Origin of the sequence: Chryseobacterium sp. ERMR1:04 (assembly GCF_001297705.1) — a bacterium.
GTDB lineage: Bacteria > Bacteroidota > Bacteroidia > Flavobacteriales > Weeksellaceae > Chryseobacterium.
In genome coordinates, this window is record NZ_LIRF01000010.1 from 178,015 (window position 1) to 234,190 (window position 56,176).

The following is a 56,176-nucleotide window of genomic DNA, read 5'->3' on the forward strand; positions in this document are numbered from 1 at the left end:
AAGATTTTATTATTGTTTAGCTATTCAATAGTTGACAAAATATAGGTAAACATTTTAATCGTATTGTTCAAAATATTTATTTATAAAAGTTTCTTGACCAAAGTGATATAGATTTTTGACATTGAAGTTTACGAGAATTCCTTTCGGAACCTTTAATAAGTTCATGTAATTTAGAATTTGAGATTTATGAATATCTAAAATCGAGGCGACAGATTTTATTTCTAAAACTATTAAATTCTCGATTAAAAAATCACATTTAAAATCACAATTCAAATTTTCGTCTTTATAAATTACTGGTATTTGAAATTCAGACTTGTATTCAATGTTTCTTAATTTAAATTCTTTTTCTAAGGCTTTATGGTATACGATTTCTGCTAAACCTGCACCCAAAATTTTATGAACCTCAATGCAAGCTCCATTAATTCTATAGGTTAAGTCTGTAATATATTTTTGAGTAATCATTAAAATAAAGCCTTTTTCAAACTTTTGAATTCCTAAATATTCTCAACTTTTCTTTTGTCTCTTTTGCGGTAAATGAAATAAATACCAAATCCACTCAATGCGATGAATAATCCGAAGCAAAGTAAAGAGATCCATTTTCCTGTTTCAATAACTTCTGGTTCAAAGACCATTCTGATATTGTGTTTTCCTGCAGGAACGTGTACGGCACGAAGTAAATAGTCAGCTTTAATGTAAGGAACTTCTTTCTCGTCTATGAAAATTTTCCACCCGTGAGGATAATAAATTTCAGAGAATACGGCCAATTGAGGAGTCTTAGATTCTGATTTGAATTCTAACTCATTCGGCTGATAATTCGTTAAATTAATAAATGCTGTTGGATCTGCCTGAACCGGTTTATTATTGAAATATTCTTTATCTGAAGAAGCAATAACTGCTGTTTTCTTACTGTCGATTACTCCAATAGATTTAATTTCTTGATTAGGACTGTTTACAAATTTAAGATCACTTACAAACCATGCATTTCCGTTAGCTTTAGGATTTGGCATTGTTTGAGGTTGTTCCGGACCGCCTACAACCCAATATTTAGCATTCAATAAATTAAGAACGTTGGGAAGCTTTACAGAATCCATTACCTGGAAATATTCATTGATAACATCATCATATCTTCTCAATTTCACAGCGTGATATCCTCCGATTGAAGATTTAAAATAGGAAGTATTCGTCTCGCCGAATGTTCCTAAAATGTTGTTGAATATTCTGTAATGTGTTTTATCTTTTTCAGCAATTGTTTCCAAAGTTTTGTTCACCTGTACACTGGATAAAATAGATCCTAAACTAGGATTAGCCTGTACTTTTTCAGCCAATAGATCTGAACTTTCTGTTTGGAAAGGGTTTTCAGCAAATACTTTGTCTACATAGTTGTCATCATTTAAATAACGCTTGTTTACCGTCCAAAGATCAAATAAACTCACGACTCCGATGATGATTAGAGCGATATTCTGACTTAGCTTTTGTTTCATTGTCATGAATAAAACAGCAGCTGCTATTGCAACGTAGATGAATGCTTTTATAGCATCAATTCTAAATAGTTTGAATCTTTCTTCTACCAGAAAATCTAATAGGAAAGGGGGAAGATATAACTTTTCGTTTTCTGTGTAAAAGCCTAATAAAGACTTTCCGAAAAGCAATAGAATTAATAAAAATCCTAACGTTCCTCCGCTTACGTAGGTAAGGATTTTCTTTTTGTATTCTTCTGTTAATTTCTCGTCTGTAAAGAATCTGTATAATCCGATGATTGCAATTAAAGGAAATAATAATTCTACAATAACTAAGATAGAAGACGGTGCTCTGAACTTATTATACATAGGAACAAAGTCTATAAAGAAATCCGACAACGGCATAAAGTTGCTTCCCCAAGCCAATAAAATGGTTATAATAGAAGCGCCTAAGATCCAGTAACGGTATTTTTTCCAAGCGAAAAAGAAGCCTAATAAAGCCAAGAAACAAACAATTGCTCCTTGATAAGCCGGCCCTGAAGTTCCCGGTTGGTCACCCCAATAGGTTACACTTCCGAAGCCTTTAGATACACGATCCATTTCGGCTTGTGACTTCACATTGTCCTGAACGAGTTCCTGAGCTTTATTCATGATGTCTTTTGCTTCAGGTTCCTGACTTCCGCCACCCATTAATCTTGGAATAAATAGGTTTAGAGTTTCCAGTCTTCCGTAGCTCCACATCAGCATACTTTCTTTATCCATACCGGATTTTCCTGAAGTATGCGTTTCGTTATCCAGGATTTGTTTTCCACGAACGGTTTCTTTTACATATTCTGCATTGGCCATGATTCTTTGAGAATTCATCCCCACACCAATGATGCAAGCAGCAGCAATAATTCCCGAAGAAATTAAAAAATGCTTCATCGGCGTTTTCTTTTGAATGGCTCTGATTAATTCTGATAAGAATAAAAATCCTAGTGCAATGAAAAGATAATACGTCATCTGTGGATGGTTTGCCGCTATCTGAAGCCCCATAAATAGGGTAGTGACAATGAATCCCCAGATGTAACTTTTCCGGATATAAACGAGTAATATTCCGGCTAAAAGAGGCGCAAAATATTCAATAGTATTCACTTTACCATTGTGCCCCGCTGCGATAATAATATAGAAATAGGTGGAGAGTCCGAAGAAAGTAGCGCCTAATAAAGCATACTTCCAGTTTCTGACGGCTACCATTCCTAAAAGGAAAAATCCTGCAAAAAGTAAGAAAAGATAATTAACGGGTCTTGGAAAAAAGTTCAGATTGCTATCAATTTTCTTGATGATATCTCCTTTAAACTGGCTTCCCATCTGATAGGTAGGCATTCCTCCAAACATAGAATCACTCCAATACGTTTCGCTGCCAGTATTGGCTCTGTAGTCGAGAAGTTCTTTTGCACCGCCTCTATACTGAACAATATCGTGTTGAAAAAGTTGTTTTCCTGTAAAAACAGGTGTGGAATATAAAAATGCTAAAACTATAAATACAACTAATGAAATTGCAGTATAAATTAAGTTTTTATTTTTCGCCATACGGGTTATTATCTTTTATTTTCTTAGGTATTTTTTACCTTTTGTCTTTATTATCTTTTACCTCTTCATAATCCACTGTTTCTGCATCCCAGTGGATTTTTTGATTATCCTTAGTCGAGTTGTTGGTATTTTGCTGCGTATTATTATTCTGTTTGATATTTTTAAATAAATAACTGTAGAATGTCTTAAAAAATAATCTTTTCAAAATATTCCACACAAAGAAAATAATAATCGCGGTAAGTATTAACTCAAGAATGAACTTCATAATATTTTTATTTAAGATTCTAAGTTTAAAGCTAGAAGTTTGTCGAGAAGTATTTACGACTCATAAAAATTCTCAAATTCTTCAACTCTCTATCCTAAAACTTACTTCATTTATTTTGCAGAAGGGTTTACCATTACAGAAGATTTAGAAACACTTTTCATAGACTGAGATTGAGCTCCGTCTGAAATGGTTTCTATCTGAGTAGTGACTACATCAATTTTCTGATTGGTGATCCATCCTGTACTTTGATCAAATTTAATCGTACCGTTTTGTACAAGCTCGCTGCTTAAGCTATGCGTGATCTTGTCTTGGGTTTTCTTTTCGCTTTTCTTAGGAATTCCTCCTGTTACAGCAATTTCAGCAACACCATTTCCTACACTTTTCAATACGTAGTTTGAGGTTACTTTAACAGCTCCGCTTGCGTCTGCATTTTCAGAATTAGTCCATTTTTCACCGATCTTAGCTCCTTTTTTAGGAATGATCGTAAGGTTTTTATTGAATTGATCTTTCAATACCTTTTCATTAAAGCTTTGCTTAAGACTTGCAACAACGCTTTCTTTTTGGTTTTTATCTTTAATAAGAGTACCTACAGCATTAGAAACTTTTGTGTAAACTGCATCAAAACCTGTGATAGAAAGTACATTTCCTTTCGTATCCATTTTCATATTCAGTTTGTTTCCTGTAAGCGCTTTGTTGATATTCCAGATCATTTTTAGATCATCCTCTTTCGGGATTGCCTGTTTTGTATCTACAATAATTGTTTTCCCGTCTGCAGATTGAGAATTTCTTTTTCCGATAAGATTAAGAGTCATGTCATACACATTCCCTTTGATATCATTAACAGTGAAAGTCATCTCATCTGTAGATTCGCTGGTTCCGTTAAGAGATTTCCCTTGAGGATCCGTCATTGTTTTTACATCTCTTTGGTAGGTTGTAAGAGGATAAGTCTTTCCTTTTTCAAGCTTAAAAGTTTGAGTGTAAATTCCTGCAGAATCTTTAATTGCCGGGTTTTCTACAACTTTCGCCACAGAATCAGCCGGAACTTCTACGGTGATTGTTTTTCCTGTTTTAGGATCTACTTTGGTTACGGTTGCCGTTTCTTTTTTACAAGAAACTAGGGCTATAGATGATAGTAGAGCAAATGCTGCTATGTTTTTCATTTAAATTAATTTTGAATGTGTTATCTATTAATTTACTTTCGTTAATTTCTGTCTTGTTGCTTCATATAAGATCGCTCCACATGCAACAGAAACGTTTAGAGACTGAGTTTTCCCTTCAATAGGAAGTTTTATTTTTTCGTCTGCGTGATGCAACACTTCTTTTGAAATTCCGGTTTCCTCATTACCCATTACAATCGCACAAGGTTCTGTGAAACTTACATCGTAGATCAGTTTTTGAGCTTTTTCAGTAGCTGCAAATACAGAAATTCCACTTTGTTGAAGATAATCTACCACATGAGCTAAATTAGGCTCTTTACAAATTTTAATATTATAAAGTGCTCCTGCAGACGTTTTGATAGCATCAGAATTAATTGGCGCTCCTCCTTTTTCAGGAATAATAATAGCGTCAATTCCTACACATTCTGCAGTTCTACAGATGGCTCCGAAATTTCTTACATCAGTTAATCTATCCAAAATCAATAAAAATGGAGTTTTTCCTTCTTCAAATAATTGAGGAACAACATCCTCTATTTTATGAAAAGGGACATCCGAAATAAAAGCTACAACACCTTGGTGGTTTTTTCTCGTAAAACGGTTCAGTTTTTCAACCGGAACGTAGTTAGGACGTAATTTATTTTTAGCTAAAATCGTTTTCAGTTCTGCATAAATATCGCCCTGCAATGCATTTTGTACAAAGATCTTGTCAATAGTTTTTCCTGCTTCAATAGCTTCAATTACCGGACGAAGCCCGAAAATAAAATCGTCTTTTTTATCTGTCATTTTAATATTTTTCTCCTAAAATTGCTCTTTTTTGTGCCATTGCATATCCGTAATGCAGGCTTTCATGTATGTTGTTGAAGATGATGGCATCTTGAATACTTTTCAGATCCATCCCAAAACTTGTAGTATAAGGGGTGTAATCTGAGAAGAAATCGCTGTCATAATCTTTCATTAAGATCTTTGAAGTTTCGGTTAATAAAAACTCCAGATCTTCCACTTCAGATTTTTGTACATTTAAGTTCGGAAGGGTTCCTTTCTTATATGTTTCGACCCAATATTTATCGATTCTGAAAGGGTTTCCGCTTAGGTAATAGTGCAAAAGTTGCTGTGTAGCAACCGTATGCGCAATATTCCAATAAATGTTATTGTTAAAGCCATCTGGTATTAGCAAAAGGTCTTCATGAGACGTGTTTTGCAGAATATCCAGAAGGTTTCTTCTCACCTGTCTGTGGGCTTGAAAATGATAATTCATTTTACAAAATTTTTAATCACCAAAAATAGTTTAATAAACTGGAAATGACAATTTTTAAACGTGAGATTAAGGTTAAAATTATTTAAAATGCTGTTTTCAAAAGAAACAAATGTTAAAAAAAGTATTCGTTTTTCTTTTGTTTAAAGGAAAATAAATGTTAAAATAGTTGATTTTGAGAAGGGTAATTTCTTTTTAACGATGATATCTAATACCTTCAAAGGTTGAGTTGCTGATTTGATATTTTCTAATGTGAGGATTAAATTGGGAGATGATTAACGATATAAGGCATACTCCTTTTTTAGGCGCAATAAAGAACCTCCTATGAAAATATTCAATAGGAGGTTCTTTAATTGTTTTAAAAAGAATAGTCGAATTCTTTTTATTTTTTGATAATCTTATGTTTGAAAGAAGTTCCGTCTTTCAAAACGATATTCAGAATGTAAATTCCTGTATTGTATGAAGAAATATCTATTTTGTTTTCTTTGTTGCTTTCAAATAATTTTCTTCCGTCTATACTAAATAACGTGAGAGATGTTACCTCTATTGGTGACTTTATATTAACAAAGTCGGAAGTAGGGTTGGGGTATATACTTACATCGGTTGTTTTGATATCCTTCACATTTAAAGTTGCGTTGCTTTTGCTCTGCATATAAACAGATAAATACACATCGCCTTGTTGCTGATTAAAAACAGCGGTTGGTATGGTGTGTTTCAAAGTATGGTTTCCAGCAGTCATGCTAGGCAATGTGAATCCTCTGATAGGGACGGAGTTGCCGGGACACCAGTTGTTCCATGAAGTCCAATCGTCAAATGTTTTAGGAGTAGCTCCATATATTCCGTTGCCTTGTGTGTTGTATACTCTGAAGGGTTCGCATGAAATTCCTCCGGGAGTATAGGTCAGCGCCTGTACATCATCTATATAAGTATAATTTTGTCTTCTTACATATTCTTCACCACCACTGTTGGCACCATGAGGTGTAGATATTACAACGAAATGAGCGTCGGTAACAGCGCTGGGTAGATTAAAATTTACAATCCTAACCGTTTCGCCGGGAACATCTGTACTGTTATAGTTATTGACTCTGGTATAGCTTAAGAGGGGAGTAAGACTGTTGTATGCCGTAGGAGTAGCGCCTGCATCTGTTGAAAAGAAAGTAAGGGATCCTGAGAAAACGTCAATTCTTCCGGAGCATCCTGCAACCTGTGTTTGTGCTGCATAAGGAACACCAAACACATCAAGTTCCATATACATATCGTAAGTACTGCGAAGTGCAGCATCATGAAAGATATTATATAGATTGCTTAAATCATATGTGTAAGGCACTTGCGTAGGAGAGCGGTTTTTGCTCATAAAAGGGGTAATGTATCTGCCTACTTCTATTCTTTTTACATTTACATCGTCTGTTGTATAAGTAGATTGATTTTTAGGAACTAAGGCCAAGAAAACTTCTCCCAGACGGTCGTAATTATCACAAAGTGCTCCTATGGATACCCTCATAGCAATTTTTGCCTTAAAAGAATTCAGTTCAGCATCTGTAAGTTTTTTTGCGTACCTCGTGTTGCCTAATCTTATAAGACCGGGAGGAATCGGTTCGGATACCGTTGGTGCATAACCATCATAATAAACTGCTTGTGAAATCACATTCACCATGGTTGTTGTTTGTGATTGAAAAAGTCCCACAGAAAAGAGACTCATAAAGAATAGTTTTTTATACATGCTATTGGTATTTGTTACAAATGTATTAAAATATGTATTTAAATTTAGTGTTTGTTGAATGGTTTTTCAAAACAAATCGCGATTTGTTGATAATTATACAAATCATAATCATAAAGTAGCGTTAGCGATTTAAGTTTAAAATAGTATGAGAATTAATTGGTGTGATTAAATAATCATATTTATTACGAAAATTAAAACTTTAATACTAAATTAGCACTATATTCCATATTGAATTTATTAATTATGAAAAGAATTTTACTTTTATCTTTATTATTGATATCGTTGGTATTTAATGCCCAAATAAATATAAACATTGGAAGCACCACTGTAGGAACTGCTCCGGTGAGTAGTTTTTTTTCCTATTCTTATGTTCAGCAGATTTATCCTAAACAAGAGGTAAATGCGAATGCAGCAGGGAATATTACAGGGCTTATATTTTATGTAGATCCTTCTGCAACTCTTTTTGATTCTTCAAATTGGACGGTTTATCTGGGGCACACAACAAAGACGGCTTTCACATCCGGTACAGATTGGGTTCCTGCTTCGCAGTTGACTCAGGTATTTGCGGGCACAGTGATTAAAAACAACAATAAGGTTGAAGTGATTTTTACTACTCCATTTGCTTATAATAATACAGATAATTTAGTGGTTGCAGCAAAAGAAAATGCTCCGAGCATCGATATTAATAATTTTGATGAGGCATTTAAAGTGTATTCACATCTTCCATCTTCTACTCTTTATTATAAAGGGGATGTTATGGTAGTGGATCCTGCATCTCCACCGGGTGGAATAAGAGCAGACTACAAATCAGCAATTACCATTTCAGGATTAACACCTAGGACTACTGCTGCCTGTCCTTTCGTTGCTTATCCTACGAATAACGCTCAATTTGTTGCTTTATCTCCCAATATTAAATGGTTTCCAGTTTCTGGTGCAGATTCTTACAAAGTCTCAATAGGAACAAGTTCGGGAAGTACGAATGTGATTAATCAGCAGGTAGTAACTGGAACTAGTTTTATTCCATCAACTGCCCTTAATGCTGATACCAATTATTATTTAAAAATTACTGCCGTTTCAGGAGGTGTTGAATCTTCAGGTTGCGCAGAGGTTATATTTAAAACAGTTCCGCCGGTTCCTGTAAATGATGCTTGTTCAGGTGCTTTATTAGCTTCTGTTTTCCCTTATTCGTATACGCAAAACGATGCTGTTTCAACCACTAATAACGCAGGAAATATAGCTGTTTGTCCTGATGCAATGAATGATGGAACATGGTTTAAATTAGTTGGAGATGGCAGTCAGTACACGATTAAAGTGACGATGCCTGCCGGTAGTACTTTTGATCCTCAGGTAGATGTATACAGTGGTGCTTGTACTAACTTAGCCTGTGTAGATTCGGCTGATAATGGCGGTGGTGGTGCTGCAGAAACAATTACGATCTCTACAATATCCGGAACAACATATTATGTAAATGTAGGATCTTACGAAGAAACAACAGATGCACCGGAAGATGTATTTACAATTGCTATTACTAAGCTTTAATACGTCTGTATAGCTTACGTTTTCCTCAATTAAATAAAATAAAGAAGCACTATGAAATTATTTAACCAATGATTTTATAGTGCTTTTTGCTACCAATTCACAATAGTTTTCCAGAAAAGGGAATAAAATTTTACTGCTGATTGTAATCATTTCTTTATAAGAATGGAATTTATAATATCAGTTAATTAAGCTTTCGATCGGATTTTATGAATTAGAAATTGGTCTCTTGGCTTTGGATATCTCGCTAAACCTCGGAATTTTTAACAAACTTTAACTCAAAAATGGCATTTATTGTGTTGATTAATGCAAGTATTTATTAGAAATTTACAACTTATTTTAATTTAAACTATGTCAGATACACATCAAGCAGAAGACATTCGTCAGTTGACGGAAAAAATAAAGGAACAAAATTACTTATTTTCACTTCTGAGACAGGAAATCAACAAGGTTATCATTGGTCAGGAATATATGATAGACCGCCTTTTGGTGGGGTTGTTAGGAGGTGGGCACGTTCTGTTGGAAGGAGTTCCCGGATTGGCAAAAACGTTAGCTATAAAAACGTTGGCGGATGCTGTTCATGGTGAATTTTCAAGGATTCAGTTTACACCGGATCTATTGCCTGCAGATGTTGTAGGAACAATGATCTACAATATTAAGGATAATGATTTTACCATAAAAAGAGGCCCTGTTTTCGCCAATTTCGTTCTTGCAGATGAGATCAACCGTGCTCCGGCAAAGGTGCAGTCTGCCCTTTTAGAAGTAATGCAGGAAAAGCAGGTGACAATTGGTGATGAGACGATGAAACTTCCAAAACCATTTTTGGTATTGGCAACGCAAAACCCCATTGATCAGGAAGGAACTTATCTTTTACCTGAAGCGCAAAGTGACCGTTTTATGTTGAAATGTACGATAGATTATCCGAAATTTGAAGATGAAAGAACGGTAATGAGAATGGTTTCTACTTCTCATCAGCCTGTCGTAAAACCAGTAGTTTCTCTGCAGAATATTATAGATGCGAAAGAATTAATCAATCAGATTTACTTAGACGAAAAAATTGAAAAGTATATTCTGGATATGGTATTTGCAACCCGTTACCCTGAAAATTACGGTTTGTCTGAACTTAAAAACTATATCAGTTTTGGAGCATCACCTAGAGCATCCATTAACTTAGCTATTGCATCAAGAGCGTATGCATTTTTGAGAGGAAGAGCTTTTGTAATTCCTGAAGATGTAAAAGAATTAGCGAAAGATGTATTGAGACACAGAATTGGTTTAACATTTGAAGCAGAAGCAGAAGAGATCTCTTCAGAAGAAATAGTTAACAGAATTTTAGCAAAAATCCAAGCTCCCTAATTTTTAATGGAAGAAATTATAATCAGAAAAGCAGTTCAGGAAGATTGTGCTCCCATGTTGGAGTTGATTAAAGAATTGGCTGAATATGAAAAAGCTTTGCATGAAGTAACTTTAACGCTCGCACAATTTATCGAAGATGGTTTTGGTGAATCTCCGGTTTGGGGCGCTTTTGTTGCTGAATTTGAGGGACAGATTGTAGGAATTTCATTGTATTATGATCGATATTCGACTTGGAAAGGAAGAAGATTATATTTAGAAGATTTAGTGGTGACCGAAAAACTAAGAGGAAAACAAATTGGTAAGAAACTATTTGAAGCTACCTTAGAATACGGAAAATCAAATCAATACAGCGGAATGGTTTTTCAAGTATTAAATTGGAACGAACCAGCAATTAATTTCTACAAAAAATACAGTCCGAAGTTTGATGATGAATGGTTGAATGTTTCCATTGAGTTTAAATAGATGGAAGTTTTTAAACACTCAAAAAAGCACTCGCACTCTAATACACTCAAACGCAGAATATGCAAATAAAAGATATTGTAAAAAAAGTAAAGCAAATAGAAATCCGTACTCGCAGGAAGACGGAAGCTACTTTGATGGGACAATATCACAGTGCTTTTAAAGGACAGGGAATGACTTTTTCAGAGGTTCGTCCGTATCAGTTTGGCGATGAAATTCGTAGAATTGATTGGAATAAAACCGCTCGTTTCCGTGAGCCGTTCGTAAAAGTAATGGAAGAGGAAAGAGAATTGACGATGATGATCTTAGTGGATATTTCTGCTTCCATGGATTACGGAACGAAAACCCAGTTGAAAAGAGAATATGTAGCAGAAATTGCTGCCAGTTTAGGTTTTTCAGCGGCGGGAAATAATGATAAAGTAGGTCTCATTCTATTTGCAGATAAAGTATATAAAGTTATCCCACCACAAAAGGGAAGGAAACATATTTTGTCCATCATCAGTAATATATTAACAGCTGATTATGTTCCGGCAGTGTCTAAAATAGATAAAGCAATGGAATATATGATGGGAATATTTAAGAGAAAATCTTTGGTCTTCTTATTCTCAGATTTTGAAGATGAATACGATTCTAAAATGCTTCGTGTAGCTTCAAAAAAACACCATTTGCTTGGAATGAGAATTTATGATGAAAAAGATAACGAAATTCCTGATGTAGGCTATGCGCTGTTGTATGATGCTGAAACCGGAAAACAAGTTTGGGCAAATACTTCCAGTGCACGATGGAGATATACTTTTGCGGAAGCGCAGAAACAAAAAGTAAGAGCGTTGGAAGACGATTTTGCCAACAGTTCGGCCAGTTTTATGAATGTAAATACGGGTGCGGATTATTCAAAATTATTGTATAGTTATTTCCAGAAGAAATAAAGAAATCATACAGTAAGTTTGTCATTCAGAACGTAGCGACAGCGAAGTGAAGAATCTAGATTAATAATTAATTTTAAAACATTAAGATATATTGAAGGCATTAAGAATATTAAGTTTCAGATTCCTCCTTTTGTCGGAATGACAAAATGCTTTTAAATAATCATTGAATTAAATGATAAAATTGAAAAAATTACTATTTATACTGTCTTTTTTAATCTGTGCAAATGCTTTTTCACAGATGCTTTCTTCCAATCTTGAGAAGAAAACCCTTGCTTTGGGAGAGGTGACCTCTATTATTGTGACGATAAATAATCTTCATAACGAAAAGGTGTTAGCGGCTCCCAAAAACGAATTATTACCTTTCCATTTTGAAGAAATTAAAGATAGTATTGCCCAAAACCCCGATATCTATTATAGAAAAATTGAATTTGCGGTTTATGAAGAAGGGAAATTTACCATTCCTGAATTGGAATTTAAAGTAGGCGATAAGGTTTTAAAAACAATTCCTTATGAAATTGAGGTTCTGAATACGGCTCAAAAAGCAGATCAGATCAATGATATCATGAATAATAAGGAAGTTAAGCTTGAGGCAAAAGATTATTGGGAGTTGTATAAATTTTATGTTTTAGCAGCCTTAGCGGTTATCGCTCTTATCATTGCTATTGTAATGTATATGAAATGGGGAAGGAAATCTAAAAGTTCTCCGGCGGTGGCAACCAATCAGACCTTGAAGGAACTAGATTCTCTTAAAAAGAAAAAATATATTGAAGAGGGAAATTACCGTTCATTCTATGTTGAATTGATCGATATTTCCAGAAAATTCATTACCAAACAATATCATTTGCCTGCAGATGTTTTGTTGACGGATGATTTAATAGATTTAATGAAAAAAAATAATACAATCTCTCAGGAAAACGAGAAAGTAATTGCAGATGTGTTTTTAAGAGGAGACTTGGTGAAATTTGCCAAAACTTTCCCAGATAAAGATGCTATGGAAAAAGATTTTGCAGACGTTAGAGATTTTGTAAAGAGATCATCAAAGGATTTAGAATTCGAAAACCTGAGAAAAGATGCCTAATTTTGAATTTTATAGTCCGTGGTTTTTACTGCTTTTTCTGTTGTTTATTCCTCTTTTATTTAAAGATATAAGCAAGCAAAAGAGAAAGGGGATAAAGGTTCCTACCGTAAAAAATATGGAAGGAAGTGACGGAATTGTAGCCGTAATTTTTTTACTGAAAATATCCAAATATCTTATTCTTTCTGCGTTGATCATTGCGATGGCCAGACCAAGAACATTCACGGTTTCTCAGGACAAAGATGATACAAAAGGAGTTGATATTATGTTGGCTGTTGATGTATCGTTGAGTATGTTGGCCAAAGATTTAACACCGGATCGTTTAACGGCATTGAAAGAAATTGCTATTAAGTTTGTGAATCAACGACCAAATGATAGAGTAGGGTTGGTGACGTATTCCGGAGAGGCATTTACAAAAGTTCCTGTAACTTCCGATCATCAGGTTGTTATTGATGAATTGAAAAATCTTAATCCGCTGGAACTTCAACCAGGAACTGCTATTGGAGAGGGACTTTCTGTAGCGGTAAATCACCTTAGAAACAGTAAAGCAAAAAGCAAGATCATTATTTTAATGACCGATGGGGTGAATACAATTGAAAATGCAATGCCTGCTCAAGTAGCTGCGGAATTGGCTAAGAACAATGATATAAAGGTGTATTCTATCGGAATTGGAACGAATGGATATGCTCTAATGCCTACCCAACAGGATATTTTTGGAGACCTTGTCTTTACAGAAACTCAGGTAATGATTGATGAGGAACTTTTAAGAGAAGTAGCGCAGACTACCAACGGAAAATACTTCAGAGCAACCTCAAACAGTAGCTTGGAAGAGGTTTATAATGAAATTAATCAATTGGAGAAATCTGATATTAAAGTATCTAAACTTTATAATTATCAGGAATATTTTAAAATTTTCCTTTGGATTGCTTTAGGAATGTTAATTATCGATGCCTTGATGAGATGGGTGTTTTATAAATTTTTAAGCTGATGGAGTGGTATTTAGGTAATTATTGGTATTTATTGTTGCTGTTGCTTTTGCCGCTGTTAGCTACTTTGTTGATTCGTTTTCTGAAATGGAACAATAAAAGGAGAAACATTTTTGCAGACAGTCAGTTTCATGAAGAATTGTTTGAAAAAAGATCAGGGTTTGTTAAAATCTTCCCGGCTTTATATCTTTTGGGAACGTTGTTTTTAATCTTTTCCATCATTGATTTGTTAAACGGATCGGAAGAAGTGAAAAGCAATCAAAAGATGAATAATGTAATCTTTATGCTTGATGTTTCAAATTCTATGAATGCGGAGGATATTACTCCAAGTCGTTTGACAGAAGCAAAAAATGTAATGATTAATACCATGCAAAATATGAAAAGCGATAAAGTAGGGATCGTTATGTTTGCGGGGGAAGCGGTTTCTATTTTGCCTTTAACAACAGATTATAGTTCTGCTGAAACCTATATTAATGGGATTGAAACCAATTCTGTACAAATCCAGGGAACCGATTTCCTGAAAGCAGTACAGGTAGCGGCTGATAAATTTAAGAATGTAAGTAAAGGTTCAAGAAAGATTGTTTTATTGAGCGATGGTGAAGATAATGAAGGGAACGATAATGCGGCTATAAAACTCGCCAATAAAGAAGGAATAATGATTACGTCTGTGGGAATAGGTTCGGATGAAGGAGCACCGGTTCCCGAATATGTTTTTGGACAGTTAATGGGATATAAAACAGACAGAGCCGGAGAAACAGTAATTTCTAAAAGACAAACGGAAGCGCTTAAAAAAATGGCTGAGTCTACAGGAGGAACTTATATTGATGGAAATAACATCAATGAAGCACCAAACAGAATCTTAGATGCGCTGCGTAAAAAAATGTCTTCCTCACTAACATTGGTAAAATCTCAGAATGCCAATCATTATTATCAATATTTTTTAGCGGTTTCAATATTTTTCTTCTTTTTAATTTATATTTTTAACCCCAAAAGAGATTTTAATATTTAATGTTCTTTATGGTGTATTGTCAATCCAATCCCCACTTTAACCCAACTTTAACAATTAAGACTCTGTTTATTAACATATAAAGGGATAATTTTGCAAGTAATGAATACTAAAATCTTTTTTTTATCGTTTATAATTGCTTTTTCATTTTCTGGCTTCTTATTCGGGCAGGAAAGCTATAAGACATTGGTCTATGAGGGCAATCAGAAATTTAACGGTAAAGATTATGATAAAGCGTCTTCTAAGTATATGGAAGCCTTAAAATCTAATGAAAAAGATTTTACGGCACATTATAATTTGGGAAATGCGCTGTATAAAAATAAAAAATATGACGAGGCAAAAGCTGAGTTTGAAAAAGCACAGAAACTTTCTCAGACCATTCCCGATAAAGCGGCGGCTCTTCATAATTTAGGAAATACTTATATGCAGATGAAAGAGCCCGAAAAGGCAGCAGATTATTATAAGCAATCCTTAAAACAAGACCCTTACAATGAGGCAACAAGAAAAAATTATGGAATTGCTAAGTTGAAGGAAAAAGAAAACGAACAAAAGAAAGACCAGCAAAATAAGTCAGGTAAAGGCGGTGGCGGTAAAGACCAACAGAAAAATGATGATCAAAAAGGCGATACTAAAGATCAAAAACAAGATCAAGGGAAAGGCCAACAGAATCAAGGGGAAAGTCAGCAGGGAAATACTCCGGACAAGAACCAAAATAAAGAAGGTAAAATACCGAAAGATCTTGAAAACGCAATATTAGATAAAGTAAGCGATAAAGAGAAAGAAACTGCCAAAAGAATTTTAAACAAAAATTCTTATTCGATGCCTGAAAGCAACGAGAAAGATTGGTGATGCAACAAAAAATTATTTACATATTATTTATCCTTTCCTCCGTAATTTCTTACGGACAGGTGAGTATTAATGTAAATCCGGATAAAAATGATTATTCGGGAAAAGATGTGATAAACCTTACGATCGTTCTGGAAATGAATGGGAGTGAATATAATCAGCAAACCCCAATTCGTCTACCGGATCTATCTAAATTTAATATTATTGGGTCTGGATCTGTAAACAATACCTATGTAGATCCTGCCACCAATACAGTGATCACACAAAGGGTTTCTCAGCTTGCGCTTGAGCCTAAACAAAAAGGTAAAATTAAGATCGGTTCCGTTCTGGTAACCGTCAATAATAAAATTTATAAAACAGAACCTTTCGATATTGTAGTAAAAGATGTCGAAAAGAGATCTGTTGCCAATGCTTCTAATGAGGTTTATTTGAATATGGAGATCGACGATAAGGATATTTATCAGGATCAACCGACTGTCGCTGTTCTAAAGGCCTATTCTAAGAATATGGATAACTTTAGAAAAGTGAAAAATATTCATCTTCCTCAGCAGGATAATATCAATGTGCATCCTATCAGCTTTGCTAAATCAGAAATTGATCCATCATCTAGTTATGGAAATATGGCTTCACAAGTGTTAGCAGTATTTATGGTATTCCCGAACGCGGCCGGATATGTTGAGGTTCCTGCTGTTTCAGCGTCTTTGAGTAGCTATTCCAACAAGAATAAAATTATCTCCAACAGAGTTAAGCTTAATGTAAGAAAGCTTCCGGAAGGGTCACCAGAATGCTTCAAGAATGCAGTTGGAAACTTCAATGTAAGTATCTATAATGCTTCGAAAGAAAAAGTGGAGATCAAGAAACCCATCAATGTAGTCGTAAAAGTTACAGGAGAAGGTAATTTATCTGACATGGAACTTCCAAAAATTGCAGAATCTCCGGATTATGAAATTTTTGCACCTAAAATTACTTCGGCAGTTGCTCCAGGAACTACTGGGATTAAAGGGGAAATTTTAGCGAGTTATATTCTAATTCCAAAAAAGGCAGGCGATATCAATGTTAAAACAGAACAATTCGCTTTCTTCAATCCAGCGAATAAAGAATATGTTGATCTAGGGCAGGAAACATTGGCATTGAATGCCTTTTCTCATGACCAGATTATGGAGTCTAAAACAACTGTTGAGAAGGTAAATGAATACACCAATAACTTTTTGGAAACCGTAAATACTCCGGTTTTAAAGACGACCTCATTTAAAGTGAAAGAAAAAGGTAAGTTCCATTGGAATATCCTTTTAACCAATACGGCGATCTTGCTGGCACTGTTTATTGCTTATCTTTTATTTAAGACTTGGCAAAAAAAGCGTACATTAGTTAAAGAAACTGTACCTTCAAAATCTTTAGGTTCTGTAGCAGAAACTGAAAATGAAATAAGAGAAAGTCTAAAAACTGATATTAATGATTATTTCAGTTATTTAGAAAATCTTAAAGATAATGAAGATTATCAGAAGTTTTTTCAAACGATAGATGAGATGGATGCGGAAGTGAGAAATCAGTATTTCCAAAGCTCAGCGGAAGATTTCAGAAGATTTCTAGAGAGTTATAAGGGATCTGCTATGGCGGAGGAATACAGAAATCTTTCCCAAAAGATTCAGATGGAGAAATATGCTCCGGTAAAATCTCCTGAAGGAATGGATGAACTTTTGAAAGCAATTGTTAATTTGTATTCACAGATTAGCAAATAATCAATATTTTTTCATATTTTTGCGAAATTTTTAATTACAAAAAGATGGAAGTTTTCAATGATTTTTCTATAAAAGAGATCGTTACCTGTTTTATGGTTCTTTTCGCTGTAATCGATATTATCGGTTCTGTTCCCATTGTTGTAAGCTTGCAACAGAAATTCGGACAAATTGAAGCCGGTAAAGCTTCGATCACTGCTGGGGTTATTATGATCGTCTTTTTATTTGTAGGAAACAAGATTCTAAAACTAATCGGGGTAGACGTTAACTCTTTTGCAATCGCCGGTGCATTTGTGATTTTTATCATAGCGCTGGAAATGATTTTGGGGATAGAAATCAATAAAACAACGGAGGCAAAGGCTGCATCTATTGTTCCCATTGCTTTTCCTTTGGTAGCAGGAGCCGGAACTTTAACAACTACGTTATCGCTTAGAGCTGAATTTCATGATATTAATATTATTTTGGGAATCGTTCTCAATACAATTTTCGTATATTTGGTGCTGAAATCTGCAAAATGGTTGGAACGAAGAATGGGAGAGGCTACTTTGTCTATCTTACAGAAAGTTTTCGGGATCATTCTTTTAGCGATTTCAATTAAATTATTTACCGCAAACTTTGCACAATTGGTGCAGAATTATATAAATTTTTAAGAATCATGCAGAAGTTTTATAAAGTATTTTTAGTACTGTTCGTAGTGTTTATCGCAGTTAATCTTTATGCTCTAGACTGGCAATCAGAAGTTTTATCTGAAGATAATCTAAAGTTTGTTTTTTCAATTGCCTCTGCGGTAATTGGGCTTGTTTTACTCTTTGTTTTGGATACTTGGAGTAGAATTGGAGTAAAGAAATAATCTTTAAACCATTAAAATATATCAACTCTTTCATCAATTGAAAGAGTTTTTTTTGTTTCCGATTGTATATTTTTATGGTTTAGGCTCTTGAAGGCACTGTTGTAATCTAAGAAATAACCAGATTCTTCAAAACGGCTTCAGACTTTAATTCTGTTTCAATCCATTCTTTTTCAGGATTGCTTTGGGCTGTGATTCCACCTCCCACAAAGAGATGAACAGAATTCTGATATAATTTTGCACAACGAAGATTAACGAAAAATTGAATGCTTTCTTCCGTTTCAATTTTGATATAACCAGCATAGAATTCGCGGGGGAATTTTTCGATTTTTTGAATATTCTCTTTACAAAAATCTTTCGGAATACCACAAACGGCCGGAGTAGGATGCAATTCCTGAATAAGGCTATCGAGATCTTCAGCTTGTATTTTTGCTTTAAAATCGGTTCTTAAATGTTTAATATTTCCTGAAATATGATCGTGAGTTTTTGATTCTTCAACTTCGCTCAACGTGACATATCTTGCTAAAATATTTCTAATATAAGAGGAAACAGGCTTTTGTTCTTCAATTTCTTTGTCAGACCACTCTTCTGAGACAGGTAGCGTACCCGCCAGGCTCATGGTTTCAAATTCATGAGTCATCTTGTTGAATTTTCCTAAGACCTCCGAAAAAGCGCCCATCCAGGCGTCTTCTCCGTTATTGAAAATGTACCTGAAAGCATTCGGGTAGATTTGGCATAAATTTTTAAAACTTTCTTTTAAATCAATTTGATTAAAATCATTAAAAATTTTCCTTCTAGAAAGAACTAATTTTGGAAGTTCATTTTCATTAATAACTTGAATAACCTCTTCTAGTTTCTGTAAATATTCATCTTTGGTTTCGGCAACGAAATTACTTTTATCTTCCGGTAAAGAATTATTAGTAATCACTTCCTGATCAAATTTTTCCTGATCTATTTCAATCGTATTTCCATCAAAATTAATTTGCCTTAGTCCGTCAAAAGAGTGAAATTGAATTAAATTTTTATCTGCTTTTTTATCTGTTGAATACAGTTTTTCGTCAAAAGGAAATTTGAAATAAATCATGGGTTGAATACTTTTCGAAAATCATTACTTTGAAATCATATAAGAAATTCCTAAGTTGATTTTTCTTTCTGCAAAGGTATTATTAGTCTTAAAAATGTCAAAATCAAATGACGAGTTTTTTAAAGAAACATTCTTCATTTGATACTGTTGATACTCTAAAGACAATAAAAATCGTTTTAGCAATCGATATTGAACACCAAAGGAGAATCCATAATTGTTTTGAGTGGTTTTAAAATCATCCAATTTATCTAAAACGTTATTTTCAGGAACTAGAAATTGCATTTTATAGATGTTCCTATTTACTATAAATCCAACAAACGGACGAATGTTTTTCCATTCATAGAATACTTTTAACTGAAGGACATATTCAAAATGTTTATTATTAAATTTTTGAAAAAGCAAAGGCTGATGATCTTCCGTAAAGTAAAATCCGTTCAGATAGGTGTCTTCTTTGTTGCCATCCAAATCAAATGTAGAATTCCAATAGTAAACATTCGCAGAAAGCATCAAAGATAATCTTGGAGTGATTATACTTTTTGAGACCCAAGCTCCCATATTTTCTCCAAACTGTTGTTTATTGTTAGAGAGTTCTCTTGCCCATTGGCTGTTTTTCAACCCAATTCCCATCTCCACACCATATTGAAAATGGGTGTTAATTTGTTCTTGTTTTTTTTGATCGATGCTATTATTGGTAGGATTTTCTTTGCTGATCTCTTTAATTTCTTTTTCAAGAATACTCAATTGGGGAAGAGAAATATCGTTTAATTTTGATTTTATTGATTTTTCTAAATAAATGGTATCATATACAATCACTTTTTCGTAAACATAAACGGTGTCAGTTTCTCTTTTTTTGAGCCTGCAAAAAGGGCAATAGAATGATTGAAAAAAGGAAGAAGAGTTTTTTGAGAAACATGTTTTTTGGTTATTAATTTTATCTTTCTATAAAGATGGTATCCCTTTGGATAATTTTTTTGACAACAATTACTTTTTTTGGAGTTTCAGCAGCTGAATCTTTAATGGTGAGCTTCTTTGATTTTTCTTTAGCATCGATACTTTTTTCTTTAGTAATTAATTGAGATTCCTGAGTTGTTGCCTCGATGGGATGTTGATTTAAAGTATCAATTTTATTAATGGAGTTATCATTAGATTCTACATTTGCGTTGTCTGGTTGGAATTTTTCTTCTGTTGTTTTATTTTTATTTTCTGAAATTTGATCAGATATAATTTCAGTTTTTTCCTGTTTAAAAAGATGGTTTTGAGGTTTTACTATAAAAATATAACCTATAATAATGACTAAAATCGTAGAACTTACAATAACCTTCTTTTTCCATGCTTGATTTGAAACCGAGGGAAAGGTATCTATATTTTCACTTTCCGGAATTTCAAATGTTTTTGTAGGAGTGATATTGAAATCTGAAAATTTACTTTTGAAAGTCTGTGCCCATAACAATTCTCCAAATCCAAAAAAAACAAGCAGTTGAACAGTCTTCTTTTTATTCTTCGGACTATCTTGATTTACATGACTCAGCAAATAATTCTGAATAGATTTTTTTGCTCTTAACAAATGAGATTTTGAGGTATTTACATTGATGCCAAGCGTTGTTGAGATCTCCGCATGAGAGTAATTTTCAATATAGTATAAATTGAAAACAGATTTATGATGAGAAGGCAGATTATCAATAGATGAAAGAAGCTCTTCTCTTGTGAAATCGTATATGAAAATATGTTTTTCTTCTGAAATAGGATCACTCATTTCTGAAAGTATATCTGGAATTTCCGAAATCTCGGTTGAAATGAAAATTTCGTTACTGTTTTTTCGAATGTACTGCAAAGCGTTATTCACCACAATTTTTTTTAACCAAGCAAAGAGTAGCTTTTCATCTCTAAGCTGATGTTTGTTTTGCATCGCTGCAATGAAACTGTCTTGAACAATATCTTCCGCCGTGTAAATATCCTGTATATACCTACGGCAAATCCCCAAGAGTTTTGGGGAATAGTTGCTGTATATTTTTTGCCAATTTGTTGAGCTATGCATGTTTTTAGATTGCTTAGTTCTGGACAACATCAATGCAATGGAGTCCGTTGCCAAAAGAGTAGGGAGGCATGAAACTCTGTATTTCTACATTGTTGATGAAGACTTTCTGCTCTCCGTTATCATTATATCTAATCATGTAGATATTTTGATCGAGAACTTTCATTTCCTGTATTAAATTATACTGTGGATCTGTTATTAAAACCTCCGAGCCATTTTTATAATATTTATTCTTTGACTGTAGATAAACATCATTGTTGTCCAAGATAATTTTGTCTATAGCTCCTACAGAGGGGCTTAGTATTGGTGTCTGGATATTGGATAATAAATTTCTATAAAAAAGAGTAGCGCCAGTACCATATAAATAGAGATTGGAATTATTAGAGGCAATCCCGTTACGATAAGTGTAATTTGTATTTAAAGGATAAAAAGTAGTATTTATAAAATAGCCGAAGTTGGTGACTCCATTTATTTTTTTATGAGCAGAAACATATACTTTAGAATCATGAACTGTTATAGAGCCAGAATCATTTTGGGTAAACTCATTTGTAAAAAGAATTGTTTTTACTCCATTTTTCCAATAGCAGAATTCAAATCTTTGTGAAGGAGTGGCAGGGTTTAGATTTGTTGCTTGTCCTAATAAATAAATATCTCCATTTTTAACATAAAAATCAAAAATCTGTGGAACATTAGTTACTGGGACATTCAAATATTGATCAAGATCGAATCTTATACCGTCTTTCCAGAATGTCTGATAATTCATAGGTACTGTAGGAATTCTTCCTGCAATATAGACATGGTTGTTTTCTGCAATTATTTTTCGAGGAATATAAACACTGGGAGGGAGATTGGTTTTTTGTCCGTTTTTCCAATAACAAGATTGATTGTTTTCTCTACCGGCAATATACACATCGTATGAAGCTACAGTTTTTTCTAATTCTTCAGTATTATTTTCTCTACAGGAAAAAATAAATGTAAGTAAAAATAAAAATGATAATAATGTTTTCATAGTCTTTTTCTTATAAGATGTGAAAAAAGAAAAAGGTTGCAGTTATTAGTTGAAAATATTCTTTAAGATACTATTTTAATTTGAAACGATACAAATTTGTTAAAAGATGCAAAAAAATAAAAAGGTTGCAGCAAGGATATAAAAAAAGACTCAATTTTTTTGAGTCTTATATTTTTATGTCAAACAATTACTTGTTGATAATGTTGTTGGTCATGGTGGTGTGATTAATCAATTGGCCTTTTTCATCCCGAATCTCAATTTCTGAAACATGCATTGTTCTTCCTTTTCTGATGAATCTTGCAACTGCAGTTACAATTCCGTCTTTTTTACTTCTTAAGTGGTTGGAATTAATATTGGTTCCCACCCCGTAATATTTAGTACCATCAATAAAGATATTAGATAGGCTAGACCCCATTGTTTCTGCTAACACACAACTTGCGCCGCCATGTAAAATTCCAAAGGGTTGGTGTACTTTTGGTTGAACGGGCATTGTGGCTGTTAGGGTCTCATTTTCCAGATCGATGTCGATGAATTTTATTTCTAATGTTTTAGCTAAAGTAATATCGTTGCCCCAACTGTTTAAAAACTGTAGTGTTTCTTCTTTTGTCTTGCTTTTCATGATGATAAGTAATAGATAATTGGTAATGAGTAATTTTGCTTCTAGCTTCTAGCTTCTAGCTTCTAGCTTCTAGCTTCTAGCTTCTAGCTTCTAGCTTCTAGCTTCTAGCTTCTAGCTTCTAGCTTCTAGCTTCTAGCTTCTAGCTTCTAGCTTCTAGCTTCTAGCTTCTAGCTTCTAGCTTCTAGCTTCTAGCTTCTAGCTTCTAGCTTCTGAATCATTTCCCATGATATTTGGATTCCAGTTTTCAGGGATTTTGGGTCCGATGTCATTTTTGATATAGTAATCCTGAATTTCTTTCATTATTTCTGAAAAGGGAACGCTTGCTAATCTTTCATAAGGAATGGTGTATCCCAAATAAACAATATTTCTTTTAAAATCTCCTGCTGCCAATACCAAAGGAACTTTTGCCGCCAAAGCCATATGGTAAAAACCTTTTCTCCATTTCGGAACCCAGCTTCTTGTACCTTCTGGGGTGATAACAAGGCTGAAATCTTCTTTTTTAAATTGGTTGGCAACAAAATTCACAAGATCATTTTTCTGACTTCTGTCGATTCCAATTCCACCTAAACCTCTTACGATACTACCATACCAAGCTTTTGTATGGGCATCTTTAATGATGATTTTTATAGGTTTACCCAATGACCAATAAGCAAGATTTCCTAATAAATATTCCATATTGTGGGTGTGAGGTGCTACAACAAGAATACATCTGTTCAGACTGTTTACATCACCTTGTAAAACGACCTTCCAACCTAGGATTTTTAGCATTAATTTGCCAATCAGCTTTTTCATATACTTTGAATTAAAAACAAAAAAGTATAACCTATTGAGGTTATACTTTACAAATATATTGAAATATTATCGCTCTTAAAACAAACCGCTGATTAAATCTACGATTTTCATTACAATTTCTAGTGCTACTTGTACCATTTGTAAGTGCTTTTGATTTGGGTTATTATTTGTTTACGAAGATAAGATAATTTCTTGATATGCAGAGGGTAAATTTAGTTTTTTTATTCTTTTTGAGAGAAGAAGAGTGTGAATTTCAAACTGTTGTTCTCCATTCACACCTTCAGCCACTCTCTGCCGTTTATTATTTGGTTTTTATAGAAATTATGTTTTTGTTTTTACCCGAATGGTTTTCGCATTCGTTACTTTTCAATCGCCGAATTATTATATCGTTTTATTCTTTACCTGCATTGTCTATAAGGTCTAGAAGTTGTTTCTCGGTAACGGTTCCCATTATTTGTGAAACAAGTTCTCCTTTTTTATTATAAACTGCTGTTACGGGTCTCTGCGGAAAACTAATCGCTTTGCCTGCAAGCAGATAGGTAAATGTGTATTTGTTCTTTTTATTAAAAGCTTCTATGGTAGAGCTTTTTTCATCAGAGATCATTACAATATTTACTTTACTTGCTGCTTTAGCTTTCACTTTTTCGAATATTGGGAACTCTTCTCTACAAGGAGCGCACCAGGTGGCCCAGTAGTTAACAATTAAGGGTTTGTCCAATAATTCTGCTGCTTTTACCTGCTTGCCAGATAGATCATGGAGTTCTAAATTATCCAATGGAGTATTAGGAACTTCCATGTTAGCTTTAAAAATAAAAGCTCCTATGATGACAATTACTACACCTATCCCGTATCCTGTCCAAAATGATTTCTTGTTCATCGTATTAATTATTAAATGTGATAAGAAAGAATAGGTAAGTAATGATGGCTGCTGTGAAAACTCCTGCAAGCAATCCGAGAATAAAACTGATACTTTTTTTCATTGTGTGTGTTTTAAATATGTTTTTATTTAGTTTTTATAGAAACTTTGTTTTTTCCGTCGTTTATTTTGATGTCGATATCACCTTTCATCTTTTTGATGCTTGATTTCATAGAATCAATTACTTGATCAGCTTGGTTAGCCGGAACTTTTTTTCCGTTAATGATGATGCTGTCTTTATCATCAGAGTTGTATTCTATGGTAGAACCGTTTACAGAGATCTTATTTTTCTCGATTCTGATGTTTCCGTGATCATTATCATTATCGTCGTCATTTTGCTCATTATCATCAATTCCATCTCCGTTTAAATCTCCATTGAAGTCAATTCCATCTTTCTTTAAAGCAATGACTACTGTATTTTGAGGAATTACCAACTCATAATCAATATTATAGTTTCTAAATCTGTGTTCGTAAGGATATTTAATGTAATTAGGAAGAATAATTTTATTGTTAATAATCTCTACCGGAATATTTACATTAAGTGGAATATTGTATCCTTTTGCCTCCTTTTTAATAATTAAATAAGGCGTTTTAATATTTGCTTTTCTCGTTACATCAACATGTACCCAGTCTTTTTCGAAAACAGATACCTTGTCAGAATAAAGATCATTGTCATATCCTGTAAAGTTCTGTGGAATAGCAATTTGTTTAAGGTCTACAAATAAACTGTCTGAGGTGGTATTGATAGAAACTTCTTCTGTATCCTCTTTATTACCTTTCAAGAACATTTCTTTTTTAGCCATGCTAGCTCCGAAATAAGCTCCAAGCGCCATTAAAATAAGAAATAAAGCTCCTATCACCCAACCAATATTTCTTAATTTGGTTTTTGGAGAGAAAATTTTAATGCTTAACAAACTGAAGATAATCGCTGGAATTAATGATCCGATAATGATGATGGCAGATAATATTCTGTATAATCCGCTGTCACCGAAATAGAACTTCATTTCGTTAGCACCAGGGAAGTTAGAGTCCATTCCAAAAAGTCCGAACACTACAAACACTCCAATAATACTACTTACAGCTACTAAAGCAAAGAATCCACCCATTATATATTTAAATATATTCCAGATTCCGCTTCCTGCATTATTGATATAAGGTTTGTTTTCTATGTAGATTTCTCCGACTCTCTGTGTAGATTCGTTAGCAAACTGAACCAGCTTGTTAGATTCACTTTTAAGATTGTCGAAGTTCATAGGCTTTCCCTTCATTTTCAAAAAATCTGCTGCAGTTTCTGCTTTCGGTAAAACAATCCAAAGAATAATGTAAAGCAATGCTACTAAAGAAGAAGAAACTGCCTGTGTGAAAATTCCAAGAACGAAAATTCCTAACCAGATCGCTCTCATTGCAGTAATATCCATTCCTACATAATGAGCTAATCCTGCGCACACCCCTGCGATTTTTTGTCTTTCAGGATCACGGAACAATTGTTTTTTATCTGTATTATCAGAACTTGAAGTATTGGTTTTATTTGTATTTCTTTCAGAATAGTAAGCTTCTTCCTGTTCTTCGATCTTTTCCGGAGTTCCGATTTGGGCGATTACTCTTTCAACATCAGTATCATTTACAACCTCACGTTTTCCTAAAGAATCTCTGAAAATTTCAACCATTCTTATTTCTATGTCATGCATTACCTCATCTGCTTCTGAAGCGTCCAAAGAGCTTCTCAGTGCATTAAGATAATCGCTAAGCTTTATATATGCGTGTTCTTCAATGGTGAAAGAAAAACCTGCGAGTCCTATTGAGAGTGTCTTGTTCATAGCTTTGTTTTTAAATTTTTTGAGTGATTTGGTTTACAGAATCTGTTAATTCTTTCCAGGTATTTTGAAGTTCGTCCAAAAACAATTTGCCTTTTTCTGTTATTTGGTAATATTTTCTGGGTGGCCCTCCTGTAGATTCTTCCCATCGGTAGGAGAGAAACTCTCCGTTTTTTAATCTTGTTAGGAGAGGGTAGAGGGTTCCTTCTACTACATCCAGCTTTCCTTTTTTCAGTTCATCTATTAAATCGGAAACATACATTTCGCGAATATTGATGAGACTTAAAATACAGAATTCCAGAATTCCTTTTCGCATTTGCGCTTTGGTATTTTCGGTATTCATCTTTATATTAAGTTTTTTGAGTTAATATTTTCAGAATAAGTTCCTAGCTAGTTGAACCTATCTGAATTCTACATTACAAAGATATGTAATTAAAATGGTAATATGCAATACAAAGTAGTGTATTTTTTAATTTAAAATATTTAAAGTCCTGATAACTAGTTGTTTAATTTTTATTTGAAAATATAGATCTTAAAATAAAATGATTTTGGAATGCTATTTTTTATCTTTGTTCTAGATTTTTACAGGATAAAAAGGCTAATTTTTTTTAAAAACCAAACACGCTATGATGAATTATAATGTATTTTTAAAAGCTGTGGTTCTTTTAGGGCCTATGTATTTTGCTCAGCATCATTTTGAACTAAAAGATGCCTCTGAGAAATATAATGTTAGCATTAATGTTGAAACATGTGAGAAAGATGAATGTCAGGGAAAGGCAACTATTGAACTGATTGATAAAGCTACTTCCAGAAAGTTTCAGACGCTCACTTCCAATAATCTTAATTTTTATTTAAAGGAAGATCAGAAGCCAACGGCTAATATTATTCAGTTATATGATGAGCAGAGTCCTCTGATTTTTGATGATTTTAATTTTGATGGAAGCCAGGATGTTGCCATTAGAAATGGAAATGAAAGTGGCTATGGAGGCCCTTCTTATGATGTGTATGTGTTTAATTCAACAAAGAAGCAATTTGTGAAAAGTGAAGAATTAACAAATCTGGCCTATGAAAATCTGGGAATGTTTCAAACAGATCCAGAACGTAAGCGTTTGATTACCTATGCGAAATCTGGTTGCTGTTGGCATATTACGACAGAATATGCTGTGGTTCCGAAAAAAGGGTTGTTGAAAGTGTATGAAATGGAAGAAGATGCAACTGGCGGAGATGAAACGGTAAAAGTCACAAAAAGAGAATTGAAAAATAATAAATGGGTTGCTACAACCACAAAATATCCAATAAAAGAATATTATAAAGAGTAATAAAATGAAGATCCAGAAAGAAATCGATTTTATTTTAGCAGTTGATGCTTTAAAAAATGTACAGAGAAGAAATTATAATGCCGATGATTCCAGAAGAGAGAATACTGCTGAACATTCGTGGCAGATCGTTATTTTAGCTCAAATCCTTTTTCCTTATGCGAAAAACAGAGCAGATATTGATTTATTGAGAGTGATAAGAATGCTTTCTATTCACGATTTGGTAGAAATTGAAGCCGGTGATACTTTCTTGTTTGATGAAAAGGCAATGGTGGGGAAATTCGAAAGAGAAAAACAGTCTGCTCAAAACATTTTCGGAATTTTGGATGAACCATTACGTTCAGAGTTTTTTAATCTTTGGCTTGAGTTTGAAGAAGAGAAAACTCCCGATGCTATTTTTGCCTGTGCTATAGACCGTATGATTCCTTTCATCTTGAATTCTTATACCTCTGGAAAAAGCTGGACAGAAGCTGGCGTTACCGAAAACCAAGTGAGAAATATGCTTGAAAATGCAATTACTCGTGCTTCCGATGAAATGGGAGAAGCTTTTGAATTTTTAATGATTAAAAATTTAGAAACGGATAAAATTGTGAAATCATAAATAAAGTTTCGGCGGCCTTTGGCCGCCGAAACTTTATTAAAGTATTTGAATAGGCTTTTTAGATTCGTCAATCGCCACAAACGTAAAATCACCTACAATGGCTCTTTCTCTTTCGTAAGAATACATTTGCTCGGTGTAGATTTCTACATTTACTTTCATACTCGTTTTTCCAACGTAAGAAACTTTACCAATAAGTTCCACAATAGTTCCTGCAGGAATAGGTCTCTTAAAATCTATTTTGTCACTGCTTACCGTTACCACTCTTTTTCTTGCAAAACGGGTAGCGGTGATAAATGCCACTTCATCCATCAATTGCATCGCTGTACCTCCAAAAAGAGTATCATAATGATTGGTTGTATTAGGGAAAACGGCTTTAAAAATGCTGGTTTCGGATGCTTTAATTCTTTCTTCTGTAGTCATATTTCATTATTAATTAAAGCGAAAAGAAAGCATATTGGAACAAACAGAAGATCACAGGAATACAGAAATTCCTGAAACAGACCATTGATCAATAAACTTCAAATCGCGAAAGTTTTTGTCTTATAGAAATAGGCAGGTCTCCTGACTCGTAACATCTTCATCTCCTTCCCATGCCTCGCACAGTGGATTCTTAATAAAGACTTTAGTTACTTACAGTTGCGCGACAGTTCGTGATTTTCACACGATTCCCTTTTAATCTGCGGTTAAGCAGAACCAATTTCTGAAAAAGCCAAATGCCGTCAGCGGGAAGCCAAAAGCAAAATAACTTTTCGGTGCAAAAATAAGGATAATATGAAAACGAAACGAATTATTCCGGATTATTATAGATGATCTGGCTCATCACCTTGCCTTCTTTGATGGTCCAAAGCGTCGTGTAGCGGTTTTCTCCTGACCCATTAATCATATAAAGAAAGATATGATCATTGTCAATAGAAGTCACCCCAACGTTATTGAAATCCATCGTGGGTTGAAATAAATTCTTGATCGCTTCCCTTACAAAAACAGAACCTCTTCCGGGTTGTTGAACCCTGATAGATTTAATTTCCGTCACGCCTTCAGGAAGATCATTACCGATTCCCCAAGGTCTTACTTTATCGATGGTAAGAATTTTTCCGGCTGCATCTTTTTCCTTCTTGCGGTAGCTTGCATTAGAAGGGTAAACGTCTATAATGACCTTGCTTCTTTGGTTACCAGGTATTTTAGGATTAGTGTCATCCGTGAAAATAAGAGATTTTCCATTTTTAGATTTGGAAGGCGTATATTTTGGTAATTGATCAATGAAAGCAATACGGTCTTTATTCACCATTCCCTCTCTGTTAAGAGAGTCATACCTTACAAAAGGTTTTTCGGTGTCGTCTTTGTCTGGATATTTTATCCAGATCCATTCAGTTTCTCCTGGAGCAGGTTTTACGTACACAAAAACATCTCCTCTGCGCATACGGATCTTATCTACAATTTTTCGGTAATTATCTTTAGCAACACGTACCATTGCATAGCCTTCTTCAGCTTTTACAACACCAAAAGGAACTTTATTTTGCCCCTTCATCAGACTTAAAGAAAAAACACTGAAAACTGATAAATAAAATACTTTTTTTGAGGAAATCATCATGAAAAATTTTTGACTCCTCAAATATATAAATTAAATGCTTTTCGGGAGGTATTTAAATAATTGCAATTCCTTAATATCTTTTATTTGTCTTACATAAGTGTTGGAGATTAGATATATCTCATCTGAAATGTCTAGAACATCCTGATAATTATGATCTGAAATAATAAAGCCTTTTTGTTTTGAAATTTCTTTAATTATTTTTTTAAGCTCAGTAGCTATTTTTGGGGAAAGACTGTGAAAGGGCTCATCTAATAAAATAAACTCTGATTGAGAATGAATAATGAGCAACACTTCAATAATTCTTTGTTCACCAGTAGAAAGATTCTTGAATGTTTCGTTTAAAAAGGGTTGTATTAATTCTAAGTTGTGGAGTTTCTCACTATTTTCTTTATTGCAGAATAGATTGATGAGGTTTTTAATCTTACTGTTTTTTGGCAAAAATGAATATTGAGGAAGATAGGAGATTCTGTTTTTTCTGTCCCATTGATTTTTAAGAATGATCGTGTCGAATTTAATAAATTGAGTTTCCCCTTTTAATGTTCCGAAAATGATTTGAAATAAAGTAGATTTTCCGGCACCGTTACTTCCGAAAAGTCCAATGATTTTTCCTGTTTCGCAACCTAAGTAAACATCTTGTAGTATTTTTTTAGTTCCGAAGGTTTTTGTGATACTGTCAATATGTAGGGTACTCATAAATAAACGGATGTGAATTTTATAACGATGCTTGTTGACAAGGTTAATCCCCAAAGAAACATTCTTGAAAATCCGAAATTGGCGTAAAAGAGATATTCATTTTTAAGCCTTAATTCATAAATGAAAAAATGAAGCATTGGAAATAATAAAAGAAAGCATAATCCTAAATTTTCGAAATTTAAATCTGTTGCAAAAGCAATTAATAAAGAAAATAATAGGGTTGGAATTAAAATCTTCACATAGAATATTCCAAGGATTTTAGCATTTTTAAGCATGCTGTGAATTTACGGATAATTCTGATTACAATGATATTATGTAATTTTTTACGGTAAAAGTATAATACCCATTTAGTATTTTAAACTTAATTTTAAATGAAGCAGCAGTTTAGGGTTATGTAAATAATTACGAGCAATATAAACGAGTTGGTAATTAAAAAATAACGGACTGCTTTTAAACTAAAACCATCGTAAAACCTACAAGCATGATAAAGTCAATTACTTTTCTTTATGGATTATTTGCTTACCTCGTATTTCTTGTTGCTTTTCTGTATGCAATAGGATTTGTTGGCAATTTTGTTGTTCCAAAATCAATAGACTCTGGAACAGAAACTACTTTTACAGAATCACTGCTCGTCAATGTACTTTTGTTGAGCTTATTTGCACTTCAGCATAGCATAATGGCCAGACCCGCATTTAAAAAATGGTGGACCAATATTATTAACCCCGTAATTGAACGTAGTACGTATGTCTTATTAGCCAGTTTAGCGCTGTTATTAATGTATTGGCAATGGCAACCCATGCGATCCGTAGTCTGGGAAATTGAAAATGACGCTGCTGTTATGATTATACATGGCATTTATTTATTAGGATGGGTGATTGTATTGATTTCTACGTGTATCATTAATCATTTTGAATTGTTTGGATTGAGGCAGGTTATTCAAAATATGAGAAATAAAACCTTGCAACCGGCAGACACAAGCTTTAAAATTATTTATTTATACAAAATCGTAAGGCATCCGATTATGCTCGGTTTCTTAATTGCGTTTTGGGCAACGCCTGTAATGACGGTCGGGCATTTAGTTTTTACCTTAACGACAACTATTTATATTTTTATTGCGGTAAAATTTTTGGAAGAAAAAGATCTTAAGGATTTTTATGGAGAAGAATATCAAAGTTATCAAAAGAAAGTACCCATGCTGCTTCCGTTTATTGGAAAGAAAAGTACATAGGTTGTTGATAAAAGTACAAAACAAAAGCGAGTGTCAGTTTATTCGACACTCGCTTTTTATTAATCGTTTCTAAGTTTCGCTTTTACGTTATTATTTTTAACAATAGTTCGGAGCGTTGCAATTTCTTGTTTTGTGAAACCTTTTTTAGGAATTATACTTTTTGAATGAGAATTATAATATATTAAAAATAAATTTTTAAATTCTTGTATTTGATAGATTGATTTAATACTAAATTCACTTTCAAATGTACTTCCCTTTACATGAATTTTTTCATCTGAAAAAGTGTAAGTAATCTCCTCTTTAATATCTTTACTAGTTTTATAAATCTTTTTTAATTGGAAGTATTTAAAAGCATTTAAAAACACACAAACCAATATAATGAAAAATGATATCCAAAGGTTTTGTGAATCAGAATAGAAAATAATATTTGAAATAAACCCTAAAATACTAAAAAGGAGTAAAAAAATAAGTCCCAATACTAAAAATATATCTCCAAAAAGAATTTCTATATTAAGTTTCAGGTATTCTTTAAAAGTAAGCTTTGTTTTAATTACCATACTCAAATTGTTTAAATCCTCTCCAATTCCTCAGCGCTAATCGTTGTTTTAAAAGTTCCGTAATTCACGATCACTTTGTTTCTGGAGATCTTTTCTATCGTCCCGACACTTGTGCTTCCTGTGATACGAACACGCTGCCCAATTTTCATCCAAACAGCACGGTCAATTTGACGTTTCTCTTCTATTTTTTCGTTGGTTTCCGTTATTTTTTCAATAACATCTTCTTTTTTTAGTTGTTGGGTTATTTTTCTTTTTACAACCTGAAGTTTTTTTGTTTCGTCTTTATCAGCACCGATTTTCCTGAATTTTTCCTGTTCCAGAATTTTTACAAAATCTTTCACCACATCTTTTCGGGATCTCCCTTTTATGTAGCCATCGATAAAGGTTTCAATCTTATTTCCAAACTGCAGTTTACGATGTTCATCTTCATACAGCTTTTGGAAATTGAATAGTTTTTGTTGAAGCTGCTCATTCAGTCTTTGCAAATTATCGCGCTTATCTTCAACGGATTCTTTTCTTTCGGCAAGATCGGTTTTCAGTTTTTCAACCTCGAATTTTTCCTGCTGAAGTTTTACAATCGTTTTATCAAGATTCACAATATCATGTTCTACTTTTTTCTTCGCAGAATGAATGATAAACCTAGGGATTTTATTCTTCTCGGCAACTTCAAAAGTAAATGAACTTCCAGCTTGTCCAACTTCCAGTTTATACATTGGTTCCAGTGTTTCTTCATCAAAAAGCATCGCTGCATTTTCTGCATGAGAAAGCTCTTCTACAACCAATTTAATGTTAGTGTAGTGCGTTGTAATGATCGCAAAACTCTTCTTGTCATAGAAAAACTCTAAGAAACTTTCTGCCAAAGCACCTCCCAATTCAGGATCTGAACCCGTTCCGAATTCATCAATCAACAAAAGGGTATTGGCATCAGCTTCACGGATGATCCCGCCCATTTTCTTCAATCTTGATGAATAGGTGGAAAGATGGTTTTCAATAGATTGATTATCACCAATGTCAGTCATGATTTTATCAAAGAAAAACATTTCAGATCTTGGGTGAACAGGAACTAAAATTCCGCTCTGAATCATCAATTGAAGCAATCCTACTGTTTTCAGCGTGATGGATTTTCCTCCTGCATTCGGTCCGGAAATACAGATGATTCTGTTTTGATCCGTTAAAGATAATGTTTGAGAGAAAATAATTTTGTTCTCCGCTTTATTTCTTAACCAAAGCAATGGATGGAAAGCTTCTCTTAGCTTTAACGTTTTGTGACGGTTGATCTTTGGTAAAACACCGTTAATTAATTCTGCAAACTTAGATTTAGCTCTCGTAAGATCAAGATCAAAAATATAAGCCTGATATCTCCAAAGCTGAGGTTGATATTCTGCTAATTCAGCCGTAAGCTGCCTTAGAATCTTATCAATTTCCTTTTTTTCCTCTTCCTGATTTTCTTTAAGTTTGAAGTAATGTTTTACGACACTATCCGGTTGAATATACGTGATAGAACCTGTTTTTGAAAGTCCCAATACTCTGCCCGGAACTCTTTTCTTGTAAGCAGATTTTACCGCTAAAACCCTAATGTCTTCAATATTACTTTCTCGGATATCATCCAGAAAATCACTTTGCCCGTAATTGAACAATACACGGTTAAAATTTTCCTGAATCGCTTTTTTCGCATGCTGAATTTCCGTTCTCAATGTTTTTAAGATCGGTGAAGCTTCACTTTTTACTTCATCAAAACGGTTGAAAACTTTATCTACCTTATCAATAATTTCCTTCTTAAACTCCAATACAGAAGCGTCTGCCATTAAAGTAGGGAAAGTATCAGGCATGGTGGGGAAAAACTTTTGAAGTCTTCCTATTTGTTGGGTAATCGTTTTTATTTTGATGAAAGCTTTGTTTTCGAGACGGTAATTCTCGATCAGCATAAGTTGTAATTCGCTTTCAATATCTTCATATTCATCAAACGGAATCGCATTTGAACTTTCAAAACTCGATAAATATTCGGAAGTTTTTTTTAGTGAAAGTCCTGCCTCGTCAATTTCCATGGGACGAAGTTGAAGAATTTTGTCTCTCGTTTTCGGAGAATACGCAAATGGAGAGATTTCCGCGAGCAATTGCGGAAACTCTAATTCGTTTAAATCTTCTTTATTTATATACACAGTGCAAATTTAGTGAGAAAATGTGAATTTGATGATGTAGCATTTGAAAATGAGTTTCTTTACATTGTATTTAACCATAAAGTTTCAAAAATTTTTAACCACAAAAGAGTCAAAAGAATTACGCATTATTTAAGTTAATCATGAACTGTAAACAAGAACATATAAGTTTTAAAAAATCTTTGCATATTGAGCGGAGTCGAAATATTATTCTTTTGCAAGCTTATGTTTTCAAAATAGCTAAGCTTTAACTCGTTCAATAATAGCTTTTGACTCCGTCGAATCTTCGATTTGTGGTTAAATTGAAAGTTTACAAGTTCATTAATTATTTTGGTGATCCTCGGTAGTATCGTCTAAAATTAATTTTACAGCAAAATCTGCAAAGATTTTTTTCTTACTTATCATTTTAGAGTTCATAAGGATATTTCATTTAGTAAAAAACCATAGACTTTTCAGTGTTTTTTAAGTTTTGGCTGAAGCCGATTGATTTTTTGTTTTATTTGAACGGGGTTAAAACCCGTTCCTATTGATAAAGACGTGTTGTTTATTTAAAAATTAACCGCAATTGTAACAAAAGTTATTTAGATAGCTAACCATTATGTAATTTTTAGAAAGCTAAATTTTTCAAAAGATTAAAAATCAAAGATTTTTTAAAAACTTATGTGCTCTTCTTTGTAGTTTAATAATCAATTTAAAATACTAAAGTGTTAATCTTTTGCCTCTTTTGTGGTTAAATTTTTAATGAGTTAAAACAGACTTGATGTCAAATGTACTGTAAAGATGAAGACATTGATTTTTTGAAAATCTTTGACTTTCTTCTTATGGGAACTTCATTATTTTCAGTACTTTATTTTCTTAATGTTCTAATGTGCTTGTGAAAATATTTTTTTATTAAATTTGAAATATGAAAATAGAAACACAAAGATTAGTGTTAAAAGAAATCAACGAAAGTCATGTTGAAGATATTCTGAAAATTCGAGGTAATCCGATTACGAATAAATTTGTTGAAAGAGTATCTCCAAAAACGAATTACGATGCCTTGGAATTTATCTTAACAATCAAAAGAAAAACTGAAAGTAAGGAGACGGTTTACTGGGGAATTTCTTATAAAGATGAACCCAACCTGATAGGAACCATTTGTCTTGGGAAATTTACTGAGGATAGGAAAGAAGGAGAAGTAGGCTATGAATTATTACCTGACTATCACAGAAAAGGAATCATGTCTGAAGCCCTTGCTGCTGTTTTAGATTGTGGATTTAATACTTTAAATTTGCAGGAAATTCTAGCATTCACCAAAAAAAGTAACGAAAATTCAAAAGGCCTTCTTTTAAAGCACCATTTTGTGTTGCAAGAGGGGAGAATTGATGAAGGTTTTCCGGAGAATATTGTTTTTAGTTTGAAGAAAAACGTATAATTTTGTTGTTCTTTAAATAAACTAATTACTATAGAGATGGCAAAACTCATGATCAATCGTTCATCAGAATATTCAAACAAATTGAGATCCATAGGAATTTATCTGGATGATAAAAAAATAGGAGATATCGCTGATGGTGAATCTAAAGAATTTGAAGTTGAGGAAGGAGGACATACATTAAGAGCTAAAATTGATTGGTGTCGTTCAAATCCGATTAATTTAAAAATAAATTCTGAAGAAATTATAAGATTTAATTTAAGCGGAAGAAATCCCTTTTTGTCATTATTTTATATCACATTTGGAAAAGATCACTACTTAGAATTACTACCTATAAATTAAATATTTTCAAATAATCAAATCAAACCCCATGACCTGGACTGAAATTTTAGCCCCAATAAAAAGCACAGAATATTTTACTACCCTTTGGGAGAAAGTAAAAGAAGAATACGCAACAACAAAAGTTTTTCCTCCCAAAAATCAGATTTTCAGAGCGTTGGAAATTACACCTTTTGAGGATATTGAAGTGGTAATTATCGGGCAAGATCCTTATCATAATGACTTCCAGGCGAATGGTTTGTGTTTTTCTGTTTCTGAACAGGTAACTGCGCCACCTTCATTGAAAAATATTTTTATTGAATTAAAGGATGATTTAGGAGTGGTAAGAACTTCAAAAGAGTTGGATGATTGGGGAAAACAAGGCGTCCTGATGCTGAATGCTACTTTAACGGTGCGTGCTCATACGCCGAACTCTCATAAAGATTTAGGTTGGGGAAAATTCACAGATTACATTATTAAAGAAATTTCAGATAAAAAAGAAAATGTAGTTTTTGTATTGTGGGGCGCTTTTGCACAGAAAAAAGCCGAACTCATTGATCCGGCTAAGCATTGTATTATCAAGTCTGCGCACCCTTCACCATTTTCTGTATATAGAGGATTTTTCGGGAGCAAGCCTTTCTCAAAAATTAATGAATATTTGGTTTCAAAAGGAAGAAAACCTATTTCGTGGTAGAATTTTCTCCTGCTTTTTTAATAACGATTCCGATCTTATATTTTCCGGCAAGGGCTTTTGTCCCGCCTTGTGAGGTCGGATAAGGCGTTACTTCTTGTAATGAAATAATTGCTCCATTAAACGTTGTAGACTGATGGTAATTTCGCCCTGCATTTTCTGTAGTGGCGATATTTACAGTCATTGGTCTGGTTGCTAATCCCATTACTTCAATCTGTGCAACGGCAACTCCGGCCCACATACAGTTTACACCTTCGGGACAACGACTGTCTTCTGAAATACCTTTGAAGGTAACATTCATTTCATATTCTTTAAGGAATTTATTTTCCCCTTCATTGAAATAAATGATGTTTTCATCTTTACTCATTGGTGTTTTTTCTTTGGTATTGGTAGCAACGGACGTTTTTGTTGAGGTTTTCGTTTCTTTTTGAGCATTACAATTCACTAATGCCAATAGTCCTAAACTCAATATGATGGTTTTATGTAACATGATCTTTATTTTTTAAATGATATTAAGCATATTCAAAACAACGACCAAAAACATGGCCACTCCTACAACCAAACTGAATCCGGTTCCGTAAATGAATCCAATGAAAGCTCCTTTGGTAGATTGTAATGCTTTCTTCATGTCTTTGCTGTCGTGAAGTAATTCACCAATAAATACTCCGGCAAACATTCCGATTAAAAATCCTAATGGGATAGGAAGGAACATTCCGACAATAGTTCCAATAATTGAGCCAATACTTCCCCAACGCGTTCCTCCATATTTTTGATTGGTTTTAGCAGGAATTACATAGCTTAAGACAACGGAAGCAGCTGTAAGAACTACGAAAGCCCAAACATAAATCATAGACAGATCTGCATCCGTTCCGAATTTGTAAATTAATAATCCACAAAGACTTAATAATAGTCCGGGTAAAATAGGAAGGAAGGTTCCCAAGAGCCCGAGGAATAATAAAACAAGACAGAGAATATTAATTAATGTGGTATCCATTCTTTAAATTATACATGCAAGATATAAAAAAAGGTGGCCTTACAAAAGCCACCTTCCAATCTAAGTTCAAAATTTATTATAAGTTTAAGATTACATATTGTAAAATTACGCCTGCATTTCCAATGTTTCCTGAAGCATGATTATGAAAAGAAGTATAATAAATATATCCGCTGTTTGAAGCTCCTGTACAAGGTCCTACTGTTGCTCCCAATGCAACCAAATAAGGAACCAATACCTGAGGAACTGAAATGCTGATCTGGGTATTTCCCGGCAGTGTAATACAAACCGTTACAAATGTTGACGTAGGAGCATTTCCTATCGGAGTAGCCGGAACACCTGTTGTTGTAAAATGATTGGTTCTGATCATCAAAGCATTATTTGACGTGTCTTTAACTAAAACTTCCCAATAATTTGGGTCATAATTTGTGATTTTCTGCCACGCTACCAGATCAAAATCGATGTTAAATGAGCTAAATCCTAATGCAGCAGAAAGTCCTGCATTGCTTACTACTGCCGGAACGATACCTGCGTTTCCTTGGTTTACAGAGCATAGTTTGGTGTCCGGAACAAATCCGCCTGCAGGTGAGCAGCTGGAAGTGTAGTCTGTGCCACCTACTAAATAGGCAACATCCCAATCTGAAGCATAAATACTTCCGCCGTTAGCAACAAAAGTGGCTAAGTTGGCATCAATTGCAGGGAAAATTGATTGATTTGCGTAATGGTTTCTTGAGCCGCAATTAAGAAAAATAATATCATACTGCGAGATAGTCGTTAAATTGGCAAGATCACTATTGGTAATTTGAGTTGCAGTATACCCTAAAGTCTGAATGATATCTTCGATTTTATCAAACGATCCTTTTACATACGCAATTTTAGCAACCTGATTCAGTTTGGTTTGATTGGCTTCTAAACTTACCGTTTCCTTATCTTTTACAGTCGCAGAAATTTCTGTACGGAAATTACTACCATTCCCTGTTTGAATATGGATGGTGTGATCTCCGGCCGGAGCTTCCAGTGTGAAGTTACCATCTGCGTCTGAAGTCGTATAATAGATTTTATACTTGTCATCAAAAGTGAAAACTGAAGCACCTCCAATAGGTTTGGTTCCGTTTTGTGACATCACTTTTCCGGTAAGTTTTCCGGTTTTTGCAACCGCAGGACCTGAGTTCTGGGAAACGATTACAGGATCTTCTCCTCCTGTACAATTTGTTAAAAGTGTGAACACACACAACAAAATAAATAAGTAGTGTTTTCTCATATCTAATTGATTTTTATTTGGTTAGTTTTTATCAAAATTAATAAATAATTAAATATAAAATCATAAAATATGGTAAATTTTTAATATTATTTATTTTTAATTGTATTTTTTGGTGGATTTTATATTTATTAATCAATGTTTGAGTGGATTTGATAATTTAAAGAATGGTGGTTGATAATTTTTATTAAATTTTAAAAAAGAACGTATTTTGGGATGAAAATTGATGAGAAAGTTTTAATTTAAATCAACCTTAATTTTCCTAAATTTGCTGTAAATGAAAGACGAACTACAAGATACCAAAGATTTTTTGCAGGATATAAGTGATACAATTCATTATTTCGTTAGAGATAATGTTCCTGGCGATTTGGTGCTTACGTGCCAGATTATTCTTAAATTTATTTTTCTGGCAGGTCTTGTTTGTTTGTTAGACTTTCTATTTAAAATTCTGGTTAACACTATTTTTAAGAATTTTTTTGATAAAGAAAAGTATCCGGTTTTAAAATCAATTTATCAATCCAGAATAACAAATTCTATCGTTCATTTAGGGACATTAAGCTTTGCTGAATCTGCCTTGAAGTCTGTTTTTTGGAGACATCCTAAAAGCTTTGAATTCTTAGGCGTTATCGTGAGTTTGGGTATTATTTTTGTGATTGCAGGAATGTTATTCAGAGTACTGACGGCGTTTAGAAATTACTTTGTTATCAAACAGGATTTTTATAAAATAATGGCGCTGAATGCGATCTCAGAATCAGTGAAGATTTTTGGAATCTTTATTCTTACTGTGATCGGGATCTGTACTATTTTCGGGATTAAAGGCGGAACAATTTTAGGAAGTTTAGGAGCAATAACAGCAGTGTTAGTCCTTGTTTTCAGAGATACGATCTTAGGTTTTGTAACTGGACTTCATGTGGCAACATCCAAAAGTATGAAAGTGGGCGACTGGATCGGAATTCCTAAATACAATATTGAAGGAAATATTGCAGATATAAGCCTTCTGACTACAAAAATCACCAATTTCGATAAAACAATCTCCACGATTCCTACGTATGATTTATTAACGACCGAGATTAAAAATCTTCAGGTAATGTCAGAGTCTAATACAAGACGAATTAAGAAATCAATTTATTTCAATATCAATTCTTTTAAATTTTTGACACCGGAGGATATTGAAAGATTAAAAGAAATTAATTTGATCTCAGATTATCTTGAAGAAAAAAGCAAGGAATTAGCCAAGGAAAAAGAAAATATAGAGCATAAAAATAAGATCATTAACGGGAAACAACTTACTAATATTGGTGTTTTCAGGCATTATGCACAAAAGTATATTGAAAATGATCCTGCAGTAGATGAAAAGGGAGTAAGAATGGTTCGCCAGTTGGAGATCACTCCACAAGGGTTGCCGTTGGAAATTTATTGTTTTGCAAATGACTCTAAATGGGAACGTTTTGAGCAGATCCAAGCCGATATTTTTGACCATTTATTGGTGGCTTCAAAAGAATTTGATCTTCAGGTAATGCAGGTGAATGTAAAAGTGTAAAAAGTTTAGAAGCTTGAAGGCAGAAGTTATAAGTTTTTCTTCTCCGCTGATTTTCAGGCTTCGAATTATTAAATATTAAAAATAAAATAAGAACGAAATTGGAAGACTGTGATTCAACTTTCTATTTCAATCTTAATCAATAACATCTTAAAAAAACATGACAAAATTAAGTGTAAACATTAATAAAATTGCAACGATAAGAAATGCAAGAGGAGGCGAAACGCCAAGTGTAACAGAAGCTGCAATTAAAATTCAGGAGTTTGGCGGACAGGGAATTACCATCCACCCAAGACCCGATGAAAGACATATCACAAGAAAAGATGTTTATGATCTGAAGCCTTTGGTGACTACAGAATTTAATATTGAAGGAAATCCGCATAGAGATTTTATTGATATGGTGTTGGAGGTAAAGCCGGAGCAGGTAACACTGGTTCCTGACGCAGATGATGCTATTACTTCAAATGCAGGATGGGACACAAAAAAGCACTTAGATTTTCTTACAGAAATTATTGCTGAGTTTAAAAATGCGGGAATCCGTACGTCTGTTTTCTTAGATCCAACACCTGAATTGGTGGAATATGCTGCAAAAACCGGAACAGACAGAATAGAGTTATACACAGAAGCTTACGCAAAAAACTATTTACTGAATAAAGAACAGGCGATAAAACCTTACTATGATACTGCAGTTGTTGCAAATGAATTTGGTTTAGGTATCAATGCCGGACACGATCTTAGCTTAGAAAATTTAAAATATTTTGCAGATAATATCCCGAATTTACTGGAAGTTTCTATTGGCCATGCTTTGGTTTCTGAAGCATTGTACATGGGAATGGAAAATACAATTCAGGCATACTTGAAGAGATTGGCAAAATGGGCATAAAGCAGGAAGCCTGAGGTTTGAAGCTGGAAGTTTGATAAGATTCTTTTAATAACTTCCGGCATCCATCTTCTAGCTTCCATTCTAAAAAAATAATTATGGAAATTCTACATTCAAAAATATTTGGCGAAAATCTTTCGTCTACACCACTTTTGGTTTTTCACGGATTGTTCGGAATGCTTGACAATTGGGGAAGCTTTGGAAAAGATCTGGGCGATCAGTTGCCTGTACATTTAATTGACCTTAGAAATCATGGAAGAAGTTTTCACTCTGAAGGGATGTCACATGATGATTTAGCGGATGATATTGCTCATTATATGAGCCATTACGGAATAGAAAAAGCGCATATTCTAGGGCATTCTCTGGGTGGGAAAGCGGTAATGCAATTTGCGATAAGATATCCTGAGAAAGTGGATAAATTAATTGTCGTTGATATTTCTCCAAAAGCATATCCGCCACATCACCAGGGAATTGTCAAAGCGTTGGAAACGGTTGATTTTACTACGGTAAACTCTCGAAATGAAGTTGAAGCTGTTTTAACACAATATATTCCTGAAAAATCTACCATTCAGTTTTTAGCTAAAAATTTATATTGGGATGATGATAAAAAGCTCAACTGGAGATTTAATCTTAAAACATTAGCAGAAAAATATACAGAGTTTGTTTCTAATGCCATTAAATTTGGTGTTTTTGAAGGAGAAACTTTATTTATTTCTGGTGAAAAATCAAACTACATTCTTCCTCAGGATGAGTTTGGAATTAAGCAACAATTCCCAAAAGCTAAGATTGTAACGGTGAAAAATGCGGGACATTGGGTTCAGGCAGAGAATCCGGTTGATTTTGCGATTGTTGTTAGGCAGTTTTTAAATTTAAATTAATTTTATTCTTTGATTTTTGAGTTTGTGTTAAAATTTTAATAAATAAGTTATTTATTTCTCCTTGTGTTGAATTTTTTGTAATTTAGTTTTACCAAATAACTAATAATATCAACTTATGAGACAGAAAAATTCAAAAAAACCGTTTTTTGCTTCATTTTTAGAGAAACAAATTAAGAATCCAGAGAAAGTGAATGGAGGGTTAGAAATCACCACAGCCCTTGAAGATTCTATCACAATTCCTACAAAAGATACGATCACTTCTGCCATTTTGGATAATGTTACAAAGCCGGGATTCGATCATGTAACAATGAAATATCCTTCAGATGGTGATGATTCTGTAGTGTAATTATTAAAAACTAAAACCCAATTCAAATATCATGAAAAACAAAAAATTAAAGAAACCGTTTTTTGCTTCATTTCTAGAGAAGCAAATTAATGATCCTGAAAAAGTGAAAGGAGGTTCTATGACTTCGGAACTTCTGGATAATGTAACAACAGCGCTTCAAGACACTGTTACAAAGCCGGGCTATGATAACGTAACAATGAAGTATCCTTCTGACGGCGACGAAGCAGGAGAAACGTCATAGTTGAGGTTCTGTCATTATCTTAAATTCAACCCAAAATAAAGGATTATGAACAACGAAAATTCAAAAAAGAAGCCATTTTTTGCCTCTTTTCTAGAGAAGCAAATTAAAGATCCGGAAACTATTCAGGGTGGGGCAGTGACAACACCTCTTACTGATATTGTGAGTGATACTACAAGAGATGTTGCGACTTCTCCAACTTTTGACAATGCTACTTTGCCGACAAGAGATCATCTAGTGACGCTAAAGTATCCATCTGATAATGATGAAGCTGGTATTTAATACTTTACAATAGTAAACCCACCAAACAATAGTTATTATGAAAAATAAGAATTCGAAAAAGCAGCCTTTTTTCGCTTCATTTTTAGAGAAGCAAATTCAGGATCCTCAAACAGTAAAAGGAGGAGCAATAACTACTGCACTTCAGGATACTCCTACAACATCCATTTTAAGAGATACGGTTACGGATAGACAAAATGATCAGGTAACCTTGAAGTATCCTTCTGATAGTGATGAAACAGGAGAATTAGAATAAGATTCTCTCAATTTATACAAAATTATATTAAATCAAACCAAACCAAACCAAAGATTATGAAAAACAAGGATTCAAAAAAGAAACCATTCTTTGCATCATTTCTTGAAAAACAATTAAAAGAACCTCAGAAAGTAAAAGGAGGAACTGATATTACCATTCCCGAAAGAGATAGTGTTTATAGCCCAGGGCCTGTAACAATGAAACCTACTGATATGGCGTACACTCAGAAGTATCCTTCTGATGGAGATGATGATGCTCCGGTTGTATAAATTAAACATATTAACAAGATCATATTTGAAAGGGAACTTAAACTTTAAGTTTCCTTTTTTAATAAAACGCGGCAAATGATTCTTTGTATTACTCACTCCAACGATTTTTATAATATCGATCTCTTTTTTGATTATCTGAGATCTAAAAATATTCCTTATTTCAGGCTTAATTCTGATCATCTTAATGATTTTCAGAAAATCAGTATCAATGAAAATTCATTTGAACTGATTGATGAATTTGGAAATATCCTTCACTCTAAAGATATTCAAGCGGTATGGCACAGGAAATCCTGGCGAATTACCGTGCCTGAAGATCTTGATGAAGAGTATGAGAAGATCTTTCTAAAAGAATATGGAAGTCTTCGGTATAATCTTTTTACGGTGTTGGAAGATCTTCCGTGGATCAATCCTTATGAACAGGAAACAAAGGTCGATGGAAATAAAATGTATCAGCTAAAGATTGCTCAAAAGTTTAATTTAACCATTCCAAAGACACTTTTTTCGAATGACGAAGAAAAAATACTGCATTTTTTCCAGGAACATTGTAATGGAAAAGCTGTGGCAAAACTTCATGGAGTCATTACAAAATCGATGAATGGGGAAAATTTTCTTTCAACGACTATTATTGATGAAGATAATTTAGAGCATATTGCTGATATAGCCTATTGTCCAATGATTTTTCAACCGTATATCGAAAAAGAATATGAACTGAGAATTGTCTATGTGGATGGCGAATTTTTCACAGGCAAAATTAATAACAGTGAAAATGCCGATTGGCGGGTTGCTCAAGGTAATTTCATGTGGTCAGAATATGATCTTCCGAAAGAAATTAAAGCGAATTTAACTTTAATGATGAAGGAAATGAAACTGTATCTCGGAGCAATTGATATGATTAAAGCAAAAGATGGGAAATATTATTTTCTTGAAGTAAATCCGCAAGGAGAGTGGGGAATGTTACAAAAAGAGCTGCATTTTCCGATTGCACAAAGAATAGCTGATAACCTTATAAAAAGAATAAAAAAACCAATGAATAAAATTTTAATAATTACCCATACAGGAGATAATTTTTCTATCGAAAAAGTAACAGAATATATTGAAAAAAATAACTGTGAAGTGATTCGTTTCGATGTAGATTTATATCCTTTACAAAATAAATTATCTACTCTTTTCCAAGATGGAGAATGGGTGAGTTATCTTGAAACTGCTGATACCAAAATTCGTCTGGACGATGTTGCGGCAGTTTGGTACCGAAGAGCTTATAATATTGGAAACGGTTTGAAAGAAGAAATTGACTCTAAATTTTACGGAGCTGCGATGGGAGAAATTCGCAACACGATTTTTGGTTTTCTGGAATCTTTTGACTGTTATTCTTTAGGCAAACCAAGTGTTTACAGAAGATTAGACAGCAAAGAAGAGCAGCTTAAAATAGCTGATAAAATAGGATTTAGAGTTCCTGAAACGTGCCTGACTAATAATCCTGAAGATGCAAAACAGTTTATTCTGAAACATAAAAACGTGGTTGCCAAAATGCAGACCGGTTTTGCCATTTATGAAGATGGCGTGGAAAGTGTAGTCTTCACCAATGTTGTTAAAGAAGATAAATTTGAAGAATTAGAGACCCTTTTATACTGCCCAATGCAGTTTCAGAGAATGATTCAAAAGAAAAAAGAACTTCGTGTGACTGTTGTTGGTCAGGATGTGTATGCTTTTGAAATTGATTCTCAACAATTTGAAGATGCTAAGGTTGACTGGAGGAAAGACGGTGTTAATTTAATAGATAAATGGCTTCCAACCGAACTTCCGAAAGATATTGAAGAAAAAGTTCTGGAACTTTTAGATGTTTACAACGTAGATTATGGTGCATTAGACATCATTGTTTCTCCAGAGGATGAATACTATTTTATCGAAATCAATGCAGCGGGAGAGTTTTTCTGGCTGGATAATCTAACGGAAGGGAATCTTATTTCTAAAAGTATTGCAGATGTCTTGTGTGACAAGGCTCCGAGAAGAAATAACATGATTTTAGCTTAAGTTTCTTTAAGACAAAAACCATAAATTAACTCCACGAATTACACAATAATTTCAGATCAATAGAAACGGGCTTTAGCCCGTTTTCTTATTTTAATCCCAATAAAGACTTTAGTCAAAACATAAAACCTAATGCTTCCTGAAAATCTCAGATTTTCTTGCGCATTAATAACAGAATGAAGATTTAAAACTTTGCGCCTTTGTGATTCTCCAACAAAATATTTTCCATTAAACTTTTCATGAAAATTTAAACAAATTCATTAATTAAATGGTAAACTAGGCCGAAATTGTCCTTTAAAAATCGCAAATTTGCAGATACAATTTTTAGGTAATTGTTTAACAAAACGAAGAATTGCCGAATAAAAAATATTGTCATAATTTAGTCAACAATCAAGTAGAAATATAATTGATGGTTTTTGTAACGGGTGCCACCGGAATTTTAGGCAGAGTAATTGTTTTAGAGCTTCTTAAAAAAGGCAAAAACGTTCGTGCTGCAAAAAGACCTACAAGCAATATAAAAGAAGTAAAACATTCGTATTCATTTTATACGGAAAGCGCTGACGATTTTTTTAATAAAATTGAATGGATCGACGTAGATTTTGATGACATCAACTCTCTGCAAGATGCTTTAAAAGGAGTAGAGGAGGTATATCACTGCGCTGCCAAGGTGAGCTTTAATCCAAAAGACGAGAAAGAAATGTACCATGTGAATATTAAAGGTACAGAAAATCTCTTATTTGCTTGTGAAGGTTCCGATGTTAAGAAATTTTTACATGTAAGTTCTATTGCCGTTTTAGACGGCTTTAATGAAAAAGGAGAATTGGATGAAGAGTCTGATTTTAATCCCAAAATAGAACATTCTGCCTATGCAATTTCCAAACATTTATCTGAAATGGAAGTTTGGAGAGCGTCTGCGGAAGGCTTAAATACAATTATTATCAACCCCGGAATGATCATTGGAAGTGGAAACTGGAAACAAAGCAGTGGCGAACTTTTTTCTACTTTCGAAAAGAATAATTTTACTTTTTCCGGAGGAACATCTTATGTAGATGTCATTGATGTGGCAAAAATTGCCATTGAATTAATGGAAAAAAATATTTTCGGAGAACGTTTTATTCTTATCTCTGAAAATAAAAAATATGCAGATTTGGGCAATTATATCAGAAAGAAATTAGGATTGAAAGATGCTAAAATCCTTTCTAATACCCAACTGAATTTGGGAAGATGGCTGAATGTTTTTTTCGGATGGTTAATTCCACCACTAAAAATGGCTACCCGATCTAATATTGAAGCGGTAACTTCTTTGAATATTATTTCCAACCAAAAAATTAAAGAAAAGCTGAATTATCAGTTCATTCCTGTACAGGAAAGTGTTGATTTTCATCTTAATAATTATAGTAACGATAAAAAGCTGAATAAATAAATGAATCTTGCAGAGGCAATTATCAATAAAAATGTAGCAAAGCATCCTGTAAAATCAGCCATTGGTTTTAAGAAAAAAGAAGGCTGGAAAGAATTGAGCTGGAAGAAATTTGGTGAAATGATTTTCAAAACCGCCAATGCACTGAAAAATGCAGGAATTCAGGAAAATGATAAAGTCGCCATCTATTCAGATAATTCTTCTGAATGGATGATCTTTGATTTGGCTGCCATGTCTATCGGAGCGATTACAGTTCCTATTTATTCAACAAATAATGCTGAGCAGGCAGAATATATCATCAATGATTCTCAGTCTAAAATTATTTTAGTGGGAGATCAGGCGCAATATGATGCGTGTCTGGATATTTTACATAAAGAAGAAAATAATCTTCAAACCATTATTGTTTCGAAAAAAGCAGTGTGGATCAAAAAAGAATTCAGCAGTTATTATCTGGAAAATTTTATTGCAAAAGCTTCCTCAAAACTAGAAATCATCAAAAAAGAATATGATGATGTAGCAACGTTGATCTATACATCAGGAACTACCGGAACGCCGAAAGGAGTAATGTTGACGCACGGAAATTTCATCAAAGCTTTTGATGCTCATTTTGAATTTTTTAAGTTTAAAAACTTCGAAGAAGAGCTTTCATTGGCATTTTTACCATTGAGTCACGTTTTCGAAAGATGCTGGAGTCTGCTTTGTTTATACGGTGGGGCGAGAGTCTATTTCCTGGAAGATCCCAAAAGCATTGCAAAAGCATTGGAAGAGATAAAACCTACAATGATGTGTGCTGTACCGAGATTTTTCCAGAAAGTATATGCCGGAGTATTAGAAAAAGCTAATGAAGGTTCATCTTTAAAAAAGAAAATCTTCAATTGGGCACTAGAAACAGGAGCGCAAACCGGAAAATTAAGACAAAATGCAAACGCAATTCCTTTTGGTTTAAAACTAAAAGAATCTGTTGCTAATATGCTTGTTTTCAGTAAAATCAAAGAAAAAATGGGAGGCCGACTTTGGTTCTTGCCTTGTGGTGGAGCTTCTGTATCTCCTGAAGTTACCAAATTCTTTGAATCAGTGGGAATTCACGTTACGGTTGGATATGGGTTAACAGAAACTACGGCTACGTTGACGCTTTTCCCTTTGACCCATTTTGAGCATGCAACAAGCGGAAAACCTTTGCCGGGAGTTGAGCTAAGAATTGGCGATAATGATGAAATTCAAGCCAAAGGAAACGGTATCATGAAAGGGTATTACAACAAACCGGAGGAAACACAAAAAGTGTTCACGGAAGATGGTTGGTTTAAAACCGGTGATGCAGGAAAGATTGATGATAAAGGAAATTTGATCATTACAGACAGGATCAAAGATCTGATGAAAACTTCCAACGGAAAATACATTGCGCCACAGCAGATAGAAAATTTGTTGACCAACAATAATTATATAGGTCAAATTGTTTTGATCGCAGAAGGAAGACAATTTGTTTCGGCTCTTATTGTTCCTAACTTTGAGTTTCTGGAAGACTATATCAAGAAAAATAATATTCCGTTCACCAACTGGGAAGAATTGGTGAAAAAAGACGAAATTATTCGTTTATATAAAGATAAGATTAATGAACTGCAACACGATCTGTCTGATTTTGAAAAGGTAAAGAAATTCACTTTGATGCCTGCTGAATTTGATATCAATACAGGTGAAATAACGCCGACGTTGAAGGTGAAAAGAAATGTAGTTCTTAAAAAATATGCAGATCTTATTGAGAAAATGTATTAACTTATTGATATTTATTAAAACAAGATTTTATGTTGCAAAAAATTATTCCGGATTTATTGGCTTATCTTCCTGGTATCGGTCTTATTATCATCATTCTTTATCTTTATTTTTCAAATAAATTTTCAAAAGATAAAGTAAATTATTATCTATTGGTTGGACTTGCTTTTACAATTATCGGCGATATTATACAGTATTATGTTAACCAACGTCTGAAAGCAGATTACCATGATTCATCAGAAATTTTAAAATGGTATCCTTTAATAAGCTTAGTAGGAAGTTTTGGCTATAAACTTATTTTATATGGAATAATCGTTTATCTGCTAAAATTTGAGATTCTTAAAAATGAAATAAAAAGAGAAAATATTTTTCTTATCATTGTATATTCTGTTTTAACTTTTGGGCTTTATGTTCCGTACTGGTTTATTAAAAAAAATATTAAATTCGACACAAAACTTACTGTATGGATTATTTTATTGATATTTTTTCTTTCGTGCAATCATGTATGTTTAAATTATCTGTTTAGCTCTTCTTCTAGTTCCAACGAGACCATTTTGTTGATTTTATATTGGCTTGGGCAAATTGGCTATGTAGCATGTTTTTTAGTTTGTATTTATTCTCTTAGAAAACGTATTATAGAAAAATTGAAAGGGGTAGAAATCAATTCAGTTTGGACATTTTTTGTAGGAATATTGCATGTTCAATTTTCATTAAATCAATATATCAAAAGACACGAAAAATAGTAATTATTTTAATAAACTAATGTTAAAAATAAGTTTATCATTTTAAATTAAATTATGACAACACAAGAATTTTTAGGAAAACAAGAATTTACGATAAGCTCACAAACGGTTTCGGAAAGCTGTCCGTCAAATATTGCTCTGATTAAATATTGGGGAAAATATGACAATCAGATTCCTGCAAATCCGAGCATCAGTTATACTTTAAATCATTGTAAAACCAATACGACTCTTGAGTTTTTAGCTGGAGAACCATTTTCTGTACAAACATTTTTAGCAGGAAATGAAGAAGTGAAATTTGCTGAAAAGATCGAGAAGTATTTTAAAAATATCGAGCAGTATTTACCTTGGATCTTAGAAGGTAAATATGTCATCAGAACAGAAAATACATTTCCTCACAGTTCAGGAATTGCAAGTTCAGCTTCAGGATTTGGAGCAATTGCCAAATGTCTGATGAAAATAGATGACGTTTTTTCTGATAAAACATCGGATGAAGAATCATTAAAAAAAGCTTCTTTCCTGGCTAGATTAGGAAGTGGAAGTGCGTGCAGAAGTTTGTATGATGGATTGGTTGTTTGGGGACAATCTCAGGTAAAAGGAAGTTCAGATCTATACGCAGTAAAATATCCGGATGATGAAATTCATGAAATTTTCAAGGATTTTAATGATTGGGTGTTATTGATTCATGAAGGTCAAAAAACGGTTTCTTCAACGGTTGGACATGGTTTGATGAATACCAATCCGTATGCAGAAAGAAGGTTTTTGGAAGCTAGAGAGAACTTCGGACCGATGAAAGAAATTCTGGAAAATGGAGATTTACAAAGTTTTATCAAACTAGTGGAACACGAAGCGCTGACGCTTCATGCCATGATGATGATGAGCGATCCTGCTTTTATTTTAATGAAAGTCGGAACATTAGAAGTAATCAATAAAGTTTGGGATTTTAGAAGAGAAACAGGACTGCCTTTATTCTTTACATTGGATGCGGGAGCAAATGTTCATCTTTTATTTCCAAATGCCGGATCTGAAGAACAAATTAAATCTTTTATTGAAACTGAATTATTACAACACACTCAAAACAATGGAGTAGTGAAGGATGTTATGAAGTTTTAATTAGAAAAAAATAGAATTAAACATCAATAGAAACGGGCTTTAGCCCGTTTTCGTTTTATCGTAACGGAATTGACTTTAGTCAAAATATAGGTTAATTCAATCAATCCTCAGTCACAACCACATCACGTTCTCCATCTTCTTTTTTTCCTTCCTGAATCATTTTTTCAGCTTGGATTTTCTCTTCGGTAGTCGCTTTTTCTATTCTTTCTTCCTGCTGGTCATTATGATGGTCTATAAAAAACTCACAATAGACGGGAAGATGATCAGACCCAAAGTTTTCTAATGTACTAAGCTTTTCAATGAAAATATCTTCACTATGAAACATCAAATCAATGGGAAATCTCAACACACGGTATTTTGCATGAAAGGTTGAAACGAAGGCGCGACCAATTCTTGGATCAATCAAATGACTTGTTTTTCTGAATAGTATAGATGATTTTGACCACGCTACGTTATTGAAATCTCCAACAACAATTAAGGGTTTATCAATCTCAGTGACCCGTTTTGCGGTACTTAGTAAATCGCCGTCTCTTTCTTTTGAAGTTTCTTCTTCAGTAGGACTTGGCGGCGGTGGATGAACACCAAAAAAGACAAAGGAAAACCCATCTTCGGTGATTAAGTGAATTTCAATACTCGGAATATCATCTGCAACAAAATAATGTGTTTTTGCTTCCTGTATTTTGAGTTTGGAATAAAAGTGCATTCCATACGTATTTTCCAACGTTACTTTATGGTGATATGGATAATCTTTTTCTAAAGGTTGCATGGCTTTCTCCCAATCTTCATTACTTTCCATCGTTAGAAAAACTTGAGGATTGTATTTTTCGATTAATTTGATAAACCTGCCGTATTCTGTATTGAACTGATAAACATTCGCTGAAATAAAATGTAATTTTTGAGAGGATTTCTGCTGTCTCGAATGTTTCTTTATCGGATAAAGCGGAGTGTACTTGATAAGAATAACACCGTGATGAATAAATAACAGGATTAATAAACCTTGGCAATACCAAAAATAGTCTGACGAAGAATCTACCAGGAAACCCAGAATGAAGGTAATCATAATGAAATATGTGATCTGGATTTTACCAAATTCAGGGACCCTAAATATCCAATGTGAATTTTGAATTTTTGGCAATAGCGTTAAAACGAGTAACAATACAACTAAGATGAGATAAGCAGTCCACATATTTCTTATAATAAAGGGTTAAAAGTATGATTTTACTTTTTAAATTGATGTAAGGTTTATATTTTATTTTCCTATTTTTATTCTATTAGATTGAATTGAAAATAAGATGAATAAAATCGTTGTTCTTAGTTTGTTGCTTTCTGCATTTTGTTTCGGACAGAAGTCTGTCGATCACGATGTTGAAAAGCCTATCCGAAATTTATTTCTTGCGATGAAAAACGCAGATACGGAGTTGTTGAAATCTGTATTTTCAGAAACGGCAATTCTTCAAACGGTTACAAAAGACGGAACCGTGAAAACAGATGCTATTCCTGAATTTATTTCTTCCATTGGTAAGGCTGCAAAAGATGATTTAGATGAAAGGATAACCATTGAAGCCATTCATATTGATGGGAATTTAGCAAGTGTTTTTACGCCGTATCAGTTCTATTATAAAGGAAAATTACTACATTGTGGCGCCAATAGTTTCCAACTGGTAAAACAGAATAATGTCTGGAAAATTCAATATATAATCGATACCAGAAGGAAGGAAAACTGTGAAAATAAAAAGTAATATGAGAAATAAGAATCTGATTCTGAACTATGTTTTTTTAGGTTGCCTGGCTATCCTCTTTTTAAATGATCATTTTTTCAAATTTGAATATACGAGCTGGTTGACAGGGAAATTGTCTGACATTGTAGGGATTGTCTCGTTTCCGATGCTTCTGACCTATTTATTTCCAAAATTAAAGCAGTATTCAGTATTTCTGGCGGGGTTGCTGTTTGCTTTTTGGAAATCACCTTTTTCGGAAAGTTGTATTCAGTATTATAATATAATTTCTCCTATTTCAATTCATAGAGTGGTTGATTATTCAGATATATTTGTTGTGTTGTTGCTACCCATTCCTTATTATTTGATTCTAAATGCACATATTATTAATACTTTTAGCCTTAAAAAAGTAAATACTTTTGCTGTTTTAGCGCCCACATTATTTGTTTTAATGTCAACATCACAAGGGTATAGACATTATGATTATGTTCCTTACACAGGGAATTTAATATTTGGAAATACTACTTTTACCCTTCCTAAATCTAAAGAGCAGGTGTTAGCAGAATTGAAAAAGAGAGACATCAATATTCATAAAGACTCTGTGAGAATTGTAGGTGTAAATAAAAGTAAATATTTAGGATTGGGGAGGATTGATTATAAAAATATTGATAGTAAAAAAGATATTTTTCAGATCTCTAATGATAGTTTAAAGCAAGAGATTTTGAAAAGTATCGATGAAAGTAATGAATATAAAATTGATAAGATTAAAATTGGCGACCAAACGATAGAAAATATTCAGCTTCAGGTATCAAAATCAATTGATGGAAGAGGTACGTCAATCACTTTAAAATCGATGAATATAGAAAGATATTTGAGAGAAGATAAAGTGGAAAGAAAGCTGAGAAAGATTTACGAAAAATTATTAGAAGAACAATTCAAAAGTTATTAAATGAAAATACATCATATTGCAATTATTTGCTCAGACTACGAGGTTTCCAAGAAGTTCTATACAGAAGTTATGGGACTGAATATTATTCGAGAAGTATACCGTGAAGAAAGACAATCATATAAACTAGATCTGGCTATTGGTGATCATTACGTTATCGAATTATTTTCATTTCCCAATCCGCCCCAAAGACCCTCTCGTCCTGAATCATGTGGATTAAGACATTTGGCTTTTTCTGTTGAAAATGTAAATGAAAAGCGACAAGAGCTAATGGATAAAGGATTGAGCTGTGAAGAAATAAGAATAGACGAATTCACCGGAAAAGAGTTTTTCTTTACCCAAGATCCGGATCAGCTTCCTTTGGAGTTTTATGAAATGTAAAACAAGAAGACACTAGATTGCAGATGTTAGACTGAAATCTCATGTTTAACATCTGTAATTTATATGTAATTAGTGAGCGTATCCCGTAAAGAAACTGATGGCCATAATTGCTAAAACAATAGAAGAAATGACTACATACACGTAGTCTTTTTCTTTAAGATAGCCAACCAATGCAAACACAATTCTCATTAAAGGAGTAATGATCAGAATCAGAATTCCCAATTGAATAATGGCCATTCCTTCCCCTGCACCCAGCGAATGCCAGAAGTGGTTCCAAACCTTTTCAGAAGAAGATCCTACATCCAGGCTGGTATATTTTTTAGGCATTTCAAAGCCTTCGAAGAAAAGTTTAACAAAACCAATGATGGAGGTTGCTACCGATAAAAGAACACCCAGCCTCAAAAGATTTCCAACGGAACGGTTTAGATCTACATCTGTGAAATTCTTTCTCATTATCTGAAACTTTTATTGATACCGTTATACATCATGTAAATCGACAGGATCGTGATTACAATGGCGAAGAATGCTTTCAGCTTTTTTGTCTTAGAAACCATTAATGTTTTTGAACCAATGAAACTTCCAACAACGACACCTACTAAAACAGGAGCTGCGATTACAGGAATAATTTCACCTCTCTGGAAATAGATCATGGCACTTGCAACAGCGGTTACGCCGATCATAAAATTACTGGTTGTGGTAGAAACTTTAAATGGCAGTCTCATCATGTTATCCATTGCCAAAACTTTCAATGCACCAGAACCGATTCCTAATAATCCGGACATTGCTCCTGCAAACATCATCATGAAAAATCCGGGAACTGTATTTCTTGCAGAATAGCTTTTTAATACACCTTTATCAGGAAATGTTCCGTATAATTTTAGTTTTTCTTCTAAGCTGCCTTTTATCAGAGGTTCCTGATGATCAGGTTTTCCTTTAAGATTTAAAACAACTGTCAAAAGAAGAATACTTGCAAAAATAATTCCCAATGTATTTGGATTCAGCATCCCGGAAACCAAAGCTCCAATGATGGCTCCGGCAGTAGTTCCGATCTCTAAAAACATTCCGATCCTCATATTGGTAAAGCCTTCTTTAACGAAAGCAACCGCCGCACCGGAAGAAGTACCGATCACAGAAATTAATGAAGCGCCAATTGCGTAATGCATAGGAACGCCGAAACCCAGCGTTAATAAAGGGATGATGATAACTCCTCCTCCTAGCCCTGTAAGCGAACCTAAAAGGCCTGCCGAGATGGCTCCAAGAAAGAGAATGATGATTTCTGACATGGTACAAATATAAAACTATTGGCGTTGTCTGACAAACTTTTAAAAAAGATTATTTTAATGTAATTTTGCAAAAACAAGAAAGAAATGAATTTATTTTATGTGATTCTGGGAGCAACGCCTAAAGGCAGAAATATTGAACAGCATGATGTATTTTTCGGGATTGCTGAAAGCCTGAAAGATCTGGTTCCGGATATGAAAGATTTTTGGAAGGAAGCAGAGGGCAAAATTCACCTTGATTGTCATCAAAAAGTACAGTTTGCAGACGGATATGAAGTAAAGATTGTTGAAAAAACAGAGGCCACTTCAGAAGATCAATTGTATTTCCTGAATTTAGGAGGATATAAGAGAGGACACTTTGAAGAGTTTCACGAACAGCATCTGATGGTTGGGAAATCAATGGGAGAAATCATCAAAAGAGCAAAAGATACAGAGTTTTATAAAACAATGGGTTTTGAAGGAGCGGTAAGTCATGTAGATGATAAACATGGAGTAGATATTGATGATATTTTTAATGTAAATGATATTCTGCCTGAAAAAATGAAAGAAAAATACTCGATTGTTTTAACCCAATCTAATGCTGAAAATCAGGAAAATGAAATAGGATTAGGATACCTGAAAATAGATAAAATTTAATAAACTGCGATTCAAAGTATTTGCGGAATTTGCTGAGTGAAACGCCCTTGCGAACTTTAAAAATGGTATTTTAAATTAAAATCTTAGCGAACTTTTGCGTTTAAATTAATAATTAGATCTAATAGAAAAAATAAAAAGAAAGAATGAAAATAGGAATTTTAGGAGGCGGACAGTTGGGAAGAATGTTGATACAGAGC

At 33.6% G+C, this 56,176-nt stretch carries 62 protein-coding genes and 1 riboswitch (1 of these 63 cut by a window edge); of the genes, 35 read left to right on the forward strand and 27 right to left on the reverse strand.

The annotated features are described in order from the left end of the window. Positions 1-54 precede the first annotated feature (54 nt). The 7 genes from AMQ68_RS24270 to AMQ68_RS24300 all read right to left on the reverse strand — a co-directional run bounded on the left by AMQ68_RS24270 (position 55) and on the right by AMQ68_RS24300 (position 7,423). Positions 55-462 (reverse strand): GxxExxY protein, encoded by a 408-nt coding sequence (locus tag AMQ68_RS24270; RefSeq protein ID WP_054513184.1) that lies wholly within the window; start codon positions 460-462, stop codon positions 55-57. Positions 463-494: 32 nt separating this feature from the next. Then, a complete protein-coding gene (locus AMQ68_RS24275; RefSeq protein ID WP_054513185.1) occupies positions 495-3,029 on the reverse strand; it encodes a YfhO family protein in 2,535 nt (844 codons plus the stop codon). Between the two features lie 34 nt (positions 3,030-3,063). Next, a complete protein-coding gene (locus AMQ68_RS24280; protein ID WP_054513186.1) occupies positions 3,064-3,294 on the reverse strand; it encodes a hypothetical protein in 231 nt (76 codons plus the stop codon). A gap of 110 nt (positions 3,295-3,404) precedes the next feature. Further along, entirely contained in the window at positions 3,405-4,454 is a 1,050-nt protein-coding gene (locus tag AMQ68_RS24285) for a DUF6263 family protein (protein ID WP_054513187.1), read from the reverse strand. 27 nt (positions 4,455-4,481) lie between these two features. Beyond that, positions 4,482-5,234: a 23S rRNA (guanosine(2251)-2'-O)-methyltransferase RlmB gene (gene rlmB / locus AMQ68_RS24290; protein ID WP_054513188.1), complete on the reverse strand. Its 753-nt coding sequence runs from the start codon at positions 5,232-5,234 to the stop codon at positions 4,482-4,484. A 1-nt stretch (position 5,235) separates the two neighbouring features. Then, on the reverse strand, positions 5,236-5,706 hold the full coding sequence (locus AMQ68_RS24295) for a DinB family protein (RefSeq protein ID WP_054513189.1): 471 nt from the start codon (positions 5,704-5,706) through the stop codon (positions 5,236-5,238). A 379-nt stretch (positions 5,707-6,085) separates the two neighbouring features. Beyond that, positions 6,086-7,423, reverse strand: a complete 1,338-nt coding sequence (locus AMQ68_RS24300; protein WP_054513190.1) for a peptide-N-glycosidase F-related protein — start codon at positions 7,421-7,423, stop codon at positions 6,086-6,088. 243 nt (positions 7,424-7,666) lie between these two features. On the opposite strand from AMQ68_RS24300, the gene AMQ68_RS24305 reads away from it, so the two are divergent. The 11 genes from AMQ68_RS24305 to AMQ68_RS24355 all read left to right on the forward strand — a co-directional run bounded on the left by AMQ68_RS24305 (position 7,667) and on the right by AMQ68_RS24355 (position 18,199). After that, positions 7,667-8,962 (forward strand): hypothetical protein, encoded by a 1,296-nt coding sequence (locus AMQ68_RS24305; protein ID WP_054513191.1) that lies wholly within the window; start codon positions 7,667-7,669, stop codon positions 8,960-8,962. Positions 8,963-9,310: 348 nt separating this feature from the next. Then, positions 9,311-10,315 (forward strand): MoxR family ATPase, encoded by a 1,005-nt coding sequence (locus AMQ68_RS24310; protein ID WP_054513192.1) that lies wholly within the window; start codon positions 9,311-9,313, stop codon positions 10,313-10,315. A gap of 6 nt (positions 10,316-10,321) precedes the next feature. Beyond that, positions 10,322-10,777, forward strand: coding sequence for a GNAT family N-acetyltransferase (locus AMQ68_RS24315; protein WP_054513193.1), 456 nt, complete (start codon positions 10,322-10,324; stop codon positions 10,775-10,777). 59 nt (positions 10,778-10,836) lie between these two features. Next, on the forward strand, positions 10,837-11,700 hold the full coding sequence (locus tag AMQ68_RS24320) for a DUF58 domain-containing protein (RefSeq protein WP_054513194.1): 864 nt from the start codon (positions 10,837-10,839) through the stop codon (positions 11,698-11,700). Between the two features lie 172 nt (positions 11,701-11,872). Then, a complete protein-coding gene (locus AMQ68_RS24325; protein ID WP_054513195.1) occupies positions 11,873-12,778 on the forward strand; it encodes a BatD family protein in 906 nt (301 codons plus the stop codon). Then, positions 12,771-13,763: a VWA domain-containing protein gene (locus AMQ68_RS24330; protein ID WP_054513196.1), complete on the forward strand. Its 993-nt coding sequence runs from the start codon at positions 12,771-12,773 to the stop codon at positions 13,761-13,763. Before AMQ68_RS24325 ends, AMQ68_RS24330 begins: the two co-directional genes overlap by 8 nt. Continuing rightward, on the forward strand, positions 13,763-14,770 hold the full coding sequence (locus AMQ68_RS24335; RefSeq protein ID WP_054513197.1) for a VWA domain-containing protein: 1,008 nt from the start codon (positions 13,763-13,765) through the stop codon (positions 14,768-14,770). The genes AMQ68_RS24330 and AMQ68_RS24335 overlap by 1 nt, the downstream gene beginning before the upstream one ends. A 99-nt stretch (positions 14,771-14,869) precedes the next feature. Then, complete coding sequence (locus AMQ68_RS24340; RefSeq protein WP_054513198.1) at positions 14,870-15,616, forward strand: tetratricopeptide repeat protein; 747 nt, start codon at positions 14,870-14,872, stop codon at positions 15,614-15,616. After that, positions 15,616-17,352 (forward strand): BatD family protein, encoded by a 1,737-nt coding sequence (locus AMQ68_RS24345; protein ID WP_054513199.1) that lies wholly within the window; start codon positions 15,616-15,618, stop codon positions 17,350-17,352. The genes AMQ68_RS24340 and AMQ68_RS24345 overlap by 1 nt, the downstream gene beginning before the upstream one ends. A 44-nt stretch (positions 17,353-17,396) precedes the next feature. Continuing rightward, a complete protein-coding gene (locus tag AMQ68_RS24350; protein ID WP_054513200.1) occupies positions 17,397-17,999 on the forward strand; it encodes a MarC family protein in 603 nt (200 codons plus the stop codon). A 5-nt stretch (positions 18,000-18,004) separates the two neighbouring features. After that, positions 18,005-18,199 (forward strand): hypothetical protein, encoded by a 195-nt coding sequence (locus tag AMQ68_RS24355; RefSeq protein ID WP_054513201.1) that lies wholly within the window; start codon positions 18,005-18,007, stop codon positions 18,197-18,199. Between the two features lie 106 nt (positions 18,200-18,305). On the opposite strand, the gene AMQ68_RS24360 is transcribed toward AMQ68_RS24355, so the two are convergent. The 9 genes from AMQ68_RS24360 to AMQ68_RS24400 form a co-directional block, all read right to left on the reverse strand. Next, entirely contained in the window at positions 18,306-19,280 is a 975-nt protein-coding gene (locus AMQ68_RS24360; protein WP_054513202.1) for a chorismate-binding protein, read from the reverse strand. Between the two features lie 24 nt (positions 19,281-19,304). Continuing rightward, the gene (locus AMQ68_RS24365) at positions 19,305-20,093 is read right to left on the reverse strand and encodes a hypothetical protein (RefSeq protein WP_054513203.1); all 789 of its coding nucleotides are present in this window, start codon (positions 20,091-20,093) and stop codon (positions 19,305-19,307) included. 118 nt (positions 20,094-20,211) lie between these two features. Further along, entirely contained in the window at positions 20,212-21,315 is a 1,104-nt protein-coding gene (locus AMQ68_RS24370; protein WP_160318013.1) for an RNA polymerase sigma factor, read from the reverse strand. 13 nt (positions 21,316-21,328) lie between these two features. Then, a complete protein-coding gene (locus tag AMQ68_RS24375) occupies positions 21,329-22,321 on the reverse strand; it encodes a hypothetical protein (RefSeq protein ID WP_054513205.1) in 993 nt (330 codons plus the stop codon). Positions 22,322-22,508: 187 nt separating this feature from the next. Continuing rightward, positions 22,509-22,940, reverse strand: coding sequence for a PaaI family thioesterase (locus tag AMQ68_RS24380; RefSeq protein WP_054513206.1), 432 nt, complete (start codon positions 22,938-22,940; stop codon positions 22,509-22,511). 195 nt (positions 22,941-23,135) lie between these two features. Continuing rightward, positions 23,136-23,732, reverse strand: a complete 597-nt coding sequence (locus AMQ68_RS24385; RefSeq protein WP_054513207.1) for a 1-acyl-sn-glycerol-3-phosphate acyltransferase — start codon at positions 23,730-23,732, stop codon at positions 23,136-23,138. Positions 23,733-24,123: 391 nt separating this feature from the next. Then, the gene (locus AMQ68_RS24390) at positions 24,124-24,609 is read right to left on the reverse strand and encodes a TlpA disulfide reductase family protein (protein ID WP_054513208.1); all 486 of its coding nucleotides are present in this window, start codon (positions 24,607-24,609) and stop codon (positions 24,124-24,126) included. Positions 24,610-24,734: 125 nt separating this feature from the next. Continuing rightward, positions 24,735-26,465: a PspC domain-containing protein gene (locus AMQ68_RS24395; protein WP_054513209.1), complete on the reverse strand. Its 1,731-nt coding sequence runs from the start codon at positions 26,463-26,465 to the stop codon at positions 24,735-24,737. 10 nt (positions 26,466-26,475) lie between these two features. Continuing rightward, positions 26,476-26,805 carry a PadR family transcriptional regulator gene (locus AMQ68_RS24400; protein WP_054513210.1) on the reverse strand — a complete coding sequence of 110 codons (330 nt, stop codon included), beginning with the start codon at positions 26,803-26,805 and terminating at the stop codon, positions 26,476-26,478. A gap of 283 nt (positions 26,806-27,088) precedes the next feature. Between AMQ68_RS24400 and AMQ68_RS24405 the strand changes: the two genes are divergently transcribed. Then, positions 27,089-27,781 (forward strand): hypothetical protein, encoded by a 693-nt coding sequence (locus AMQ68_RS24405; RefSeq protein WP_054513211.1) that lies wholly within the window; start codon positions 27,089-27,091, stop codon positions 27,779-27,781. A gap of 4 nt (positions 27,782-27,785) precedes the next feature. Beyond that, positions 27,786-28,379 (forward strand): HD family hydrolase, encoded by a 594-nt coding sequence (locus AMQ68_RS24410; RefSeq protein ID WP_054513212.1) that lies wholly within the window; start codon positions 27,786-27,788, stop codon positions 28,377-28,379. A gap of 36 nt (positions 28,380-28,415) precedes the next feature. Here AMQ68_RS24410 and AMQ68_RS24415 read toward each other — a convergent pair whose 3' ends face one another. The 3 genes from AMQ68_RS24415 to AMQ68_RS24425 all read right to left on the reverse strand — a co-directional run bounded on the left by AMQ68_RS24415 (position 28,416) and on the right by AMQ68_RS24425 (position 30,660). Next, a complete protein-coding gene (locus tag AMQ68_RS24415; protein WP_054513213.1) occupies positions 28,416-28,799 on the reverse strand; it encodes an acyl-CoA thioesterase in 384 nt (127 codons plus the stop codon). 113 nt (positions 28,800-28,912) lie between these two features. Further along, positions 28,913-29,092, reverse strand: a riboswitch (cobalamin riboswitch). A 74-nt stretch (positions 29,093-29,166) separates the two neighbouring features. Continuing rightward, positions 29,167-29,967: a hypothetical protein gene (locus tag AMQ68_RS24420; RefSeq protein WP_054513214.1), complete on the reverse strand. Its 801-nt coding sequence runs from the start codon at positions 29,965-29,967 to the stop codon at positions 29,167-29,169. A 30-nt stretch (positions 29,968-29,997) separates the two neighbouring features. Next, a complete protein-coding gene (locus AMQ68_RS24425) occupies positions 29,998-30,660 on the reverse strand; it encodes an ATP-binding cassette domain-containing protein (RefSeq protein ID WP_054513215.1) in 663 nt (220 codons plus the stop codon). A gap of 481 nt (positions 30,661-31,141) precedes the next feature. On the opposite strand from AMQ68_RS24425, the gene mddA reads away from it, so the two are divergent. Further along, entirely contained in the window at positions 31,142-31,888 is a 747-nt protein-coding gene (mddA, locus tag AMQ68_RS24435; RefSeq protein WP_054513217.1) for a methanethiol S-methyltransferase, read from the forward strand. Positions 31,889-31,947: 59 nt separating this feature from the next. Here mddA and AMQ68_RS24440 read toward each other — a convergent pair whose 3' ends face one another. Together AMQ68_RS24440 and AMQ68_RS24445 are read right to left on the reverse strand one after the other, a co-directional pair. Next, positions 31,948-32,445: a YcxB family protein gene (locus tag AMQ68_RS24440; RefSeq protein ID WP_054513218.1), complete on the reverse strand. Its 498-nt coding sequence runs from the start codon at positions 32,443-32,445 to the stop codon at positions 31,948-31,950. An 11-nt stretch (positions 32,446-32,456) separates the two neighbouring features. Further along, complete coding sequence (locus AMQ68_RS24445; protein ID WP_054513219.1) at positions 32,457-34,604, reverse strand: DNA mismatch repair protein MutS; 2,148 nt, start codon at positions 34,602-34,604, stop codon at positions 32,457-32,459. Positions 34,605-35,505: 901 nt separating this feature from the next. On the opposite strand from AMQ68_RS24445, the gene AMQ68_RS24450 reads away from it, so the two are divergent. Genes AMQ68_RS24450 through AMQ68_RS24460 form a run of 3 tightly spaced genes read left to right on the forward strand, consistent with a single transcriptional unit; the run spans position 35,506 to position 37,024 of the window. After that, entirely contained in the window at positions 35,506-36,015 is a 510-nt protein-coding gene (locus AMQ68_RS24450) for a GNAT family N-acetyltransferase (protein ID WP_054513220.1), read from the forward strand. A gap of 36 nt (positions 36,016-36,051) precedes the next feature. After that, complete coding sequence (locus AMQ68_RS24455; RefSeq protein WP_054513221.1) at positions 36,052-36,354, forward strand: hypothetical protein; 303 nt, start codon at positions 36,052-36,054, stop codon at positions 36,352-36,354. A gap of 28 nt (positions 36,355-36,382) precedes the next feature. Then, a complete protein-coding gene (locus tag AMQ68_RS24460; RefSeq protein WP_054513222.1) occupies positions 36,383-37,024 on the forward strand; it encodes a uracil-DNA glycosylase in 642 nt (213 codons plus the stop codon). Here the strand turns inward: AMQ68_RS24460 and AMQ68_RS24465 are convergent. From AMQ68_RS24465 to AMQ68_RS24475, 3 genes are all read right to left on the reverse strand, one after another. Further along, entirely contained in the window at positions 37,011-37,511 is a 501-nt protein-coding gene (locus tag AMQ68_RS24465; RefSeq protein WP_054513223.1) for a hypothetical protein, read from the reverse strand. The genes AMQ68_RS24460 and AMQ68_RS24465 overlap by 14 nt on opposite strands. A 12-nt stretch (positions 37,512-37,523) precedes the next feature. Further along, positions 37,524-38,015, reverse strand: coding sequence for a DUF456 domain-containing protein (locus tag AMQ68_RS24470; RefSeq protein ID WP_054513224.1), 492 nt, complete (start codon positions 38,013-38,015; stop codon positions 37,524-37,526). 76 nt (positions 38,016-38,091) lie between these two features. Next, positions 38,092-39,273 (reverse strand): carboxypeptidase regulatory-like domain-containing protein, encoded by a 1,182-nt coding sequence (locus AMQ68_RS24475; protein WP_054513225.1) that lies wholly within the window; start codon positions 39,271-39,273, stop codon positions 38,092-38,094. A 274-nt stretch (positions 39,274-39,547) separates the two neighbouring features. Between AMQ68_RS24475 and AMQ68_RS24480 the strand changes: the two genes are divergently transcribed. The 13 genes from AMQ68_RS24480 to AMQ68_RS24545 all read left to right on the forward strand — a co-directional run bounded on the left by AMQ68_RS24480 (position 39,548) and on the right by AMQ68_RS24545 (position 51,021). Then, a complete protein-coding gene (locus AMQ68_RS24480; RefSeq protein WP_054513226.1) occupies positions 39,548-40,810 on the forward strand; it encodes a mechanosensitive ion channel family protein in 1,263 nt (420 codons plus the stop codon). 157 nt (positions 40,811-40,967) lie between these two features. After that, positions 40,968-41,690: a pyridoxine 5'-phosphate synthase gene (locus AMQ68_RS24485; RefSeq protein WP_054513227.1), complete on the forward strand. Its 723-nt coding sequence runs from the start codon at positions 40,968-40,970 to the stop codon at positions 41,688-41,690. A gap of 95 nt (positions 41,691-41,785) precedes the next feature. Then, on the forward strand, positions 41,786-42,565 hold the full coding sequence (locus tag AMQ68_RS24490) for an alpha/beta fold hydrolase (protein ID WP_054513228.1): 780 nt from the start codon (positions 41,786-41,788) through the stop codon (positions 42,563-42,565). A 115-nt stretch (positions 42,566-42,680) separates the two neighbouring features. Continuing rightward, positions 42,681-42,911 carry a microviridin/marinostatin family tricyclic proteinase inhibitor gene (locus tag AMQ68_RS24495; RefSeq protein ID WP_054513229.1) on the forward strand — a complete coding sequence of 77 codons (231 nt, stop codon included), beginning with the start codon at positions 42,681-42,683 and terminating at the stop codon, positions 42,909-42,911. 31 nt (positions 42,912-42,942) lie between these two features. Beyond that, positions 42,943-43,152, forward strand: coding sequence for a microviridin/marinostatin family tricyclic proteinase inhibitor (locus AMQ68_RS24500; RefSeq protein WP_054513230.1), 210 nt, complete (start codon positions 42,943-42,945; stop codon positions 43,150-43,152). A 45-nt stretch (positions 43,153-43,197) separates the two neighbouring features. Continuing rightward, positions 43,198-43,431, forward strand: a complete 234-nt coding sequence (locus AMQ68_RS24505) for a microviridin/marinostatin family tricyclic proteinase inhibitor (protein ID WP_054513231.1) — start codon at positions 43,198-43,200, stop codon at positions 43,429-43,431. A 37-nt stretch (positions 43,432-43,468) separates the two neighbouring features. After that, on the forward strand, positions 43,469-43,684 hold the full coding sequence (locus AMQ68_RS24510) for a microviridin/marinostatin family tricyclic proteinase inhibitor (protein WP_054513232.1): 216 nt from the start codon (positions 43,469-43,471) through the stop codon (positions 43,682-43,684). A 56-nt stretch (positions 43,685-43,740) separates the two neighbouring features. Continuing rightward, the gene (locus AMQ68_RS24515) at positions 43,741-43,953 is read left to right on the forward strand and encodes a microviridin/marinostatin family tricyclic proteinase inhibitor (RefSeq protein ID WP_054513233.1); all 213 of its coding nucleotides are present in this window, start codon (positions 43,741-43,743) and stop codon (positions 43,951-43,953) included. Positions 43,954-44,028: 75 nt separating this feature from the next. After that, positions 44,029-45,984 (forward strand): MvdC/MvdD family ATP grasp protein, encoded by a 1,956-nt coding sequence (locus tag AMQ68_RS25770; RefSeq protein ID WP_241775207.1) that lies wholly within the window; start codon positions 44,029-44,031, stop codon positions 45,982-45,984. Between the two features lie 406 nt (positions 45,985-46,390). After that, positions 46,391-47,404 carry an NAD-dependent epimerase/dehydratase family protein gene (locus AMQ68_RS24530; RefSeq protein ID WP_054513234.1) on the forward strand — a complete coding sequence of 338 codons (1,014 nt, stop codon included), beginning with the start codon at positions 46,391-46,393 and terminating at the stop codon, positions 47,402-47,404. Next, entirely contained in the window at positions 47,405-49,171 is a 1,767-nt protein-coding gene (locus AMQ68_RS24535; protein WP_054513235.1) for a long-chain fatty acid--CoA ligase, read from the forward strand. 29 nt (positions 49,172-49,200) lie between these two features. After that, a complete protein-coding gene (locus AMQ68_RS24540; protein WP_054513236.1) occupies positions 49,201-49,911 on the forward strand; it encodes a hypothetical protein in 711 nt (236 codons plus the stop codon). A 54-nt stretch (positions 49,912-49,965) separates the two neighbouring features. Further along, positions 49,966-51,021: a diphosphomevalonate/mevalonate 3,5-bisphosphate decarboxylase family protein gene (locus tag AMQ68_RS24545; protein ID WP_054513237.1), complete on the forward strand. Its 1,056-nt coding sequence runs from the start codon at positions 49,966-49,968 to the stop codon at positions 51,019-51,021. A gap of 100 nt (positions 51,022-51,121) precedes the next feature. Here the strand turns inward: AMQ68_RS24545 and AMQ68_RS24550 are convergent, their stop codons facing one another. Then, positions 51,122-52,081, reverse strand: coding sequence for an endonuclease/exonuclease/phosphatase family protein (locus AMQ68_RS24550; protein ID WP_241775208.1), 960 nt, complete (start codon positions 52,079-52,081; stop codon positions 51,122-51,124). Positions 52,082-52,313: 232 nt separating this feature from the next. Between AMQ68_RS24550 and AMQ68_RS24555 the strand changes: the two genes are divergently transcribed. Genes AMQ68_RS24555 through AMQ68_RS24565 form a run of 3 tightly spaced genes read left to right on the forward strand, consistent with a single transcriptional unit; the run spans position 52,314 to position 54,063 of the window. Then, a complete protein-coding gene (locus tag AMQ68_RS24555) occupies positions 52,314-52,760 on the forward strand; it encodes a nuclear transport factor 2 family protein (RefSeq protein WP_054513239.1) in 447 nt (148 codons plus the stop codon). A 1-nt stretch (position 52,761) separates the two neighbouring features. Then, positions 52,762-53,685 carry a hypothetical protein gene (locus tag AMQ68_RS24560; protein WP_054513240.1) on the forward strand — a complete coding sequence of 308 codons (924 nt, stop codon included), beginning with the start codon at positions 52,762-52,764 and terminating at the stop codon, positions 53,683-53,685. Then, positions 53,686-54,063 (forward strand): VOC family protein, encoded by a 378-nt coding sequence (locus tag AMQ68_RS24565; protein WP_054513241.1) that lies wholly within the window; start codon positions 53,686-53,688, stop codon positions 54,061-54,063. It begins immediately after the preceding gene. A 69-nt stretch (positions 54,064-54,132) separates the two neighbouring features. On the opposite strand, the gene AMQ68_RS24570 is transcribed toward AMQ68_RS24565, so the two are convergent. Both AMQ68_RS24570 and AMQ68_RS24575 read right to left on the reverse strand, forming a co-directional pair. Continuing rightward, on the reverse strand, positions 54,133-54,516 hold the full coding sequence (locus tag AMQ68_RS24570) for a DUF1634 domain-containing protein (protein ID WP_054513242.1): 384 nt from the start codon (positions 54,514-54,516) through the stop codon (positions 54,133-54,135). Next, on the reverse strand, positions 54,516-55,346 hold the full coding sequence (locus tag AMQ68_RS24575; RefSeq protein ID WP_054513243.1) for a sulfite exporter TauE/SafE family protein: 831 nt from the start codon (positions 55,344-55,346) through the stop codon (positions 54,516-54,518). The genes AMQ68_RS24570 and AMQ68_RS24575 overlap by 1 nt, the downstream gene beginning before the upstream one ends. Before the next feature lie 84 nt (positions 55,347-55,430). Here AMQ68_RS24575 and AMQ68_RS24580 point away from each other — a divergent pair, with 84 nt between their 5' ends. Continuing rightward, a complete protein-coding gene (locus tag AMQ68_RS24580; RefSeq protein WP_054513244.1) occupies positions 55,431-55,979 on the forward strand; it encodes a DUF1543 domain-containing protein in 549 nt (182 codons plus the stop codon). A gap of 143 nt (positions 55,980-56,122) precedes the next feature. Next, positions 56,123-56,176, forward strand: the 5' end (the start) of a protein-coding gene (locus AMQ68_RS24585; protein ID WP_054513245.1) for a 5-(carboxyamino)imidazole ribonucleotide synthase. The gene runs 1,059 nt beyond the window's last position; the window shows 54 of its 1,113 coding nt (coding positions 1-54); it begins with the start codon at positions 56,123-56,125; its stop codon lies beyond the right edge, outside the window.

What these genes read in the sequence shown, in the direction of transcription:
- AMQ68_RS24335 (WP_054513197.1), top strand. Translation starts at nt 13,763, where the DNA reads ATGGAGTGGTATTTAGGTAATTATTGGTATTTATTGTTGCTGTTGCTT.
- AMQ68_RS24425 (WP_054513215.1), bottom strand. Translation starts at nt 30,660, where the DNA reads ATGAGTACCCTACATATTGACAGTATCACAAAAACCTTCGGAACTAAA.
- AMQ68_RS24325 (WP_054513195.1), top strand. Translation starts at nt 11,873, where the DNA reads ATGATAAAATTGAAAAAATTACTATTTATACTGTCTTTTTTAATCTGT.
- AMQ68_RS24385 (WP_054513207.1), bottom strand. Translation starts at nt 23,732, where the DNA reads ATGAAAAAGCTGATTGGCAAATTAATGCTAAAAATCCTAGGTTGGAAG.
- AMQ68_RS24320 (WP_054513194.1), top strand. Translation starts at nt 10,837, where the DNA reads ATGCAAATAAAAGATATTGTAAAAAAAGTAAAGCAAATAGAAATCCGT.
- AMQ68_RS24575 (WP_054513243.1), bottom strand. Translation starts at nt 55,346, where the DNA reads ATGTCAGAAATCATCATTCTCTTTCTTGGAGCCATCTCGGCAGGCCTT.
- AMQ68_RS25770 (WP_241775207.1), top strand. Translation starts at nt 44,029, where the DNA reads ATGATTCTTTGTATTACTCACTCCAACGATTTTTATAATATCGATCTC.
- AMQ68_RS24420 (WP_054513214.1), bottom strand. Translation starts at nt 29,967, where the DNA reads ATGATGATTTCCTCAAAAAAAGTATTTTATTTATCAGTTTTCAGTGTT.
- AMQ68_RS24580 (WP_054513244.1), top strand. Translation starts at nt 55,431, where the DNA reads ATGAATTTATTTTATGTGATTCTGGGAGCAACGCCTAAAGGCAGAAAT.
- AMQ68_RS24455 (WP_054513221.1), top strand. Translation starts at nt 36,052, where the DNA reads ATGGCAAAACTCATGATCAATCGTTCATCAGAATATTCAAACAAATTG.
- AMQ68_RS24305 (WP_054513191.1), top strand. Translation starts at nt 7,667, where the DNA reads ATGAAAAGAATTTTACTTTTATCTTTATTATTGATATCGTTGGTATTT.
- AMQ68_RS24540 (WP_054513236.1), top strand. Translation starts at nt 49,201, where the DNA reads ATGTTGCAAAAAATTATTCCGGATTTATTGGCTTATCTTCCTGGTATC.
- AMQ68_RS24535 (WP_054513235.1), top strand. Translation starts at nt 47,405, where the DNA reads ATGAATCTTGCAGAGGCAATTATCAATAAAAATGTAGCAAAGCATCCT.
- AMQ68_RS24545 (WP_054513237.1), top strand. Translation starts at nt 49,966, where the DNA reads ATGACAACACAAGAATTTTTAGGAAAACAAGAATTTACGATAAGCTCA.
- AMQ68_RS24380 (WP_054513206.1), bottom strand. Translation starts at nt 22,940, where the DNA reads ATGAAAAGCAAGACAAAAGAAGAAACACTACAGTTTTTAAACAGTTGG.
- AMQ68_RS24565 (WP_054513241.1), top strand. Translation starts at nt 53,686, where the DNA reads ATGAAAATACATCATATTGCAATTATTTGCTCAGACTACGAGGTTTCC.
- AMQ68_RS24505 (WP_054513231.1), top strand. Translation starts at nt 43,198, where the DNA reads ATGAACAACGAAAATTCAAAAAAGAAGCCATTTTTTGCCTCTTTTCTA.
- AMQ68_RS24500 (WP_054513230.1), top strand. Translation starts at nt 42,943, where the DNA reads ATGAAAAACAAAAAATTAAAGAAACCGTTTTTTGCTTCATTTCTAGAG.
- AMQ68_RS24350 (WP_054513200.1), top strand. Translation starts at nt 17,397, where the DNA reads ATGGAAGTTTTCAATGATTTTTCTATAAAAGAGATCGTTACCTGTTTT.
- AMQ68_RS24510 (WP_054513232.1), top strand. Translation starts at nt 43,469, where the DNA reads ATGAAAAATAAGAATTCGAAAAAGCAGCCTTTTTTCGCTTCATTTTTA.
- AMQ68_RS24495 (WP_054513229.1), top strand. Translation starts at nt 42,681, where the DNA reads ATGAGACAGAAAAATTCAAAAAAACCGTTTTTTGCTTCATTTTTAGAG.
- AMQ68_RS24390 (WP_054513208.1), bottom strand. Translation starts at nt 24,609, where the DNA reads ATGAACAAGAAATCATTTTGGACAGGATACGGGATAGGTGTAGTAATT.
- AMQ68_RS24490 (WP_054513228.1), top strand. Translation starts at nt 41,786, where the DNA reads ATGGAAATTCTACATTCAAAAATATTTGGCGAAAATCTTTCGTCTACA.
- AMQ68_RS24375 (WP_054513205.1), bottom strand. Translation starts at nt 22,321, where the DNA reads ATGAAAACATTATTATCATTTTTATTTTTACTTACATTTATTTTTTCC.
- AMQ68_RS24410 (WP_054513212.1), top strand. Translation starts at nt 27,786, where the DNA reads ATGAAGATCCAGAAAGAAATCGATTTTATTTTAGCAGTTGATGCTTTA.
- AMQ68_RS24450 (WP_054513220.1), top strand. Translation starts at nt 35,506, where the DNA reads ATGAAAATAGAAACACAAAGATTAGTGTTAAAAGAAATCAACGAAAGT.
- AMQ68_RS24480 (WP_054513226.1), top strand. Translation starts at nt 39,548, where the DNA reads ATGAAAGACGAACTACAAGATACCAAAGATTTTTTGCAGGATATAAGT.
- AMQ68_RS24285 (WP_054513187.1), bottom strand. Translation starts at nt 4,454, where the DNA reads ATGAAAAACATAGCAGCATTTGCTCTACTATCATCTATAGCCCTAGTT.
- AMQ68_RS24345 (WP_054513199.1), top strand. Translation starts at nt 15,616, where the DNA reads ATGCAACAAAAAATTATTTACATATTATTTATCCTTTCCTCCGTAATT.
- AMQ68_RS24515 (WP_054513233.1), top strand. Translation starts at nt 43,741, where the DNA reads ATGAAAAACAAGGATTCAAAAAAGAAACCATTCTTTGCATCATTTCTT.
- AMQ68_RS24310 (WP_054513192.1), top strand. Translation starts at nt 9,311, where the DNA reads ATGTCAGATACACATCAAGCAGAAGACATTCGTCAGTTGACGGAAAAA.
- mddA (WP_054513217.1), top strand. Translation starts at nt 31,142, where the DNA reads ATGATAAAGTCAATTACTTTTCTTTATGGATTATTTGCTTACCTCGTA.
- AMQ68_RS24275 (WP_054513185.1), bottom strand. Translation starts at nt 3,029, where the DNA reads ATGGCGAAAAATAAAAACTTAATTTATACTGCAATTTCATTAGTTGTA.
- AMQ68_RS24555 (WP_054513239.1), top strand. Translation starts at nt 52,314, where the DNA reads ATGAATAAAATCGTTGTTCTTAGTTTGTTGCTTTCTGCATTTTGTTTC.
- AMQ68_RS24470 (WP_054513224.1), bottom strand. Translation starts at nt 38,015, where the DNA reads ATGGATACCACATTAATTAATATTCTCTGTCTTGTTTTATTATTCCTC.
- AMQ68_RS24340 (WP_054513198.1), top strand. Translation starts at nt 14,870, where the DNA reads ATGAATACTAAAATCTTTTTTTTATCGTTTATAATTGCTTTTTCATTT.
- AMQ68_RS24485 (WP_054513227.1), top strand. Translation starts at nt 40,968, where the DNA reads ATGACAAAATTAAGTGTAAACATTAATAAAATTGCAACGATAAGAAAT.
- AMQ68_RS24400 (WP_054513210.1), bottom strand. Translation starts at nt 26,805, where the DNA reads ATGAATACCGAAAATACCAAAGCGCAAATGCGAAAAGGAATTCTGGAA.
- AMQ68_RS24270 (WP_054513184.1), bottom strand. Translation starts at nt 462, where the DNA reads ATGATTACTCAAAAATATATTACAGACTTAACCTATAGAATTAATGGA.
- AMQ68_RS24300 (WP_054513190.1), bottom strand. Translation starts at nt 7,423, where the DNA reads ATGTATAAAAAACTATTCTTTATGAGTCTCTTTTCTGTGGGACTTTTT.
- AMQ68_RS24415 (WP_054513213.1), bottom strand. Translation starts at nt 28,799, where the DNA reads ATGACTACAGAAGAAAGAATTAAAGCATCCGAAACCAGCATTTTTAAA.
- AMQ68_RS24280 (WP_054513186.1), bottom strand. Translation starts at nt 3,294, where the DNA reads ATGAAGTTCATTCTTGAGTTAATACTTACCGCGATTATTATTTTCTTT.
- AMQ68_RS24550 (WP_241775208.1), bottom strand. Translation starts at nt 52,081, where the DNA reads ATGATTACCTTCATTCTGGGTTTCCTGGTAGATTCTTCGTCAGACTAT.
- AMQ68_RS24570 (WP_054513242.1), bottom strand. Translation starts at nt 54,516, where the DNA reads ATGAGAAAGAATTTCACAGATGTAGATCTAAACCGTTCCGTTGGAAAT.
- AMQ68_RS24460 (WP_054513222.1), top strand. Translation starts at nt 36,383, where the DNA reads ATGACCTGGACTGAAATTTTAGCCCCAATAAAAAGCACAGAATATTTT.
- AMQ68_RS24465 (WP_054513223.1), bottom strand. Translation starts at nt 37,511, where the DNA reads ATGTTACATAAAACCATCATATTGAGTTTAGGACTATTGGCATTAGTG.
- AMQ68_RS24370 (WP_160318013.1), bottom strand. Translation starts at nt 21,315, where the DNA reads ATGCATAGCTCAACAAATTGGCAAAAAATATACAGCAACTATTCCCCA.
- AMQ68_RS24395 (WP_054513209.1), bottom strand. Translation starts at nt 26,465, where the DNA reads ATGAACAAGACACTCTCAATAGGACTCGCAGGTTTTTCTTTCACCATT.
- AMQ68_RS24360 (WP_054513202.1), bottom strand. Translation starts at nt 19,280, where the DNA reads ATGATTTATTTCAAATTTCCTTTTGACGAAAAACTGTATTCAACAGAT.
- AMQ68_RS24440 (WP_054513218.1), bottom strand. Translation starts at nt 32,445, where the DNA reads ATGGTAATTAAAACAAAGCTTACTTTTAAAGAATACCTGAAACTTAAT.
- AMQ68_RS24475 (WP_054513225.1), bottom strand. Translation starts at nt 39,273, where the DNA reads ATGAGAAAACACTACTTATTTATTTTGTTGTGTGTGTTCACACTTTTA.
- AMQ68_RS24355 (WP_054513201.1), top strand. Translation starts at nt 18,005, where the DNA reads ATGCAGAAGTTTTATAAAGTATTTTTAGTACTGTTCGTAGTGTTTATC.
- AMQ68_RS24405 (WP_054513211.1), top strand. Translation starts at nt 27,089, where the DNA reads ATGATGAATTATAATGTATTTTTAAAAGCTGTGGTTCTTTTAGGGCCT.
- AMQ68_RS24315 (WP_054513193.1), top strand. Translation starts at nt 10,322, where the DNA reads ATGGAAGAAATTATAATCAGAAAAGCAGTTCAGGAAGATTGTGCTCCC.
- rlmB (WP_054513188.1), bottom strand. Translation starts at nt 5,234, where the DNA reads ATGACAGATAAAAAAGACGATTTTATTTTCGGGCTTCGTCCGGTAATT.
- AMQ68_RS24560 (WP_054513240.1), top strand. Translation starts at nt 52,762, where the DNA reads ATGAGAAATAAGAATCTGATTCTGAACTATGTTTTTTTAGGTTGCCTG.
- AMQ68_RS24330 (WP_054513196.1), top strand. Translation starts at nt 12,771, where the DNA reads ATGCCTAATTTTGAATTTTATAGTCCGTGGTTTTTACTGCTTTTTCTG.
- AMQ68_RS24530 (WP_054513234.1), top strand. Translation starts at nt 46,391, where the DNA reads ATGGTTTTTGTAACGGGTGCCACCGGAATTTTAGGCAGAGTAATTGTT.
- AMQ68_RS24295 (WP_054513189.1), bottom strand. Translation starts at nt 5,706, where the DNA reads ATGAATTATCATTTTCAAGCCCACAGACAGGTGAGAAGAAACCTTCTG.